Source organism: Tindallia californiensis (assembly GCF_900107405.1).
Taxonomy (GTDB): Bacteria; Bacillota; Clostridia; order Peptostreptococcales; family Tindalliaceae; genus Tindallia; species Tindallia californiensis.
The window spans coordinates 1-57,671 of sequence record NZ_FNPV01000004.1; the positions used below are offsets into that span (position 1 = coordinate 1).

General features: G+C 39.5%; 60 protein-coding genes (1 of these 60 running past the window's edge). 53 read left to right on the forward strand and 7 right to left on the reverse strand.

The genetic code is table 11. The annotated features are described in order from the left end of the window. The 22 genes from BLV55_RS15000 to BLV55_RS06040 all read left to right on the forward strand — a co-directional run. The coding region (locus tag BLV55_RS15000) for a Flp family type IVb pilin (RefSeq protein ID WP_143033172.1) at window positions 1–141 on the forward strand (141 nt) is incomplete at its 5' end. Between the two features lie 98 nt (window positions 142–239). Continuing rightward, complete coding sequence (locus BLV55_RS05945; RefSeq protein WP_093312346.1) at window positions 240–401, forward strand: Flp family type IVb pilin; 162 nt, start codon at window positions 240–242, stop codon at window positions 399–401. Window positions 402–578: 177 nt separating this feature from the next. After that, entirely contained in the window at window positions 579–1,268 is a 690-nt protein-coding gene (locus BLV55_RS05950) for a prepilin peptidase (RefSeq protein ID WP_242870066.1), read from the forward strand. Window positions 1,269–1,352: 84 nt separating this feature from the next. After that, complete coding sequence (locus BLV55_RS14445) at window positions 1,353–1,523, forward strand: Flp family type IVb pilin (RefSeq protein WP_143033173.1); 171 nt, start codon at window positions 1,353–1,355, stop codon at window positions 1,521–1,523. A gap of 66 nt (window positions 1,524–1,589) precedes the next feature. Further along, window positions 1,590–2,144, forward strand: a complete 555-nt coding sequence (locus BLV55_RS05955) for a TadE/TadG family type IV pilus assembly protein (RefSeq protein ID WP_093312351.1) — start codon at window positions 1,590–1,592, stop codon at window positions 2,142–2,144. A gap of 40 nt (window positions 2,145–2,184) precedes the next feature. After that, entirely contained in the window at window positions 2,185–2,733 is a 549-nt protein-coding gene (locus BLV55_RS05960) for a TadE family protein (RefSeq protein WP_176968289.1), read from the forward strand. Then, window positions 2,726–3,211 carry a TadE/TadG family type IV pilus assembly protein gene (locus BLV55_RS05965; RefSeq protein ID WP_093312357.1) on the forward strand — a complete coding sequence of 162 codons (486 nt, stop codon included), beginning with the start codon at window positions 2,726–2,728 and terminating at the stop codon, window positions 3,209–3,211. The genes BLV55_RS05960 and BLV55_RS05965 overlap by 8 nt, the downstream gene beginning before the upstream one ends. A gap of 70 nt (window positions 3,212–3,281) precedes the next feature. Then, window positions 3,282–4,043, forward strand: a complete 762-nt coding sequence (cpaB, locus tag BLV55_RS05970; RefSeq protein WP_093312360.1) for a Flp pilus assembly protein CpaB — start codon at window positions 3,282–3,284, stop codon at window positions 4,041–4,043. 47 nt (window positions 4,044–4,090) lie between these two features. Further along, window positions 4,091–5,293: a CpaE/TadZ family protein gene (locus BLV55_RS05975; protein WP_093312362.1), complete on the forward strand. Its 1,203-nt coding sequence runs from the start codon at window positions 4,091–4,093 to the stop codon at window positions 5,291–5,293. A 19-nt stretch (window positions 5,294–5,312) separates the two neighbouring features. After that, a complete protein-coding gene (locus BLV55_RS05980; protein WP_093312365.1) occupies window positions 5,313–6,680 on the forward strand; it encodes a TadA family conjugal transfer-associated ATPase in 1,368 nt (455 codons plus the stop codon). A 5-nt stretch (window positions 6,681–6,685) separates the two neighbouring features. Then, entirely contained in the window at window positions 6,686–7,615 is a 930-nt protein-coding gene (locus BLV55_RS05985) for a type II secretion system F family protein (protein ID WP_176968290.1), read from the forward strand. Between the two features lie 28 nt (window positions 7,616–7,643). Continuing rightward, entirely contained in the window at window positions 7,644–8,558 is a 915-nt protein-coding gene (locus tag BLV55_RS05990; protein ID WP_093312368.1) for a type II secretion system F family protein, read from the forward strand. Window positions 8,559–8,577: 19 nt separating this feature from the next. Continuing rightward, window positions 8,578–8,877: a DUF192 domain-containing protein gene (locus BLV55_RS05995; RefSeq protein ID WP_093312370.1), complete on the forward strand. Its 300-nt coding sequence runs from the start codon at window positions 8,578–8,580 to the stop codon at window positions 8,875–8,877. Then, complete coding sequence (locus BLV55_RS06000) at window positions 8,878–10,182, forward strand: coiled-coil domain-containing protein (protein ID WP_093312372.1); 1,305 nt, start codon at window positions 8,878–8,880, stop codon at window positions 10,180–10,182. A gap of 180 nt (window positions 10,183–10,362) precedes the next feature. Continuing rightward, on the forward strand, window positions 10,363–12,774 hold the full coding sequence (locus BLV55_RS06005; RefSeq protein WP_093312373.1) for an AraC family transcriptional regulator: 2,412 nt from the start codon (window positions 10,363–10,365) through the stop codon (window positions 12,772–12,774). A 104-nt stretch (window positions 12,775–12,878) separates the two neighbouring features. Continuing rightward, window positions 12,879–14,123 carry a coiled-coil domain-containing protein gene (locus BLV55_RS06010; RefSeq protein WP_093312375.1) on the forward strand — a complete coding sequence of 415 codons (1,245 nt, stop codon included), beginning with the start codon at window positions 12,879–12,881 and terminating at the stop codon, window positions 14,121–14,123. Window positions 14,124–14,195: 72 nt separating this feature from the next. Continuing rightward, the gene (locus BLV55_RS06015; protein WP_093312377.1) at window positions 14,196–15,059 is read left to right on the forward strand and encodes a sulfite exporter TauE/SafE family protein; all 864 of its coding nucleotides are present in this window, start codon (window positions 14,196–14,198) and stop codon (window positions 15,057–15,059) included. A 46-nt stretch (window positions 15,060–15,105) separates the two neighbouring features. Beyond that, window positions 15,106–16,044, forward strand: a complete 939-nt coding sequence (locus BLV55_RS06020; RefSeq protein ID WP_093312379.1) for an HD-GYP domain-containing protein — start codon at window positions 15,106–15,108, stop codon at window positions 16,042–16,044. A 208-nt stretch (window positions 16,045–16,252) separates the two neighbouring features. Then, window positions 16,253–17,245, forward strand: a complete 993-nt coding sequence (gene sppA / locus BLV55_RS06025; RefSeq protein WP_093312380.1) for a signal peptide peptidase SppA — start codon at window positions 16,253–16,255, stop codon at window positions 17,243–17,245. A gap of 13 nt (window positions 17,246–17,258) precedes the next feature. Further along, window positions 17,259–17,795: an RDD family protein gene (locus BLV55_RS06030; RefSeq protein ID WP_093312382.1), complete on the forward strand. Its 537-nt coding sequence runs from the start codon at window positions 17,259–17,261 to the stop codon at window positions 17,793–17,795. Window positions 17,796–17,920: 125 nt separating this feature from the next. Continuing rightward, entirely contained in the window at window positions 17,921–19,222 is a 1,302-nt protein-coding gene (locus BLV55_RS06035; RefSeq protein WP_176968291.1) for a methyl-accepting chemotaxis protein, read from the forward strand. A 347-nt stretch (window positions 19,223–19,569) separates the two neighbouring features. Further along, window positions 19,570–19,872, forward strand: coding sequence for a hypothetical protein (locus BLV55_RS06040; RefSeq protein ID WP_093312386.1), 303 nt, complete (start codon window positions 19,570–19,572; stop codon window positions 19,870–19,872). Here BLV55_RS06040 and BLV55_RS06045 read toward each other — a convergent pair. Then, window positions 19,853–20,449, reverse strand: coding sequence for a 5' nucleotidase, NT5C type (locus BLV55_RS06045; RefSeq protein WP_176968292.1), 597 nt, complete (start codon window positions 20,447–20,449; stop codon window positions 19,853–19,855). The two genes, BLV55_RS06040 and BLV55_RS06045, sit on opposite strands and share 20 nt — an antisense overlap. 244 nt (window positions 20,450–20,693) lie before the next feature. On the opposite strand from BLV55_RS06045, the gene BLV55_RS06050 reads away from it, so the two are divergent. The 12 genes from BLV55_RS06050 to BLV55_RS06105 all read left to right on the forward strand — a co-directional run bounded on the left by BLV55_RS06050 (window position 20,694) and on the right by BLV55_RS06105 (window position 33,253). Then, window positions 20,694–22,208, forward strand: a complete 1,515-nt coding sequence (locus BLV55_RS06050; protein ID WP_093312390.1) for a dipeptidase — start codon at window positions 20,694–20,696, stop codon at window positions 22,206–22,208. Between the two features lie 225 nt (window positions 22,209–22,433). Then, entirely contained in the window at window positions 22,434–22,835 is a 402-nt protein-coding gene (locus BLV55_RS06055) for a GntR family transcriptional regulator (protein ID WP_093312392.1), read from the forward strand. Then, window positions 22,822–23,721: an ATP-binding cassette domain-containing protein gene (locus BLV55_RS06060; protein WP_093312393.1), complete on the forward strand. Its 900-nt coding sequence runs from the start codon at window positions 22,822–22,824 to the stop codon at window positions 23,719–23,721. Before BLV55_RS06055 ends, BLV55_RS06060 begins: the two co-directional genes overlap by 14 nt. Then, a complete protein-coding gene (locus tag BLV55_RS06065) occupies window positions 23,702–24,472 on the forward strand; it encodes a hypothetical protein (RefSeq protein WP_093312395.1) in 771 nt (256 codons plus the stop codon). The genes BLV55_RS06060 and BLV55_RS06065 overlap by 20 nt, the downstream gene beginning before the upstream one ends. 2 nt (window positions 24,473–24,474) lie before the next feature. Further along, window positions 24,475–25,188: a hypothetical protein gene (locus BLV55_RS06070; protein ID WP_093312397.1), complete on the forward strand. Its 714-nt coding sequence runs from the start codon at window positions 24,475–24,477 to the stop codon at window positions 25,186–25,188. 123 nt (window positions 25,189–25,311) lie between these two features. Then, on the forward strand, window positions 25,312–27,102 hold the full coding sequence (locus tag BLV55_RS06075; RefSeq protein WP_093312399.1) for an SLC13 family permease: 1,791 nt from the start codon (window positions 25,312–25,314) through the stop codon (window positions 27,100–27,102). Between the two features lie 56 nt (window positions 27,103–27,158). Next, window positions 27,159–28,586 (forward strand): MBL fold metallo-hydrolase, encoded by a 1,428-nt coding sequence (locus BLV55_RS06080; RefSeq protein WP_093312400.1) that lies wholly within the window; start codon window positions 27,159–27,161, stop codon window positions 28,584–28,586. Window positions 28,587–28,613: 27 nt separating this feature from the next. Continuing rightward, a complete protein-coding gene (locus BLV55_RS06085) occupies window positions 28,614–29,132 on the forward strand; it encodes a YeeE/YedE thiosulfate transporter family protein (RefSeq protein ID WP_093312402.1) in 519 nt (172 codons plus the stop codon). A gap of 26 nt (window positions 29,133–29,158) precedes the next feature. Beyond that, entirely contained in the window at window positions 29,159–29,692 is a 534-nt protein-coding gene (locus BLV55_RS06090) for a YeeE/YedE thiosulfate transporter family protein (protein ID WP_093312404.1), read from the forward strand. Window positions 29,693–29,994: 302 nt separating this feature from the next. Then, window positions 29,995–30,579: a xanthine phosphoribosyltransferase gene (locus BLV55_RS06095; RefSeq protein WP_093312406.1), complete on the forward strand. Its 585-nt coding sequence runs from the start codon at window positions 29,995–29,997 to the stop codon at window positions 30,577–30,579. A 156-nt stretch (window positions 30,580–30,735) separates the two neighbouring features. Beyond that, window positions 30,736–32,352 carry a methyl-accepting chemotaxis protein gene (locus BLV55_RS06100; protein WP_242870067.1) on the forward strand — a complete coding sequence of 539 codons (1,617 nt, stop codon included), beginning with the start codon at window positions 30,736–30,738 and terminating at the stop codon, window positions 32,350–32,352. Between the two features lie 43 nt (window positions 32,353–32,395). Next, entirely contained in the window at window positions 32,396–33,253 is an 858-nt protein-coding gene (locus tag BLV55_RS06105; RefSeq protein ID WP_093312411.1) for a substrate-binding periplasmic protein, read from the forward strand. Window positions 33,254–33,326: 73 nt separating this feature from the next. On the opposite strand, the gene BLV55_RS06110 is transcribed toward BLV55_RS06105, so the two are convergent. Next, complete coding sequence (locus tag BLV55_RS06110; protein ID WP_093312415.1) at window positions 33,327–33,698, reverse strand: metallopeptidase family protein; 372 nt, start codon at window positions 33,696–33,698, stop codon at window positions 33,327–33,329. 181 nt (window positions 33,699–33,879) lie between these two features. Here BLV55_RS06110 and BLV55_RS06115 point away from each other — a divergent pair, with 181 nt between their 5' ends. The 6 genes from BLV55_RS06115 (at window position 33,880) to BLV55_RS06140 (ending at window position 42,147) form a co-directional block, all read left to right on the forward strand. After that, a complete protein-coding gene (locus BLV55_RS06115; protein ID WP_242870054.1) occupies window positions 33,880–34,677 on the forward strand; it encodes a DnaJ domain-containing protein in 798 nt (265 codons plus the stop codon). An 80-nt stretch (window positions 34,678–34,757) separates the two neighbouring features. Continuing rightward, the gene (locus BLV55_RS06120) at window positions 34,758–35,951 is read left to right on the forward strand and encodes a coenzyme F420-0:L-glutamate ligase (protein WP_093312418.1); all 1,194 of its coding nucleotides are present in this window, start codon (window positions 34,758–34,760) and stop codon (window positions 35,949–35,951) included. Window positions 35,952–36,110: 159 nt separating this feature from the next. Then, window positions 36,111–36,902, forward strand: coding sequence for a tRNA threonylcarbamoyladenosine dehydratase (locus BLV55_RS06125; protein ID WP_330386580.1), 792 nt, complete (start codon window positions 36,111–36,113; stop codon window positions 36,900–36,902). An 18-nt stretch (window positions 36,903–36,920) separates the two neighbouring features. Beyond that, a complete protein-coding gene (locus tag BLV55_RS06130; RefSeq protein WP_093312423.1) occupies window positions 36,921–37,250 on the forward strand; it encodes a tRNA-binding protein in 330 nt (109 codons plus the stop codon). A 574-nt stretch (window positions 37,251–37,824) separates the two neighbouring features. Further along, entirely contained in the window at window positions 37,825–39,033 is a 1,209-nt protein-coding gene (locus BLV55_RS06135) for an efflux RND transporter periplasmic adaptor subunit (RefSeq protein ID WP_093312425.1), read from the forward strand. 3 nt (window positions 39,034–39,036) lie between these two features. Further along, window positions 39,037–42,147 (forward strand): efflux RND transporter permease subunit, encoded by a 3,111-nt coding sequence (locus BLV55_RS06140; protein WP_093312428.1) that lies wholly within the window; start codon window positions 39,037–39,039, stop codon window positions 42,145–42,147. A gap of 71 nt (window positions 42,148–42,218) precedes the next feature. On the opposite strand, the gene BLV55_RS06145 is transcribed toward BLV55_RS06140, so the two are convergent. After that, on the reverse strand, window positions 42,219–42,971 hold the full coding sequence (locus tag BLV55_RS06145) for a GTP pyrophosphokinase (RefSeq protein WP_093312431.1): 753 nt from the start codon (window positions 42,969–42,971) through the stop codon (window positions 42,219–42,221). Window positions 42,972–43,016: 45 nt separating this feature from the next. After that, on the reverse strand, window positions 43,017–43,715 hold the full coding sequence (locus BLV55_RS06150; RefSeq protein ID WP_176968321.1) for a zinc metallopeptidase: 699 nt from the start codon (window positions 43,713–43,715) through the stop codon (window positions 43,017–43,019). Between the two features lie 295 nt (window positions 43,716–44,010). On the opposite strand from BLV55_RS06150, the gene BLV55_RS06155 reads away from it, so the two are divergent. Together BLV55_RS06155 and BLV55_RS06160 are read left to right on the forward strand one after the other, a co-directional pair. Then, window positions 44,011–44,694: a response regulator transcription factor gene (locus BLV55_RS06155; protein ID WP_093312436.1), complete on the forward strand. Its 684-nt coding sequence runs from the start codon at window positions 44,011–44,013 to the stop codon at window positions 44,692–44,694. Then, window positions 44,691–46,010: a HAMP domain-containing sensor histidine kinase gene (locus BLV55_RS06160; RefSeq protein WP_093312439.1), complete on the forward strand. Its 1,320-nt coding sequence runs from the start codon at window positions 44,691–44,693 to the stop codon at window positions 46,008–46,010. Before BLV55_RS06155 ends, BLV55_RS06160 begins: the two co-directional genes overlap by 4 nt. Here the strand turns inward: BLV55_RS06160 and BLV55_RS06165 are convergent. After that, entirely contained in the window at window positions 45,988–46,470 is a 483-nt protein-coding gene (locus tag BLV55_RS06165) for a permease (RefSeq protein WP_176968293.1), read from the reverse strand. The two genes, BLV55_RS06160 and BLV55_RS06165, sit on opposite strands and share 23 nt — an antisense overlap. Continuing rightward, the gene (locus BLV55_RS06170) at window positions 46,463–47,032 is read right to left on the reverse strand and encodes a permease (RefSeq protein WP_093312443.1); all 570 of its coding nucleotides are present in this window, start codon (window positions 47,030–47,032) and stop codon (window positions 46,463–46,465) included. The genes BLV55_RS06165 and BLV55_RS06170 overlap by 8 nt, the downstream gene beginning before the upstream one ends. A gap of 162 nt (window positions 47,033–47,194) precedes the next feature. Between BLV55_RS06170 and BLV55_RS06175 the strand changes: the two genes are divergently transcribed. The 10 genes from BLV55_RS06175 (at window position 47,195) to BLV55_RS14450 (ending at window position 56,593) form a co-directional block, all read left to right on the forward strand. Continuing rightward, entirely contained in the window at window positions 47,195–47,902 is a 708-nt protein-coding gene (locus BLV55_RS06175; RefSeq protein WP_093312445.1) for an RDD family protein, read from the forward strand. Window positions 47,903–47,985: 83 nt separating this feature from the next. Next, entirely contained in the window at window positions 47,986–49,818 is a 1,833-nt protein-coding gene (locus BLV55_RS06180; RefSeq protein WP_093312448.1) for a thiamine pyrophosphate-dependent enzyme, read from the forward strand. After that, window positions 49,805–50,395 carry an indolepyruvate oxidoreductase subunit beta gene (locus BLV55_RS06185; RefSeq protein ID WP_176968294.1) on the forward strand — a complete coding sequence of 197 codons (591 nt, stop codon included), beginning with the start codon at window positions 49,805–49,807 and terminating at the stop codon, window positions 50,393–50,395. Before BLV55_RS06180 ends, BLV55_RS06185 begins: the two co-directional genes overlap by 14 nt. Before the next feature lie 275 nt (window positions 50,396–50,670). Continuing rightward, window positions 50,671–52,719 (forward strand): methyl-accepting chemotaxis protein, encoded by a 2,049-nt coding sequence (locus tag BLV55_RS06190; protein ID WP_093312453.1) that lies wholly within the window; start codon window positions 50,671–50,673, stop codon window positions 52,717–52,719. Window positions 52,720–52,857: 138 nt separating this feature from the next. Further along, window positions 52,858–53,145, forward strand: a complete 288-nt coding sequence (rpsF, locus tag BLV55_RS06195; protein WP_093312456.1) for a 30S ribosomal protein S6 — start codon at window positions 52,858–52,860, stop codon at window positions 53,143–53,145. A gap of 12 nt (window positions 53,146–53,157) precedes the next feature. Further along, window positions 53,158–53,598 carry a single-stranded DNA-binding protein gene (locus tag BLV55_RS06200; RefSeq protein WP_093312459.1) on the forward strand — a complete coding sequence of 147 codons (441 nt, stop codon included), beginning with the start codon at window positions 53,158–53,160 and terminating at the stop codon, window positions 53,596–53,598. Window positions 53,599–53,640: 42 nt separating this feature from the next. Beyond that, entirely contained in the window at window positions 53,641–53,871 is a 231-nt protein-coding gene (gene rpsR, locus BLV55_RS06205) for a 30S ribosomal protein S18 (RefSeq protein WP_093312462.1), read from the forward strand. A gap of 26 nt (window positions 53,872–53,897) precedes the next feature. Continuing rightward, window positions 53,898–55,556: a glycoside hydrolase family 26 protein gene (locus BLV55_RS06210; RefSeq protein ID WP_093312464.1), complete on the forward strand. Its 1,659-nt coding sequence runs from the start codon at window positions 53,898–53,900 to the stop codon at window positions 55,554–55,556. A gap of 48 nt (window positions 55,557–55,604) precedes the next feature. Then, entirely contained in the window at window positions 55,605–56,249 is a 645-nt protein-coding gene (locus BLV55_RS06215) for a 50S ribosomal protein L25 (protein WP_093312467.1), read from the forward strand. A 164-nt stretch (window positions 56,250–56,413) separates the two neighbouring features. After that, window positions 56,414–56,593, forward strand: coding sequence for a hypothetical protein (locus BLV55_RS14450; protein ID WP_143033175.1), 180 nt, complete (start codon window positions 56,414–56,416; stop codon window positions 56,591–56,593). An 87-nt stretch (window positions 56,594–56,680) separates the two neighbouring features. Here BLV55_RS14450 and BLV55_RS06225 read toward each other — a convergent pair whose 3' ends face one another. After that, window positions 56,681–57,319, reverse strand: a complete 639-nt coding sequence (locus BLV55_RS06225) for a GNAT family N-acetyltransferase (RefSeq protein ID WP_093312472.1) — start codon at window positions 57,317–57,319, stop codon at window positions 56,681–56,683. Window positions 57,320–57,486: 167 nt separating this feature from the next. Here BLV55_RS06225 and BLV55_RS06230 point away from each other — a divergent pair, with 167 nt between their 5' ends. After that, window positions 57,487–57,671, forward strand: the 5' portion of a protein-coding gene (locus BLV55_RS06230; RefSeq protein WP_093312475.1) for a metal-sensitive transcriptional regulator. The gene runs 106 nt beyond the window's last position; only the first 185 of its 291 coding nucleotides appear in the window; the start codon lies at window positions 57,487–57,489; its stop codon lies beyond the right edge, outside the window.

Below are 57,671 nucleotides of genomic sequence, written 5' to 3' on the forward strand. Positions count from 1 at the left end.
GAATCAGGTCAAGGGATGGTAGAGTATGGATTGATTTTAGTACTTGTGTCAGTGGTAGCGATAGGAATGCTGACAAACGTTGGGGATCAGCTGCAGAAACAGTTTGAAGATATTTGGAAAACATTAGGCGGAACTCCTTAAAAGGGAAAAATGTTTTCTGTTACGAATTTCCATGATTATCTTGACTGATGAGTAATTTGAGATGAAGTTGCAGATTATGCGAAAGGAGGTGTAAAAGGATGAATTGGTTATTAAAAGAGGAATCAGGTCAAGGGATGGTAGAGTATGGATTGATTTTAGTACTTGTGTCAGTGGTAGCGATAACAATGCTGACAAACGTTGGGAATCAGTTGAGTTCTCAGTTTGAAGAAATTTTTAAAACATTAGGAGGAACTCCTTAAAAGGGAAAAATGTTTTCTGTTACGAATTTCCGTATTTTGCAGCGAAAATATAAACTTTTCGCTGCAAAATACTAAATTGTTTGTAAGTGCCAAGGTTCATCAACAGACGTTTAGATGTATTGAGAATGTAATATTTTGAAATTCAAGATAAAATTTGAGGAGGAAAAGAGGGTGTTTATGCCAAGTTTTCTGTTTTTCTTCGCTGGTTTCATAGGGTGGCAGGCTGGGAAAAACATATCGAAGCTAACGAGTGCAATGATTAATTGGAAGCAGGCAAAAAGAACAGAAACATACAGAGTTTATCGAGAAGAAAAAAAAGGTGACAGGAGAATAAATGTAATTTTACTGGTAACAGGAGCCTATTTAGCCATATTTTTTTTACCAGTGGGGGAAGCTCTTTTTTCCATTTTGATGAGTGTTTTAGCTCTTTTGCTAATACGAATTGATCAACGGATCAGAATTATTCCGAATGAACTAGTACTATTTTTATTTATCGTTGGTTGCATGAAACAAGTAATAAGTAGTGGCATTTTGGGCTTGGGTGAAGGGTTGATAGCTGTTGTGGTAACTATGGGGATATTGATCTTTACAGCGTTTATACATAAATTTTTCTCTGGTGCTATGGGAGTTGGCGCTGGAGATATTAAGTTAATGATGGCACTTTCGATGATTTTAGGAATTCATCAGCTCCCCGGCTTACTTTTGGGAATCAGCACTACATTAATTCTTTACTTGGCCTACCTTAAAATGACGGCAGGTTTTTTCTTAAAGCAAAGTTTTCCAATGGCATTACAGATCATGGGTGGGTTTATGCTGGCATTACATCAAAATTGGATTTTAGATTTTATTGCAGTGGCAACAAGGTAGCATTTGGGGTTAAGGGTGAAAAAGGCAAAAGTGACAGAAGTATGGGTGTTGCTGAATGTCATTTGCAAAAAGGGGGGGCTTGGTATGGAACGAAAAATGGTTTGGTTTTTCATTTGTAGCGATGAAACAGGGCAAGGGCTAGTGGAGTATGCACTTATAATGATTCTGGTTTCAGTAATAGCCGTAACCATTTTAGGGGAGATAGGTGATATTGTTAAAGATTTTTTTGGCATTGCAGATTACTTGGGTCCGTAAAGCTGAGTGAAAAAAGGAATGAGATGCATTGCTGAACGTAATTAATAAAGCAAGAGGGTGGAGGTGATGGCTATAAAACATCTTAAATCTGAAAAAGGGCAGAGTTTGGTGGAATTTGCCTTGATACTACCTATCTTATTGATATTGATGAGCTTTACCCTTGATGTGGCTCAGGCTATCAATAGCAAGATGAACGTTCAACATCTGGCAGGAGAAATGGTAAAAGCACATAAATATTTCCACCAAGGAGGACATGAGAATCCCGGTGACGATTTATTTTTTGATTCAAGAGATGACTTGATTGATCATCTCCTGGACAAATCACCATTAAATGCAGACGAACTGACCTACAATATCATCGAAGGGGAAGTGAGGGACAGGCACTTTATTGGTAAACGGTGGCATCAAACCGGAACAAATTCTTTTGGCGTTCCGATTGGGAGATTTTTTGGAACAAATAACTCCAATACAGTTCAATATATTACAGTGGAAGTTGAGTATGTTTTGAATTTTTCGATGATTCTTACAAAAACTGTGTTAGGAGACAGTCTTACCTTATCAGAGACGTTTACAACTGCTATGTATCTTGGGTCAGATGGGGATTGGCCGGACCCTCTTTAAGGGTAATTGATCGGAAGATTTCTAAGAAGGAGGAGTGGGTTTGTATCCGCTAAAAGAAAAACGTGGACAGGCAATTCTGGAATATGTTTTGGTAACACCTCTATTCTTGGCCGCTTTTCTAATGGTAATTGATGTAGGGTGGGTGAGTTATCAGAGAGTTTTGTTCGATTATACGGTTCGACATGCTAGTTGGGAATGGCGGCCATCGTCTGATGATCGAGATCAGGTGATTGAAGACGGGATAGCGAAAGTTTATCAAGGAGAAGATGCGAGTACGATGTTAAGAAAGCAGATGACAGAAGAGAATGAATTATCAGGACATCTTAATTTGACTGATATAAGCGTTGAAAATGCTAGAGTATATTTATACAGAGATATAAGAACTCAAAGCTATCGTTGTTATAATGATAGCGAGTATGTAAGGATGGGCCGTATGCTAAACCTAGAAACCATGGCAGATGTTAATTATATTATTAGACCACTAACTCCGGTAGGGATAAAATTGCTGGGAGATGAAATTCCTATAGAGCGAAGTATGTACAAAATATATAATATACAGTTTAGAGGAGGGGTCCCGGATAATGATTAAACTATCAAAGAGCAACCTGCTGAGGAATGAAAAAGGAGAAGTACTTGTTCTTTTTGCCATTGGATTTACAATATTGTTATTGTTTACTAGCTTGGCTATTGACTTTGCTATGGCCTTGGTGTATCGAGATCGTGTTAAGGAAGTGGCAGTTATGGCTAGGGAAACTAGAATGGATTTTGGAAGCGTTGAGATGTGGAATGCTGCTGATGCTAATGTTGTGTATAGAGAATTGGCGGTAGATATAGCTGATAGAAATGGCATGAAAGCAGTTCAAGTTAAGACTGAGTACGATGAAACGGAAACAACCAGTTCGAAGAGATTTGCAAAGGCAAATGTTATAATGACAGACACCTATGAATGCACAGCCCTTAAGATTATAGGGATTGATGAAATTGAGATAAAGGTTCGAGTGGATGGAAGTCAAACAAATAGTGGCTCTAACTTGTGGAATCCTGACCAAAATTATGATGCTCCATAAAAGAAACGTCGAAATTTTCAAAAGAGTACAGTGGTAAACTTAAAATGAAATAGAAAGCAGGGGAAGGAAAATGAAGATAGTAAGAGTTGCCGCACTGCTGATAGCAGTGTTAGCCTTTGGATATGTATTGATTTTTACTGGGTCGGATGACAATGATGAAAGCGAAACCGTGAGTAGTGTAGAAGTATACATAGCGGCAGAGGGAATACCGAAACAAACGGTAATACAGGAAGAAATGATAAAAGCAGTAACGGTGGGTGTAGACAATATAGAGAGTTATCACATCAGGGACAAAGAATATATTATTGGAAGTGTTGCGTCTGAAAACCTTTACAGTGGCGATGTGATCAGAGCTGAAAGGATTGACAGCACTGGCTACATGAGTGCAGGTCTTGGCTATATTGTTCCGGAAGGAATGAGAGCAATAACCATAAACGTGAACTATAATACAGGGTTAGCTGGATTGTTGGAAGTTGGTAATAAGGTGGATGTGGTGACAGTTTTCGAGGTGGAAGGGATAGATGGCGTCGATTCTCAAGGTAGGTTACATTTTCCTGAAGATAGTGACGCGATGGCGGCAGCGCTGACATTGCAAAACCGAGAAGTATTGGCACTTGACCAAAATATAGGCATTAATAATGAATATATAGGCAGTGAATATGTGACAGTTACGCTCCTGGTAACACCTACAGAAGCTATTGAAACAGCACTTTTTCATACAGCGGGAAGCAGCAATTGGTTGGTTGGCAGAAATCAGGAGGACTTGGAAGTGCTTGATGCTGACCTAATCAAAAATGTCTATTTTAGAGAAATACCATTTCACAACAGGTAGTGAAGCTAAAAAGGGATTTAAATAAAAACGATTGGTAGGAGGATCTTATGGCTGCAAAATTGATGATATTTGCCGATGCAGAAACATCACAACATTTCCATCAAATGTTGTCGGATGAAGAGTTTCAAATAGTGAGCACGACGGATGATGAAAGTCAGGTGTTGGAAAGAATAACCCAGACTAAGCCTGAAATAGCAATAATTGCTTCAAATCAGCTAGGAACAACGACCAGGGTCGCTCAACAAATTTATCTATTAAGGCCTAATGTAACGCCTGTTGTTATCACAAAAGAATATAATTATGAAGTGATGCAGCAGGTAATGCAGGCAGGGATTCATTATATTTTACCGTTTCAAGCGGATAAAGAAGCTCTGGTAGCTCAGATAAAAGGAATCCGGAGCAATGAAATGTCTCGGTTGGCAGCGTTACAACATACGGCAAGTAGCAACTATAAGTCGCGGGTAATAACGGTTTGTCGTTCTAAGGGTGGCGTAGGTGCTACCAGTATGGTTATAAACCTTGCGACAAAACTTGCTCAATTAAAACGCAGGGTGGCAATACTGGACTTGGATCTGGAATACGGAGAAGTTGCATATGATATGCGATTAAAGCCAGAAAAAACAATTGCAGAATTACTGGAAGAACAACCGACAGTCAATGCTGATAATGTTAGAAAATACATGGCAACACATACCTCTGGAGTGAGTGTGTTGGCAGCACCGGATAGTCCTGAGTTTGTGGAAAATATTTCTTCGTCACAAACGGAGAAAATTATATCCGTATTAAGGACTTACTTTGACTATATTATTATTGATACAAGCATTGGGTTCAACTCAGTGAATCTGTCGAGTTTCGATTTATCTTCACTGGTCTTATTTGTTACCGGAATGGATTTAGCGGCATTGCAGCGATCGAAAAAAGGATTATCCATTGTTCATTCTTTGATTCCGTCAGAAAAGTTGAAACTTGTAGTGGCGAAAGAAGAAATTGGAAGGGTTAAATTAAAAGATGTGTCCAAGACTTTGGAATATCCTGTTTTTTCAAGTATTCCCTATGATCAGAAAGTAGCAAATGAAGCCGTTAACCAAGGAAGACCAGCCGTGATGGAAGCCCCTAGTTCTAAAATTTCTGAAGCTTATGAAATATTAGCTGGCGAAATAGATAGCATTGGCTCGGAAGCCGTAACTTCCGGAGAAAAGGAAGAATCGCAAAAGAAAAGGGGAAAGAAAAAAGGATTCTTCAAACGATAGGAAGGGAAGGGAGTAGAAAATGAGTTTATCTGAACGATTAAAACGGGCTAAAACCGGCGGAGAAGCACCGAATGCGATGACAGACATAATGGATTTTACGAAAAAAACAGAAGCGCTGAGACAGTCGGAAGAGTTAGAAGGCTATAAACAATCCATTCACCAGGTGGTTATTGATGAATACAATCGTCAAATCAGAGAAAATGATGGTGATGAACAGGCGGTGGATGTTCGGTTAATTGTTTCGAATGCGATCAACGATTCGGGAAAAACCTTTACAAAAGCAAGGCAGGAAATATTAACGCAGGAAATTTATGACGATGTTATGGGGCTAGGTCCACTGGAATCTCTATTAAGAGATAACAGTATAACAGAAATTATGGTGAATGGTCCTAAAGATATTTATATAGAGAACAAAGGGAAAATCGAAAAATCAAGCGTTACGTTTAAGGATGACCAGCATGTTCTTCGGATTATTAACCGAATTGTGTCACCCATTGGAAGACGTTGTGATGAGGCGAATCCAATGGTAGATGCAAGGCTTATGGATGGATCCAGAATCAATGCAATTATTCCGCCGGTGGCGTTGAATGGCCCTACTATAACCATCAGAAAGTTTAATTCGGTACCATTTCAGGTGAAAGATTTGATAGATTTCAACACATTATCTTTTGACATGGCATCTTTTTTGGAGTCCTGCGTTAAAGGAAAATGTAATGTCATGGTATCGGGAGGGACGGGTAGTGGAAAAACCACATTGCTAAATGTACTTTCCAGTTATATACCAGGAAATGAAAGAATTGTGACGATAGAGGATGCAGCAGAACTTAAGTTAATGCAGCAACATGTCATTAGGTTGGAATCACGACCTCCTAATATAGAGGGCAAAGGACAGGTGGCCATTAGGGATTTGGTGAAAAACTCCTTAAGAATGAGGCCAGACCGCATCATTGTAGGAGAAGTACGGTCAGGCGAGGCTTTGGATATGTTGCAGGCAATGAATACTGGCCATGATGGTTCCTTGGCTACAGCCCATGCCAATAATCCTCGTGATATGATTTCTAGGCTAGAAACAATGGTTTTAATGGCGGGGATGGATTTGCCTATAAAAGCAATTCGGGAACAGATAACATCGGCGATAGATATTATTGTTCAACAATCCAGATGCAGAGATGGATCAAGAAAAATCACAGCGATATCAGAAGTTACGGGAATGGAGGGAGATGTGGTGAGTTTACAAGATATATTTGTATTTAAACAAGATGGGTATGACTCATCTGGTCGAATACGTGGCAAGTTTGTGGCTACAGGTGTTAGGCCTTATGTAGCAGAAGGGTTGAGAGAAAGCGGTATCATGATTAAAGATGAATGGTTCTCTAAAACAGGGTGATGAACATGACGAAAATATTGATTGCCTTATTATTAGCTTTTTTAGTGTATATCGCTGTGGATGCATTGATAAAAATTGTATATTGGCGTGTATTGAACTTTAACCAGCGACGCGCTGAAATTCAAAAGCAGAATTTACTAGGGTATAAAGGTTATTATTCTGCAAATAAAAAGAAGAAGCAAAGATTGCCCGTGCCAGAAAAAATAAGGATAGCTTTAATTCGTGCTGGGATACAGTTAAAGCCAGAAGAATTCTTAAGTTTATGGATTGGATTGGCAGTGTTAATTAGTTTCCTTATGATAGCAATGAGAGTTAAGGTGGCAACGGCAGGCATTGTATTGTTGTGTACACTGCTAGTTCCACCAATTATTGTAAGTATTAAAAGTAAAAAGCGAAAAGAAAAGTTTAGTGAGCAGCTTAAAGATGCGTTAATGGTATTGTCAAACAGCCTCAGAGCAGGTTTTACTTTTGAACAAGCAATTAGCAGTGTTTCCTATGACTTGCCGGATCCCATTGGAACAGAGTTCAAACAAGTTTTTAGGGAAATTGAATTAGGGGATAGTATGGGGGCTGCGCTGGATAGAATGGCGGAACGGATGGAATCAAAAGACTTAGAAATGGTGAATGTGGCCGTAGCTATTCAGAAAAAGGTTGGCGGAAATTTAGCAACAATTTTAGACAATATTAGTGAAACCCTTAGAGAAAGAATGTTAATGAAAAAAAAGATTAATGCCTTAACAGCACAGGGAAGAATGAGTGGCATTATTATATCCTTGTTACCAATTTGTTTGTTGCTTGCAATAACTGTCATCAACCCAGATTATATGGAGCCGATGTGGACCACTACTTATGGCCATCTTCTTTTGAGCATAGCATTAATTCTGGAGATAATAGGTTATGTTGTTATTAGAAAAATGATCGATATTAAATTATAAGAAATAAACCCGCAGGGGGTCTGAAACAGTGGAATATGGATTAGTGAAAGTAATAGGTGTTATTAGTTTCATAGTATTTTTTTTCTCAATGGTAAAAGGGAGAGAGAGTCGTCAAAAACGGTTCCATAAAAGAATGATGGAAATCAAAGAAGGGAGCCGAACAAACCATCAACATGGAAAAGATGAAATGGAGAAGAGTTTTAGGGAGCGTTTTTTGCTACCGCTTGCTTTGGGAATCATTAAAGGGGTGAGCCTGGTAACGCCGATTAAAGAAAGTACGCATCAAGAGTTGGAGAAAAAACTGGCAAAAGCAGATATAAGAATGAATCCCAGAGATTATCGCTCGATGAACATTGTTATTATTTTAGGATTAGGGATTTTGTTTATGCAATTTGCAAGTGATGGAGGTCAAAGTTTCCTTTACTTCTTGATAGGCTTGTTTGTTGGATATATTTACAGAAGATGGGGACTTGAAAAAGCTATTACAAAAAGGAAAGACTCCATCAAAGGGCAACTACCGGAAACTATTGATTTGTTAGGAGTTTGCGTGGTGGCGGGGCTTAGTTTTGACCAGGCACTGACCTATATCATCGAAAGAGCGGAAGGGCCACTGATTGATGAATTCAGTGTTGTTAAAAGAGAGATTATGCTGGGAAAACGACGAAAAGAAGCGTTGCTGGCGATGAGTGAACGCTGTGAAGTTGATGAGGTTAGAAACTTGATCAATGCCATTATACAAGCCGATGCACTGGGGATTTCCTTGCAAAATGTGTTGGAGACCCAATCAAAAACCATCCGGGAAGTGTATAAACAGGATATGGAAGAACGAGCAGGAAAAATACCTATAAAAATACTGTTGCCAATGGTAGCTTTTATCTTTCCAGTTATTTTCATTATATTATTAGGTCCAGCTGTGCCACTAATGAAGGCGGCATTTCAATAAGGAGGATTCGGACAAAAGAATGGTAGTAAAAGAAGCAAAGTCATTTTTTCAAAGGTTTATAGGTCTTATGTGGAAGAAAGGAATGAATTTTGAAGGCCTTTTGTTTAGGAACTGCGCTGCAGTTCATACCTGTTTTATGAAATTCACCATTTGTATTATGTTTTTAGACGAAAATGATAAAGTCCTGGACTACCAAATTCTAAAGCCTTGGAAAGTTAGCAAAATTGTTGAAGGAACGAAACATATACTAGAAACTCAGTGGCAAGAAGAAAAAGCAAAGGAAATTGTTGGTCAAGTAATCCAAATGGAGGTGTGCTAAATGTATTACAAAGGTTATGGGGTAGGAGATTTATACGATAAGAAAAATGAAGAAAAAAGTCATGTGGAAAGACTTTGCGACAGTGGTACGCTAAAGAGAGTAATGGGTGGATATTCAAAAAAGAGTGTAGAAGAGTATATAAACTCTTATAAAGAAACGGCAGAACAAATGAGAGAAAATCTGGAAGAACAGCTAAATCATACACTGTCAGAAAAAGAAATGCTGCATCAAGAAAATGAATTGCTCAAAAAACAATTTGAAGATGTTGAAAAACGTGTATACGGACTGAAGGAAGAGTATGAACAGGTAACATCGAAAAATTCAGAATTGCAGACAGCCTTGGAAAAAGAAAAAGAAGCAGCTCAAGAAATGTCAGGGAAATTAGAAGAGCAGGATTCGTTAGTAGAAGAAGCGATCCAAAAAAAGGAAGAAGAAGTTGCTCAATTAATCGAAAGAACTCAGGAGATTGAAAATGAACTGAAAGAATCAAAGGAAGAGTTAGAAAGACTAAGAGTGCTACTGCAAGAAAAAGAAGCATTATTGCAAAATAAAGAAGAGCAAATAACAGAACTTTCTGAAGCTATGAGTGAGAAAGATAATGAGATTCATGCATTAACAGAGGAGTTGCAAAAAAGTGAAGAACAGCTAAATGCTGCGAATCAAACGTTGAATGAATATCAACAGCAATTGGAAGACTTGCGGAGACAATTGGCTGAAGTTGAAACTCCAGACAATTCTTTTAATGAGCAAATAATAGAGTTAGAAAAAGAGCTTGAGCATTTAATTGATGAAAGAGATCATTACAAAGACGAAAAAGAAAAAGCACTGAGTAGTTTTGGGGAAAAGGTAGATGAAGTAACAAAAAAATTACAGGAAAAAGAAGAATTAGCCAAGGAACTACAAGATACGGTGAATACAATGCAAGAGGAGCAGGAACGATTAGAAGTGGATATCCAAATGCTTCAAAATCGTCTTGAGCAAAATGAAGTGAATGAGCGAGAATATCTGTTGCAAAAAAGAAAAATAGATGGCTATAAGAGCCAGCTAGAATCGATGGAAGCTTATCTGAAAAGTGTATTGGAAGAAATTGCGGCTAAAGAAAAGGCTATTAAAGAGGCTATGGAACAACAGGGAAATGATCAAGCAAAAATTCGCAGCTTGATGGAAGAAAAAATAAAACTTAAGTCGGAAAACATTGAAATGTTGGAAGAGATAGAAACGTTAAAAAATGAGTTGATTGATTATAAGGGAAATGAAGCTAACGAAGTGATTAAATTTTCTGCAAAAAAAGCCGCTGAAAGATAGTACTTCTTTAGGGTTTAAGATGAAATGTACAAAAAGGCTAGTGATAAATAGCTATAAAGGATGATGGAGGATAAGATTGGCAGTTATAGATGGACGCCTTATACTGCTAAGATCCAGTGGCGTAACCGACAGGTATTTTTGATCTGTCCTTTTTTGTATCAAAGGGGAGGGGGTAGACTGTTGAATGATATCAAAAAGAACACCTCTGAGCATATGATCAATCAATTGTCAGGAAGCATGGATTTTTTGGTAGCCAAAAAGCAGCATTCGTACAAAGCCACACTAATACAATTCAGCCACGAAGTATTCTCGGTGCATAACGAAGTAGAAATACTATATATGATCAGAGGAAAAATAAAACTTCAGACAAAATATGGCGAAAGAATCCTCAATGAAGGAGACCACTGCTTAATCAAACCAAGGACAGCACATAAGGTGATTGCTGAAGAAAAAGATAATATTATTTTTGTTTTTCAAATGGATGAAACAAAATTACGAGAGATAGAGACCTCGGATTTGAATAATGTTGAAAAGTATGTAAAAGCGGATAAAATCAACAAGATACTTTTTGAAAAAATCGGGAACTTGTATTTACAGCAAATTAGAGGGATGAAGGATTTTCCTGAAGTACAACAGGATGTTATGATAATCGGTCATTGTATCAATAAACTATTGAGTAGGCGTCCAACGTACGTTACTAATGATAATATGGATAGTATCCAAATGGTTGTTTATGATGTGGCAGAAGCGTATATAACTGAAGGGAATTTTAGGAAAACATTAGAAGAAATAACGGATGAGTATAATATCAGTTATTCTTATTTTTCGAGGATGTTTAGAGAGTTAACAGGATTAAGCTTTACACGATTTGTTACTAAATTAAAATTATCGTTCGTGGCAGAGCAGTTACTGAGCACAGATGATGCGATAGTAGATATTTCCTTTAGTTGCGGATATAAGGAATCTCGTCAGATGAATAGAGTTTTTAAAAAACATTTTAACATGTCGCCAATTTCCATGAGAAATAAGTATAAAAAAGTTCAATTGGAAAGCGATGAAAACAGCTTGCGAAAAATACCTGAAATCAAACCTTTTTTAGAACAAATTGAAAAAAAGGGGTTTCTAGAAAGTGCTAATTTTTTGAGACAATCAGAGTTTTCTTTATACATGGAAGAAACTCTGGGAGTGTGCGAAAAAAAATGGGGAGTAGTAACGGACTTTGAAAGTTTAATGATCAATAAAGGTGACTGTTCAAAACAAAAAATGATTAACATAGGAAAATTGCTATTTAAGGAATTGTCGATTCGGTTTATACGTTTCAAAGTTAAGCATATGAATGGAAACTTTTATTTCAGAATAGAAAATGATCAATGGGAAATAGTAGATGAAATGATGATGGAGAGTGTCATTAGTTTAGCTCTCGAATTTTCTGTGATACCCATTTTTCAAATAGATTTTGGGTTGAAATATAACTATTTAATCGATCCTCCCGTTGGTCATAAGGAATTATATCTTGGAATGCTGGAAAAATTTAACAGGTTATTTAGGAATTTATCGTCAGAGCACTTAAAGATATGTCGGTATGAGCTATACATAGATATCTTTAATACGGCGATAAAAGAAAGCTCTTTAGATATCGTGAGTTATGGGATGAGTGCTTTTGTAGAATTAATAAAAGAAAAGGTAGGTCATGAAAAAAAATACCGGGGATTGCATACAGGTGATTTCACTCTAAACAGCAAAAGATTAGACTGTAAACATTTGAGAATTTTGAAAAATCATTTAGTTCAGTTTGATTTTTTTAGTGCCCAGTTTATTTTGACGGAAAAAAAACAAATTAATATGTTGGATTTTAATAGCATACAGGATCGTTATTGCCATGCAGAGAGCAGGCTTAACAAAATGCTTCCAAAAGGTTTTGATGGTTCTAATCCACATCTTATGATTGATGTGACCTATGAATTAAAAAGAAAGATAAAAAAAAGTATGAAAGCGATGACAGCTTATCATGCATTGCTCAATATGATTCTGACAGAACCACAAAGAAGTTTTTCGGTAATATCAAATTTTCAACTTAAATGGATTGAAAATCATCAAAAACATATTCAAAGCTTTGCTTTTACCAACAATACTTTCAAAGAGCCCTTGCATTACTTGTTAAATTTGTACCAACTGATGGATGGAAACGAAGTTATTATGGCAAAAGAAGGTTGTTATATTGCAAAATACGCTGAAAGTATTTTAGGTATTTTTTATTTAGGCTATAGAGATTATATCGAAGCGGTGAGTTGTCAAAACGTTCCGAGAAGCAGACAACATCAAATTGTTATTCCGAAGGCAAGTGGAAAATATAAAATATCGGAATATACATTTAATGAAAGCATATGTAGTAAAAACCAGGAATCTGAGTTTTATGCTGATGAAGCATTTTTTCAACAAGAAGAATACAACTATATTCAAAAGACAATGATGCCCGAACTGACGATAGATTGCAAAGAATTTGTTGATGGAGTATATCATACCGTTAACCTGCAACCTTATGACATATGTATTGTAAAGATTGATAAACTCATGGCTGAAGATCATAGGTAGCAAGGAAATTGAAAAATAGGCTTTGGCTTCTGTTAGAAAAATGACAATAGGAGCTGAAGTCTACTGAAAAGAAGTAACAAACTAAATGGAAGGAGGGAATGGTGATGATTTATTTAACCGCTGGGATTGTCTGTGGAATAGTGCTTTATGTGTTTTGGGGGATAGGACGAACAAGAGCAGTGAAATCAGCTAAAAAAGGTACCGATTTATGTGATAAATCTTTTGTCAAAATTCGTGGAGGGTATTCGACGGTAAGTGTGGAAGAAAACCTAGAAAAATATATTTCTCAGACCGAAAAGAAGCTAAATCAATTAAAAACGGCTTTGAAAGATGCGAATTCGGAGAAAATATTTGCTTACCAGGAGAACAAGTTGACTAAAAAGCAATTGCAAGAAATAGAAGTGTATCTGCTGACCTTGGAAAAAGAATATAAGCTTATGGAAAAAACTGATCTTGTGGGGAAGGTACAATCGCTAGATGATTCGAAAAATATTGAGACCCAAGTAAAGATAGCTCAATTAAGGAATTTGAATAACGAAATAGAAATGCTTCAAGATTGGGTTGATCAAAGAAGTATAATGCTTGTTGATGCTACGGAAAAAATAAAGCTTTTGAAAAACACAATGTTAAAAAAACAAAAAAGATTCGAAAAAATGAAAGAGGATATTGCTTATGCAAATCAACAAATAGAAAAGCTAAATCAAAGCATTACAACCTATGATCAAGAAATAGTAGATGTAAAAAAAGTGATTGATAAGAAAAGAGTAGGTGACAAATTATCAAGGGAAAAGAAAAATCAGTTAAGAGGAAAGATTAATCAATTAAAATTAGAGCAAGAGACAATAAAAGTTGTCAAAGACAAAGCAACACACACATATAGAGAAAGCATTAAGCTCCTTACAGTAAACCTCAAAGAAAAGAATGAATTGATCGAGAAACTAAAGAATAAAATTACATTTATGAAAGAAACACGAGAATTTTATGAGATTGATATTCAGATTCTGCAGGAAAGAATGACAAAAAGCGAGAAAAATAAAGAGAAAATGACCATAATATCGAAAAGATTAAATGCTTATCAACATAAACTAGTACTTGTTGAAGCATTGAAGAGGGTGTTAGAAAAATGGATGAGCAGTAAAAATAGTGTTATTCAAAATCTTTATGAAAAATCGCAAAAGGAAAAAGAGCTCATTAATACGCTAATAGATGAAAATACGACATTGAAATTAGATAACAGCTTTATGCAAGAGCAAGTTGATGAGCTTAAGAGGTCTGTAGCTCAAGAAAAAGAACAGTTTGAGAAGGAAAGAGATGATAGGGAAAAACAAGCGACAGAGTATTCAGCGTAAGAGAGCTGAGGGATTCGTGCACAAAGGAAGATATACACACGCTTATATAAGTAAAAAGTAGGAGGGCATTCAATGATTATTACAGGATTCTTAGCTGTTCTTGGTATAATGACAATACTGTATGTAATAAAATTGGTTCAATCCCTGTATCACTATTTTGAGGGGTTTCCCTCTATTCATATGCTGGTGATAGGATTTGTTACTGATTTTTTTGACTCTTTGGGAATTGGAAGTTTTGCTCCCACTGCTTCCTGGTATCGACACACAAAAATGGTAAATGACCGTATCATTCCGGGAACAATGCTGGTAGGGCATACATTACCCGTAGTAACAATGGCGTTTATTTTTATTCAACGAGTGGAAGTAGATCCACTAACGCTTGTTTTTATGATTATTGCAGCTGCGTTAGGAGCTCATGTAGGAGCTGATATAGTATCGGGTTTATCGGAAACAAAAGTTCAATTTGGAATGGGTTTTGCGCTTATTATTACAGCCATCATCATGATTCTTGGCACAGATGCGATTCAAGCGATGCCTGCTTCAGGTGATATGATCGGGTTGGATGGTGCAAAACTTATGGTGGCTGTAGCGGGTAACTTTATTCTGGGGGCTTTAATGTCGCTAGGGGTAGGTTTATATGCGCCATGCATGGCATTAGTATATTTGCTGGGTATGGATCAGCTTGCTGCTTTTCCCATTATGATGGGATCCTGTGCATTTCTTATGCCCATAGGAAGCATAAAGTTTATTAAGCATGGGGCCTTCGATTCCAGAGCTGCTGTAGGACTGGCCTTGGGTGGAGTGCCGGCGGTGGTCATTGCAGCTACTTTTATTTCAGAACTTCCGATGGAGATTCTGACCTGGTTAGTCATTGGCGTCATAAGTTATACAGCGTTCAAGATGCTAAGAGCGGCATTACCGAAAGAAAGTTTTTGATAATAACATAGTAGATATATACGGAAAATGTATAGGGAGGAGTCCATTGGAGAATAATTTAGATACGTATAATTTTCACCACATTAGTCGAGAAAAAAGTTCAGTTAAGATGGAGTATCTGCAAGAACTGATGAGTGCTGAAATGGAAGAACACCTGATAACATATATGTTGAACTTAATTGTCTTCTTTTGTCAAAGAGTTGGCTTTCCACTTGTTCAAATTGATAGAAAGCTAAGTTTAGCAATAGAGAAAAGCAAAAGCCCTATTGTTAATGCAGATAGCATTTGGGTTTTACTAACAGAAATAATGACTATCATCAATAGTGAGTACGGAGAAATGGGAGGTGTAAAAAGCAAAACACACACATTGAATAGTGAAGTAGATCACAAAATGATCTACTTGTATAAAGAAAAGAATATAGTGAGAGATAAATTAATTTCTAAAAAGTTATCGATATTAGAAAGTTTAAGAATACTGCTTGGTGAGCTGTCGCCGGAAATATTGCATCATAGCAGGCGAATGAGAATCATGGTAACGAAAATTGGAAAAAGTTTTAATCTAAGCGGATTGTCGTTGAAGAAACTAATACTCACTGCAGAATTACATGATTTAGGAAAAATTGGAGTAGAGGAAGCGATTTTGAAAAAAACGAAAAGTCTAACAAGTGCTGATTGGAAACGGTTAAAAAAGCATCCTCTATATGGATATTGTCTTGCTAAACGAATTACCATGATCCCTGGAGTAGCGGAAGGTGTTTTGTTACATCATGAGAGATGGGATGGTAAGGGATATCCCATAGGATTAAAAAAAGAAGAAATTCCGTTTGAGGCACGGATGATTACTATTATTGATGCCTACGATGCAATGGTTTATGAACGAGGGTATAAAGAAGTCTTAAGTCCGGACCAAGCGAAAGATGAATTAAGAAGGTGTGCGGGAACACAGTTTGATCCCTTATTAATCCGAGCTTTTTTATCGATTTGAATAAGCAGAGAATAGCACATAGGATCATGTAGTAAGAAACCATTAAATAAAAACATTACTAATTTTTTAGTAATGTTTTTCGATGAAAAAAATGATATTCTGGTAGAGAAAGTATTTTATCAGAGCTATTACTGTTTTTGTCGTCAATAAATGACCAGGATAGATAATAGTACTAAAAGTCTAGAAGACATAAAACAAGGAGGACAATATGAATAAAAAACGTTGGACGGCGTTAGGGTTATGTATTGCTATTTTAATTGTTTCGTTTGTCATTGATGCAACAGGGAGAACGGAAAAAATGTTCTTTGCGGAAGAAGAATGGGAAGAAGTGATGCTTGAAAGCGGATCCGAGTCAGTTGTTGCTGTTTTAGAAGTATCAGGAGTCATTACGGCCAGAGATACCAGTGGTGTTTTTGATGAACAGGAGTATCACCATGATTCCTTTTTAAAGAGACTTGAATCCGTATATGAAAATGAGGATGTAAAAGCAATTGTTCTTTATGTTAACTCACCAGGAGGAGGCGTTTCAGAAAGTGATGAAATTTTTCAGCGGATTATGTCGCTAAAAAATGAGAATGAAAAGCCGCTGGTTGTTTTTATGGACCAGGTAGCGGCTTCAGGCGGATATTATATCGCAGCGCCGGCGGATCACATTATGGCGACACGAAACACCATCACCGGGTCGATTGGCGTTATTATGCAAAGCATCAACTTGCATCAGCTAGCGGAAAACTGGGGAGTGGAAGATGCGACCATTAAAAGTGGTGAGTTAAAAGACTTAATGAATCCGTTAAGAAATATGGAAGAGGAAGAACGGGAAGTGATGCAAAGTATTATTGATGAAATGCATCAATTTTTTGTGGAAGCAATCGTTGAAGGAAGAGGCATGGACTTAGAAAAAGTTGAAAAACTAGCCGACGGAAGAATTTTTAGTGGCTCTCAAGCTTTGCAAAATGGACTGGTTGATTCTTTGGGAAGATTTGAAGATGCTGTAGAAAAAGCAAAGATGATTTCAGGCAACGAAGATGCAACGGTTCTTATTTTAAGGCAAAGGAGTGCTTTTAGCTGGCAGCATTTTCTTAATGGAAATCAGCGATTGACAATGTTGGAGCATCTGTTCCTTAACCATTCCTCCCCTCGCTATCCAATGCCAATTTCGACAGAACACTATCCCACACCCATGTATTTGTGGACTTATTAGGGGGTGTAGGATCATGATAAAGAGAGAAATAAAAGAACAGGAAAAAATGACACATTTTAATGAAGGAGAATGGAAAAATTATCGGCTGGCCCGTATGGGAGATCGATTGATGGCTTATGTGCTGGATATAATCGTTGTGAATGGAATAAGTGTTATCTTAGGGGCAATTAGTGGTGGAATGGTATGGCAGATTCCTTTTTTTGCTATGCGACTGATGACTATTGGAGTAGTGGGAGCTGTTTATTTTAGTCTTTTTACGAAGCTGTGGGGTCAAACCTTAGGGAAAATGGTGGTAGGTATTCGTGTCATTCAAAAGAATGGTGATTTATTAGACTGGAAAACGGTTTTACTAAGAGAAGTGGCAGGCAGAACGGTTTCTCAACTCTTTGGTGTTCATTTAGGATATCTGTGGGCCGCTATCAGTAAAAAAAACCAGGGTTGGCATGATCTGTTAGTGGACACCTATGTGGTGGTTGAACCGGAAATGGAAAAACGTTGGATCATTCAGGTGCCCTCATCGGCAGAGGACAGCCTACAGAGTGACAACTAACGAAAGGAAATAGGAACAATAATGGTATCGGTAAATTCATCATAAGTTGCGTCCTTTTGATATAATAGGGTATAACTCTACAGGTAAGTGATGAAATGAAGAAATGAAACAAAGGGGCGTTTATGATGAAGAAAACCGATGAATCAAAAGATTTGAACAAGATTACGAACTCGATCACACTAAAGTTTATTGTTATTATTGTGGTGGCACAGTTGATTACTCCTTTTTTAGCCGGCATGATTAATCAGCAGGTTGACCGTATGGGACTGGCAAATTTGGAAATTATCACCATGATTACTTCCTTTACCAACTTGATTATTTTGACGGTTTTTATGATTTATGCAGTTAAATGGATTATACTGAGCCGAATTAAAGGGCTGAACAGACTGGTCCAAAAGGTAGCTGATGGCGATTTATCTGAAAGACTGGAGATTACGAAAAGTGATGAAATTGGTAAATTGGGAGTAGGCATTAATGAAATGATTGATAGTCTGGCGGATATGGTAAAACAGTCAACCATGTCGACAGAAAAAATAGAAGACGTAAGCCAAGAACTTAGTCGAAATACGGAAATGATCGCTAAAAATATGGCAGGGATTAAAGAACGTACCGAAAAGATAGAAAATAAAATTCATGGTACAACGAAGGTTGTGGAAAAAGCAGTACAAGATTCCACCGTCTTGAAAGAACGAAGTCAAAAGATTATGGCATCATCAGAAAGGATATTGGAAAGATCCAACGAAGCGAAACTTTTAGCAGCGAAAGGTCAAAAAGCAGCGCAAGGGGTAGAAGAAAAAATTGATAATACAACAGATTCTTTTGACCGACTGACAAAAACGACAGAAACTTTACAGGACTATTCTGATAAAATTAGCTTGGTAACAGAAACAATTCAAAAAATATCGCGTCAAACAGGCATTTTGGCAATCAATGCTAAGATAGAAAGTGCACGGGCTGGCGACGCAGGAAAAGGCTTTGCGGTCGTAGCTGATGAGGTGAATACCTTGGCAGAAGAAACCAGTTTCTCGGCGGAGGAGATAGAAAAAACTATGGCTGCATTGAAGGATGGGATACAAGAGCTGGGTTCGGAGATGCAGGAAGCTTCATCAACCTTGGATGAGATTAAAGATGCAGCCGATAATACAAAAAACACGTTGACTGGAATCGTTGCACAGATTGAAAAAGTGGATCATCGTATTCAGGAAATTAATGAAACAAATCAGAAGCAGGCAGATTTTTCACAGGATCTTTCAGCTTTGATGGATCAAATCAACAGCCAAACAGAGTTTATCGAAGAAGCTGTAGAGAATGCTAATGAACTTATTGAAACAACCAGTCATAGCTTGAAAGGGATTAATGAATCTACTAGTGAAATGACAGAGCAGGCAACAGAAACAAAACAAAAATTGATGAAAATCAAAGCATAAGCAACCATCAAAAACCACCGTTTAGCCATAGTTTGTCTTTTTACTGGCTTTTGGTGGTTTTTGATTGTACTGAATAAAATAACTACTTCCGCGTAATACTTCAATTGCCTCTCTTTTAGGCATGTTATACGGTTCTTTTTTATATCCCAATGAGTCTGTTAGTAAAATATTGCATACGGCGTTGTTGATGGTAAACGAAAACGATACGATGCTAGACGTCATGTAGGAAATCAATAGAGGCTTCGAGAACTGGGAAAGAAGGAGCCGGGTTTTAAGTAGTAGCCAATGAAGCTCGATGCTTATCGGAAGAAGTAGATGCGGCGGTATCCCAGATTACAGATTATGTGATGACTACCTTGGTAGAAAGCAGCAAAACCAGAGAAACGTTAGAAAAAAGTCGCAAGGACTTTATGGAATCTACAGCCCTAATAAAGGAAATGGAAAGCTACTTTCTGAATTTGTTTAAGTTGACAGAAGAGATGGGTAGTCGGATGGTAGATATATCTGAAAACATACGACAAGTGGATGAAGAGGTAGAGTGGATTGCGGAAGGGATGAACACGATGCCTGGAGATGTAAACAATAATTTGAAGCGATTATTCTTTATTGAAGAAATTAAAAACAGGCAGCTTAGAGATTTTTCAGCGTAAGCCTGTTTTTTTCCATGGTGGAAATGACATCCTGCACCTGATACCAGTTTTCGATTCGTTTCATATTGGGAAGCATTTCCTGGTCTCGATTATAAGTGCAGTCCATTAGTAATACATCCACTCCGGATTCGGCAATAGCTCTGGCGTTTTCATAACGATCTTCAATAAAAAGGTCGCATCGAAGCTCCTGGGCTTTCCCCACTTTATCATGACTTCCTAAGAGAAATAAGCCATTTTGTGGTATGTCGTGATGATTTAGCCAGTCCTTTGTAACCTTTTCCATATTTGGGTGCCTGGCCGTAATATAGTATAACTGATGCGTTGGGTACATATCTTGTAAAATACTGGGTGCTTCTTTTCTTATAGGGCTATGACGATGAATCTTTTCTCCGTGTTCCAAGTAGAATGCTAGATATTCTTCCTCTGAAATCCCTAAGTTAACAGCTAAGTCATAGCAAGTCATGTCTTCCGGTTTTTGATTCAGTCCAAAGTGTTCATTGGTAAATGGCAGCCAATAATAAGGCTCGGTTAAAGTAGCGTCAATGTCAATTCCAATGGTGAGTGAAAAAATGTTCATAAAAATATTCCTCCTTTTAATCCTTTTAATAGGTATTGTCGATACGTCTATTGTATCAAACAAAGTCAAAAAAGAGGTTAAGAAAAGGTTAATAGTAGATAAAATTTGATTCATAGCCCCAGGGGTTTTGTCAGGGTTGAAAGCAAGGAGATTTTACCATAGAATAAAGATATGATCGATGAAAAGTGATGTTGTGTTTCTAAAGCTTTGGTAGAACTGTACAAATAATGCAAAGGAGATACATATGGAAAAAAACAATCTGAGGAAAAAACGAAGGGAAAGTCTGTGGAAGCATCCTTATAAAAAATCTAGATTTCAAAAAATGACGCCAATGATTTTGATTCTGCTGTTTGGCTCTATGGCAATGAAAGTGGTTATTGCTGAAATGCCTATATCGGAAGGGTGGAAAGAAATCCACCACTCTTCGATAGTGGTGGATATGCACAATGATACCATGATGAAAGTAGTAGACAGTCATACGTGGTTGCCGGTAGTGGATATCGGGAAAGAATCACCAGAAGGCTTTCAGCTGGATCTACACAAAGCCCAACAAGGTGGTTTGAATGTAGCTTTTTATGCGGCTTATACAGCGGATCAAAGGGATGTTGACGACGTTGTTGCCAGAACCAACAGTCGTTCTCTCGCGTTGATTAATGCCTTGTATTGGACCGTTGAACAAAATCAGGATAACATGACTCTAGCTAGAAACACACAGGAAATAGAAGCGGGACTGGCTGAAGGAAAGCATGTTGCTGTTGCAAGTTTGGAAGGTATGTATCAATTTGGTGGAGAAAACAGTAAAGAGCTGCTACGACAGTATCATGATTTGGGAATTCGGGCCGCAGGACTTGTTTGGAACAGCCCTAATAGATTAGGTGCAGGAGCTAATGTTGCTAATAATGAAGAAAATGCAGGGCTGACAGAGGCAGGTCGAGAGATCATTTCTGAAATGAACCGTCTAGGAATACTGGTGGATGTTTCTCATATGAATGAAAAAACATTTTTCGATACCCTTGAAATTACACAAGTACCAGTGATTGCTTCTCATTCAGGAGTGGATGGAGTACGACCGCATGTACGGAATTTGTCCGATGAACAATTGCTTCAGCTAAAAGAGAATGGTGGAGTGGTGAGCATTAACTTTTGGAGAACGGCTTTAGCGAACCCGGGAAGTTCAGCGACGGTTAAGCATATTGTAGATCACATTGATTATGCGGTGAACTTAATAGGCATCGATCATGTGGGGCTTGGATCAGATTTTGACGGAGCTACAATGCCTAAAGACCTTCCAGATGCTTCTTACTTACCCAGCATTACGAAAGAATTGGCGAGTAGGGGCTATCATCAGGAAGAAATTAAAAAAATAGTGGGTGGAAATAATCAGCGGGTTCTAAAAGAGGCAGAAAAATTTGCAGAAAACCAGGTGCGTCACCCATGGTTACAACCACCTAGATTAAGGGTTGTACCGGACGTTCAAATGGGAGAAATAGTTTATGATACCAAGCCTACGCTTTCTGCAAAAATAATGGATAGTGGCGATGGTGCAGGGAACTTTTTTCAATATAGCATTATAGTAAATGGAGTCGTTTATCAGCCATCATATCATCCGGATACAGGTCATATTTCTTATCAAGTGGAAAGGGATCTGTTGGGGAAAGGACATACCGAAAGGGACGGGAATTTTCATGTGGTGACGTTTTTAGCGAAAAACCCGATAGGCTTAGAAGTCAGAGAAACAGTGATTATTTACGTTCTTTAGGGTTTTTTGAGTTTTTAAAAGGCTATTGGATGGTATAGGCAATAACAACAAGAAAGGAACATGGCAGAGGCCATGTTCCTTTCTTGTTGAGAAAAGAGAGAATAGCTGTAAGGCTGTGTATAAGCAATTAAGCAGAATCATGATCAAGAAGATTGACAAAAGGAAATAGAAATAATATACTAAGTTACATCACTAACCTAGTAACTTGCGAAAAGGGGTGGTCCCGTGAAATTCTTTGAAGGAACAGATCCCATTTATGTTCAAATTGCTGATTGGCTGGAAAATGAAATCCTTTCAGAACAAGTGAAAGCAGGAGAAAAAATATATTCTCAATATAAACTGGCTGAGATTTTTGGGATTAACCCAGCAACAGCCTTAAAAGGACTTAACCGATTAGTGGAGAAGAACCTGGTTTATAAAAAAAGAGGACTGGGAATGTTTGTAGAAGATAATGCACTGGAAATATTAAAAAAAGAACGAAGAGATCATGGAATGAGAAATCAGATCAAAGAGTTGGTGGAGGAAGCGAAACGATTGGATGTATCGAAAGACATTCTGATGGAAATGATTGAAAAAGAAATAGAAAAGGAACCAGAAAAGGCGGGAGACAGTAATGATTCGATGTGAAGCAGTAACAAAATCCTTTGGAAAAAACAAGGCATTAAATAACTGTAGCTTTGAAATTTCAGGGCCAACGCTCACAGGGGTTATTGGGGTGAATGGTGCTGGAAAAACCTCTCTGTTTAAGACGTTAGCCGGATTTCTAAAGCCTAGTAGTGGAGGAGCGTATGTGTTGGACCAGCCGACTTTTCAAAATATGACCGTTGCTCGGAATCTTATCTTAATTGAAGAAGGGATGACATTTTATCCGAATGCAGTACTTTCGGAACTGGTAGATTCTTATCATCGATTTTATGAGAATTTTAATAAACCACTGGCTCAAAAACTGATGGACTATTTTCACCTAAATCCATCACAACCATATCAAAAACTTTCAAAAGGGATGGCTAGTAGATTTCGAGTGGTTTTAGCTTTGGCGGCACAAGCACCTATTACATTGCTGGATGAACCAAATACTGGCATGGACCCAAGCATGCGAAAAGAGTTATATCAATTGATTCTGAAAGATTATATAAAAAATCCAAGAATCATGCTTATATCCAGTCATTACTTGGGAGAAATGGAACAAATCCTTGAAGAAATACTCTTGATTCATAAAGGGGCTGTAATGAAACATGATCGCTTAGAATCTTTTCAAAGTTCTTTGATTTCTTTACAAGGTCGACCGGAAAAAATAGCGGCGTTAGAGAAAAAGGTAAAAACCTATGACCAAAAGGATTATGGTCCGGGAAAACGTCAGATTATCCTACTAAAAAGTGATTTTGAAGGATTATGTTTGTCAGAGGAAGAAAAGCAACGGGAGCTGGAAGTGAAAGGCATTTCTTCGGAAGATTGCTTTATCTATCTCACGCAACAAAAGGGAGGTAATATCCATGACATCTATGACGCATAACTATGGGTTAGTCTCAATGATCTATTTGCATCTGAAAGACAAGCTATATCACTATGCAAATGCATTTGCTCATTTAATGACATTGCAATTACTGGGATACTTTTTTTCCATGAATAGTAAAACCAGCGGTAGCATGGGCATGGGTTCTTCAGTAAGCTTCTATGTAGGGCATATCACCTTGGCACCAATTTACATATTTACCATGATTTGGCTAGTGATGCAGGGTCTTAAATTGGCAGAAGAAAAAAATCATGAATATTATATGGTCTCTACTAATAAAGTGGCTTTTTGTTCGGATATCTTACTAATGGGAATTTATGGAGTTGTTGGTAGCGTCACTTTGTTTTTTTCCGGATTTTTAATACAAGCCTTCGCAATGTTATACTACGAACACGTGTATCTTCATGAATCTTTTCAACAAGTCGGCGCTTTCCAATACATTGGCTACATTATCAGTACAATACTTTATCTGAACATAGCAGGTGCGATAGCGTACTTGCTGGGCAGTTTGAAATCAAGGTTCAAAGGCTTGTTTTACTTAGGGATCATTGTGAGTATGTTATTATTGTTTGGTGTTGGCTGGATGCTTACTTTATACAGAGGAACGGGCTATGTCATTAACCTTCAGGAGATAGTTCGGTTTTATACACAGGAATATAGAGTGATGGTGTGGTTGATGAAAAGCGTAGTAACCTTAGGAATTGTTTATGGGACCACTTATTTGACCCTTCGAAACCGGGAGGTGAGCTAAAGATGAATGCTGTTGTCCTTGGGTTTTTAATCATTAATTTTGTCGTCATATACCTTGTTTTTATGGGAACTGGGAAACTAGTGATGAGTAAAGTGCCGAAAAAGTGGTCTTTTCGATTGCTGGGAATTTACGGAACACTTTTGTTGTTATCTCCCTTTGTGATGGTTTTTGGAGATGAAGCACCTTATCAAAGAGTCGATGTGATCGATGAATCCTTATATTGGTCGATGGATATAGAAGAATGGGAGCTGGAAGATTTACTGGAAAACGGATCTCACGTTTTATTAGATCAACGGAAAATAAGCATAGAGGATAGGGAATTTACAGAACAGAAACCGCTTATTATTAATGGATCGGGGATAGAGATTGATCACGGATTTTCTATCGTTGTAGAAATGACAGAAGACCTTAGTGAGATTGAAATGACACAATTAATGTTACCGGCAACGGTGAACGCAATAGATGTCAGTCAGCTGTTCAATCCATGGCAATGGAGTATGACGGGAAAAGAGGTGCAGGTGAAGGTTCCCAAAACCAATATAGAACTCCATATCTTGGAACCACTACCAATGTTCTTTCATTTTCAAAAAGAAAAAGAAGCGGTGCCCAATGAATTTTCAATTACTTCTGGAGGGATAATTCAGTGGATGAGGATTCCGGCAGGAATTCCTGTAGAGTTTAGAAATATTGAACTGGAAAGAATGATATCAGACTGACGCCAACATTGATTTGGCGTCTTTTTACTTTAAAGCAGGCTTCTTTATGGTTCTGTCGTTTACAAGAAAGAGATAAGGGGTATTTCAGTAAAGAATGCAAAAGAAAGAAAGTGAGGATTTGGAATGGACACGCCAATGATGATTGTCTTTGGATTACTTCTTTTTACCATCCTGATGCTAATTCTGGACGTTTTGCGGATTGATTTGATTGCACTGATCGTAATGCTGACCTTAGGATGGACAAGGGTTTTATCAACACAAGAAACCTTTGCCGGTTTTTCCAGCAATGCTGTTATTGCCATGATATCGGTGATGATGATGAGCTACGGACTGTCAAAAACAGGTGTTATTGATGGATTTACGCATTGGCTAGTGGAAAAAAGTGGTAATGACAAGAAAAAAATAGTGTTGCTTCTTTCTCTGGCGGCTGGTCTTTTATCAGGGGTTATGATTACGGTAGGGGTGGCGGCTATTTTTTTGCCGGTGGTTCTTAAGGTTGCCAGAAGTCAAAAAATACAAGTGTCGGAGTTGCTGATGCCTATGGGATTTGCATCTATTTTGGGAGCTAATTTGACCATGGTGGGCTCAGCGCCGCTAATCCTGCTAAATGATCTTTTGGTCAGTGAAGGTATGACGGAGTACGGACTTTTGGCCGTCTTTCCGGTGGGGATACTATTATTAGTAACTGGACTAATGTACTTCTGGATAGGTAGCAGCCGGTTACTGTCACAGAAAAGCGATGATATCACAGAATTGACGGAACAGGAACAATGGATGGAAGAAATGAGCATATGCCGTAATATCGAGTATTATCACATACCTTCAGCTTCACCGCTTCACGGAAAAACCATCGAAAGCTCTGAACTTTGGAAAAAGTATCCGGTACACATCCTGGCGATCAAAGAAGGGGATGAGGTGATCTGGGCTCCATGGCGAGAAACACAACTATTGGCTGGTCAATTTCTTGCCATTCAAGGTCAAACTTCGACGATTACAGACTTTGCCAAGAAGCATTATTTGGAAAAAATAGAGGCAAAGAAGTATTTTCCTTCTTTAGCTGACTCTGAAGCAGCTGGATTTGTAGAAGTGATGATTCCACCCAGATCGCCAATAGAAGGAAAAACCTTAAGAGGGATTTCTTTTCGGAAGCGTTATGCGGTGGAACCCTTGATGATTTTCAGGCAGGGAGAAAAAGTAGAGCAAAATCTGTCTGACTATAGGCTGCAGCAAGGCGATACACTGGTAGTTCATGGAGAGTGGAATCATATTGAAGAAATGGATGACCGAGATCATTTTTTGGTCATCACCTCCTATGAAAAAAAATCACAGGTTCCTAACAAGTCATGGGTAGCTGTTGGATGTCTGGTGACAGCTGTATTGCTAACAATCATTGGAGTATCAGTTTCTATGGCATTTTTAACAAGTGCTGTTTTAATGATTCTCTCAGGTGTTTTTTCTATGGAAGAAGCCTATCAAGTCGTCGATTGGAAAGTTGTTTTTCTGTTAGCAGGACTGATTCCACTGGGGAATGCCATGCAAAAAACCGGAGCAGCCGAGTGGTTAGCTGAGCAAGTAATAAGAGGAATCCAAGGAGGACCACCTAGCTTATTACTAATATCCGTTGCGGTGATGGCTAGTTTCTTTTCTTTATTTATGTCTAATGTTGGAGCTGTTGTTATTCTTGTTCCACTGGTAACCAGTATGGCTGCCTTGGAAGGCGTAGATCCCAGACCAATGGCTTTGCTGGCGGCAGTATGTGCGTCTAACTCTTTTATGTTACCTACTCATCAGGTGAATGCATTATTGCTTTCGCCAGGTGGTTATCGAAACATGGATTTTGTGAAAGCGGGAGGGGGTATGACGCTTCTTTATATCATAGTGACGGTTATCGTTTTTCAATTATTTCTGGTGTAGCAAGCTGCAAGAAAAAAAGAAAGCGCTACAGAAAAACAACAAAGGAGGAAATAAAAATGCTTTTAAAACATTATTTTACAGGAAAGATTGCACACAGTTCGTACATGCTGGCAGGTGAAAAAACCTGTGCCGTAATTGATCCTCAGCGGGATGTGAATCACTATATTGAAGAGGCCCGTCAGCAGGGGGTGACCATTACCCATATTATCCAAACCCATTTGCATGCAGATTTTATTTCTGGTCATATGGATTTAGCAGAAAAAACCGGAGCAACCATTTATGTGGCAAAATCGGCAGGATGTACCTTTGAACATATGGCTCTTTCAGAGGGTGATGTGATTAAATTGGAAAATATGGAATTACAGGTATTAGAAACACCGGGACATACTCCTGAACATCTGAGCTATGTGGTTATTGACAAATCCAGATCAGACAGTCCAGTAGGAGTATTTACTGGCGACACATTATTTGTGGGGGACGTAGGACGTCCGGATCTTTTTCCGGATCAGGCTCAGGAATTAGCCGGGAAACTATATCATAGCCTTCATGAAAAATTGATGAAACTACCGGATTATTGTGAAGTATATCCAGCTCATGGTGCCGGTTCTCTTTGTGGACGGTCAATGGGTGCTAAGTGGCGAAGCACTATTGGGTATGAAAGACGGTTTAATCAGACGCTTCAAATACAAGACAAAGAAACGTTTATTAAGTCTCTGACAGAAAACATGCCGCCGGCACCAGATCATTTTAGCCGATGCAGCGATGTAAATCGAAAAGGACCTGAAAAAGTGAAGGATCTTCCACTATTGGAAAAATTATCGCCGACAGATTTTTGTCAAAAAACCCAGGAAAAGGAATATATTGTTTTAGATACCAGAAATTATTTAGCCTTTGGAAGTCAACATATACCAGGGTCTTGGCACTTGGATCTGAACGGAAACTTCCCGACTTTTGCCGGATGGGTTCTTCCGACAGACAAAAAAATAATAGTGGTAGCCGATGATTTTCAAAAAGCTCAAGAGGCTGTACTCTGGGCACGGCGTGCAGGAGTGGATCAGATTGTTGCCTATTTGGATGGTGGCATTACCAGTTGGGTAACGGCGGGATTAAGAACTGCTTCGGTGCAGCAGATTTCGGCTGAAACCCTTCACAATATGGTGGTCGGAGAGGAAGATTTTGTGATGTTGGACGTTAGAGCTCCTGGTGAATATGAGGATAGTCATATAGAAGGAGCCTACAACATACCGGTAGCCGAGCTTCGGAGTCGTTATGAAGAATTAGATAGAAATCGGAAAATTGTACTAGCCTGCAGCTCTGGAAATCGTTCTAGTTTAGGCAGCAGCATTCTCGAACAAAAGGGATTTAAGCATTTAATCAATGTAGCTGGCGGCATGTCAGGCTATAGTGCGGCAGGGCATGCAAAAGAATGTCGAGCCTGTATTAATCCTCATGGGTCAAGGTTTTATGCAAAAAATAATTCCTAGAGGATGATGGTAAGGGAGGAATAACCTATGGATTTCTTAACGCAGGCACAGTGGTCCCCCTATGCCGTAGGAGTAGGTATTGGGGTTTTAAGTTGGATCACTTTTTTGGTTTCAGATAAGCCTATTGCTTGCTCCACCACTTTTGCAAAAAGTAGTGGGATGCTTGAAAAACTTTTCAGAGGGAAAAAAGTAGCCGAAAAGCCATACTATCAAAAGATAAACCTAACCATTGATTGGCAATTTATGCTGGTAATAGGTATTGTCATTGGTTCTTTTATTTCGGCTACTCTTTCGGAAAGCTTTCAACTAATCTGGGTACCGGACATATGGGCCGATATTTATGGGCCCAGTCCTTTTTTAAGAACCGGAGTCGCTATTCTGGGCGGCATTTTCCTTGGTTTTGGTGCCCGATGGGCCGATGGCTGTACCAGTGGTCACGGTATTAGCGGAACCATGCAATTAACACTATCGAGCTGGGTATCGGCCATTAGCTTTTTTGTTGGAGGGATTGCAATGGCTCATCTATTGTTTCGCCTATCGGTATAGGCAAACAAGGAAGAGGGGGTCAAAAAATGAATACAAATAAGCAGCGGGTTTGGGGCTTGCTATTTGGCGTTGCTTTTGGTTTTTTACTTCAAAAGGGTGGAGCGACTCAATACGATATTATTTTGGGTCAGCTACTATTAAAAGATTTTACGGTTCTGAAAATCATGCTATCCGCTGTAGCGACAGGAATGATAGGGCTCCATGTGATGAAAAGTAAAGGGTGGATTCGGTTTCATCCTAAAAAGGGATCGGTTGGAAAAAATGTCTTAGGAGGCCTTCTTTTTGGCGTTGGCTTTGCTCTATTGGGTTATTGTCCTGGAACCATAGCAGGAGCTATTGGAAACGGGTATTTGGATGCGGCTCTTGGAGGGTTGCTTGGTATTTTTATTGGAGCAGGCATTTTTGCAGCCTATTATCCAAAATGGAAGGATGGGATTTTGAAAAAAGGCGAGTACGGTGATATTTCATTGCCACAGTTGTTAAAGGTTAAGGACTGGGTACTGGTTATTCCTATATTTTTTATGATAGTGTTGATACTCTTTTGGATAGAGCATATTTAAAGCCCATTTTTGGGCTTTTTATTGTAGTATAGAAAATAATATGAGTGCCCTATAGCAATTTTTAATTGCAATAGATGCGAAATAGATGCGAAACATTTTTTCTGCTGATATGACAAAAATAAAGATGACGCAAGGTAGATGATGTGAAATAGAAGGCTCTATTAAAGGCTTAAATATGTTATGATAATAGATAAAACTTATCAAGCATCACGAATCAATCCATAGTGGTATATTCAACGAAATCAGGATGAAAAATTCAGTAAACTTGTCTATAAGAAAGGAATGTGTGAGGAATGATAGGTATGAATGAAGCATATGAATTATTACGCAATACGGTTTTGGAGCAGGGAAGGGTATTGGACGGCGATGTATTAAAGGTAGATAGCTTTTTGAATCATCAATTGGATGTAAGGGTATTAAATGCCATAGGGAAGCTTTTTTATCAGCAGTTTGGAGAGTTGAAGATTGATAAAATATTGACAGCTGAGGTGTCTGGGATTGCAATTGCTGCGATTGCGGCTCAATATTTTCAAGTACCAGTAGTATTTGCAAAAAAAACCCTCTCTAAAAACCTGGATCCGGATACCTGGGAAGGAAGCGTATACTCCTATACCAAGCAGCAAACCTACCAGATCAGAGTGGCGAAACGATACTTGGGAAAAGGGGAAAAAATTCTAATTCTGGACGATTTTTTAGCAAATGGTCAGGCGATCAAGGGGATGCATCAAATTGTTAAGGAGTCGGAAGCTGTATTAATGGGGACTGGGGTAGTAATAGAAAAAAGTTTTCAGCCGGGGAAAGAAATGCTTCGGGAGAAAGGAATTCACGTCCACTCTTTAATAAAAGTGACTTCTTTGGAGAAAGAGCAGATACAATTAGGGCAATGAGGATCATGAAAGACAGGAATAAAAAAGACATATGTGTCTGTGAATCTAAGGGTTTGCGTATTTTCTTCAATAAGGTATAATAGAGATGTATGAAAAATTCAGTCAATTAACAGAGGCAAAAGAAAAGGGGAGAAAGGGGGAGTAAGATTGACAAATATGAATCGGCCAAGTATAAAGAAAAATGCTGGTTTCAAGTCAATCCAAAGATTAATGACGATACCGATTGTAATCGTCAGTGTTATGCTGTTAATGGGTTTTGCTTACTTTAATATTGTTACGAATATCAGAACGAACTTAAACCACATGAACAGCAATATTAACGACACGCTAAGAGTATCACAGCTTTCTTTAGCAGAGCCGCTTTGGCAAAATAACGATGCGGCAATCAACAGTATTGTGGAGGCTATTGTAGACTCAAGAGAAGTAATGGGGATTGAAATCAGAGATGGTGCTGGCAATAGGCAACTGTTGCAGTATAGTGAAGAATTTGAGGCACATAGAGCGGATACAGTATTTTATCAGACAGAGATTATACGAGGCGACAGGCCGTTAGCAACGGTTAAAATTGGATTTACGTATCAATATATTAATAATGCCATTAATGAAAACTTGGTTAGCTGGGCGGTTCAAATTGGTTTGCTATTAGCTGTTTTAATTCTGACCATTTGGATGGTATCTAAAAACGTAAAGGCTTCTGTCCAGTTTGTATTGAGTAAAATTGATCGTATGGCAAATTATCAGCTAGGTGATGAGAAAGATCTAAATGCAGAGAAATATGCGGAAAGGCAAGATGAGATTGGCGATATTGTTCGTTCTTTGTTCACCATGCAGGGGAATTTAACACAGCTTATTCAAAAGATATCAGAAGAAGCTTCACAAGTGGCATCGGCTTCTGAGCAGCTATCGATTAATAGTGACCAGTCGGCATCGGCTGTAGCTGAAGTTGCTAAAACCGTTGAGGAAATCGCCGAAGGCGCTTCCGACCAAGCAAAAGAAACAGAAGCTGGTGCTTCCTGTAATCAGGAATTAGGAAATACCATTGAAACGAATCAGCAGGCTGTAGCGGACCTGAACCGAAACATAAAAGAAGTAGATGACCTTAAAACCGGCGGTCTGGATGCGGTTAAAGAGCTGGTAAGCCGTACAGAAGAGAGTAGTAAAACAACAGAGGAAGTCCATCAGGTCATTGCGGAAACCAGTAAAAGTGCTGAAAAAATCGAAGCAGCCAGTGCGATGATTAAAAGTATTTCAGAACAAACAAACTTATTAGCGCTGAATGCAGCGATTGAAGCAGCAAGAGCTGGTGAAGCTGGGAAAGGATTTGCTGTAGTAGCCGATGAAATTCGAAAATTGGCAGAACAATCCAATTCTTTTACAGACGAAATTGCATCTGTTATTGATGAACTTTCAGGAAAAGTGTCTTTTGCCGTAGAGACCATGGATAAAGCAAGTCAAATTAATAAACAGCAGGAAACGACAGTGCGAGACACTAGCAATCGGTTTGAAACCATGGAGAAAGCCATTGATGAAATGCAGATTAGCCTTAAAAAGCTTAATCAGTCTGGTAATGATATGAAGCAAAAGAAGGAAGAAATGGTTAGTATTATTGAAAACCTAGCGGCTATTTCAGAAGAAAATGCGGCCAGCACAGAGCAGGTTTCAGCTTCCGTACAGGAACAAACAGCATCCATGGATGAGGTGAATACTACCTGTGCAAATCTGGCAAGGCTTGCAAAAGAAATGAAAGATGAGGTTTCACGATTTCAACTTTAAAAGGGAACCTGGTAGAAAAAATTGTTTGAAAGGAGTTATTTAAATGAAAAGATTCTTTTCTCGTAAAGTAATGGTGATAATGCTTTCTCTGTTAATCATCGTTTTTATAGCAGGATGCAGTGTAACCCCTGATGTACCAGCACCAGATCCGGTGCCGGCACCAGAAGAAAGCCCCGGAACAACGGATGCACCGGAGGCAGCGGAAACAACGGATACAACAGCGCCAGCAGCAGAGGCGACTATTGAGGATGTCCGAATTGTTACAGAGGATTATCCCCCTTACAATTTTATTAATGAAGACGGAGAATTGGATGGGATTGGTTATCGTCAGGTAAGAGATGGTTTGAATCAACTTAATCTTGACATCGAAATTGAAGTACTGCCATGGTCAAGGGCTTATGAAATGGCACAACAGGAAGATAATGTTCTTATCTTTTCGATGACTCGAACAGAAGCCAGAGAAAATATGTTTAAGTGGATTTCGCCTCTGGCGCAATCAGATGTTTATTTGTATGCTCTTAGGGATCGAATAGGTGAATATGATGTGAATAGTCTGGAAGATGCGAAAAATCATGTTATTTCAGCTATGCAGGACGATTTTACGCAAGAAACGCTTTTAGCAGAAGGGTTTGAAGAAGGGGTCAACCTTTCCAGCACTCCGGATATGGCTATGGGCGTGACCCAAGTATTTCGGGGTCAGACAGACTTCTTTATTTCCTCCTCAGAACCATCCGATATTGCTGAGTTGGTTCGAGAAACAGAATATGATGCGAATGATTTAGTCGTAGCCTATAACGTTGAAGAAATGCGAAGCTATCTATACATTGCTGCCAGTATGGGAACACCGGATCATATTGTTCAGCAATTCCGGGATGCGATTCCGGGAGTAGAAAGAGAATAGTAAAGAAATTCTGTGTATATTTGAAAAAATAAAATGATCGGCACTCAGGTACGAAGAGAAAAAAGCATCATTATCAACGCAGATAATGACGCATTTTCTCTTCGTCTTCTTTTTCCAGCCCTCGTTCACCGGCCAGGCTTTCAAGATGATGAGTAAATTCGTGAAGCAAGACATCTTTCACCTTAAGATAAAGTCTTTTTTCGGACAAACCACGATAAACCTGTCTAAAAGAGCCATAATAGATCACAATTTGCCTGCCCATCTGATCTCTTCTATATTGACCCATAACGTACAAAGGTTTTCCAGGTTTAGAATGTACATGTTTTTTAGATCGCTCTAGCAGGACTACGCCGCCATGTAACTCCTTAAAAAAATCCTGAGGAATTTCATCAGAAATCTGGTTTAACATTTCATGAAACGTATCGATAGAGGGAAATTTGGACATAAGCATCTTCCTTTAATCTTTTTTTTCATTGTATGCGATGATAGCCAAGGATTCAAGAACCAGCCGATCATTATAATTTATTCTTTATTTTCGTTATTTTTATGATATGATGAAAAATGGCCGATACAAAAGAACTGATGGCGATGTTTTGTACAAAGTTCTGCGATAAGGAGAAGTTGACATGATGAGAATGATCAAAAAATTGGTGGGAAGGCTGATTTATGGATTTTCCAAAACTCTTTCTCACGCATTAGATGCCTTGATTTATGCTATTGAAACAGGCGTTTTGTTAGCGAAAAGTTTTATGAAAGGGTGTGCGCTCCTCATTAGTATGGGAGGCTGCTTATTTTTGTTATTGATGATAGGACCTTTGGGGTCCTTATTATTCCGAAACCCGGTGGTTTTTCCAATCCTGTTTCTGATCTTTATTTTTCCGGTACTGGGAGCCATTTCAATTGCATACTTAAAATACATTAAATATATAACAACGCATTATTTGTTTCATTTAGCGAGTCATTGGATGGATAGTGAAAAAGTTGCTTACAGGTCTTTTCGAAAATTCAAGGAAGATTTTCGTAGAGCTGAGGCAGAAAGAATTCGGCGTGAACAGGAAAGAAGGTATGAGCAACAACGGCAGTGGGAAGAAAGATTTCAGCAGTGGCATCAGCAAAATGCCGGCTGGCAGGGAAGTTATCAAAGAAGTTACCAGACTGGTCAGGGTGGTCGAAGTCATTCTGGTCAGGTTGGAGGCAATCCTTACGAAGCTTTTAAGCAAAAATACAAAGAAAGCTGTCAAATCTTGGGAGTGTCAGAGCAGTCAGATCAATACCGAATTAAGCTGGCGTATCGAAAAAAAGCAAAAGAATATCATCCGGATGTTAGCAAAGATCCGCAAGCGACACAGAAATTTCAAAAAATCAATGAAGCTTATGAATTTCTCAATGAAGATAATATTCAACGGTATCAGCGTATGCAATAAGCAGAATGCTAACCTTCTGCAGGAGAAAAACGGCATGACGTTTTGATGAAATAAAGAAAGTGAAAAAAGGAGAATAAACCATGAAACGAAGTGTTGGTGTTATTGCGAGAGGCATCAGAACGCCTATTGTATCAACAGGAGATAAAATAGAAAAAATCGTTGTAGACAGTATTCGAGAGGCAGCGGAGATGGAAGGTTTTGCCATCCGGGACAGAGACATCATAGGAATCACAGAGTCTGTTGTGGCTAGGGCACAAGGGAATTATGCCAGTGCTGATGATATAAAAATGGATATCAAAAATAAATATGATGGCGAAACACTGGGAGTGCTTTTTCCTATTTTAAGTCGGAATCGATTTGCTGTTTTGCTTAAGGGGATTGCACGTGGAGCAAAGCATATTGTGTTAATGCTGCAGTATCCTTCCGATGAAGTAGGGAATCCCTTGGTATCGATTGAAAAACTTGATGAAAAGGAAATTGATCCCTGGAAAGATAATCTGACAGAAGAAGAATTCCATAAAGCTTTTGGAGAAACAACCCATCCCTTTACAGGGATCAACTACATTGAGTACTATCGCTCACTGATTGAAACCAGTGGTGCCAAGTGCACGATTCTCTTTTCAAACAGACCAGAGACAGTCTTAACTTATACAGAACAAGTACTAACCTGCGATGTCCATACCCGATTACGGACAAAAAAACAACTGTTAAAGGCCGGAGCCAAAAAAGTATATGGGTTGGATGACATCTTAACCACCTCAATGAACGGAAATGGTTATAATCCTGAATATGGGTTGCTGGGCTCTAATAAGGCGACAGAAGAAACCGTTAAACTTTTTCCGAGAGATAGTCAGAAGGTGGCGGAACAAATACAAACTGTTATGAAAGAAGCAACTGGGAAAAAGGTAGAAGTGCTTGTTTATGGGGATGGTGCTTTTAAGGATCCCCAAGGTAAAATATGGGAATTGGCAGACCCGGTTGTTTCTCCAGGCTATACAGTGGGACTGGAGGGAACACCGAATGAAGTGAAGATCAAATATTTGGCGGATAATGAGTTTGCTGATCTTAAAGGAGAAAAATTAAAGACAGCGATTGCGGAACATATAAAAAACAAAAAAGAAAACCTTGCCGGAGCGATGGAAGCGCAGGGAACCACTCCCAGAAAATTGACAGACTTAATTGGTTCTCTTTGTGACCTGACTTCTGGAAGTGGCGATAAGGGAACTCCAGTGGTGTATATTCAAGGATATTTTGATAGTTACATTGAAGCATAGGGGTATTGGGAGATTCAATCGGTGAGTAATGATTGGATCAAAGGGATCTCATATCGGAGGATTCTAATAAAGACTCCGATAGTGAGGAGCTTAATAAAGAATAAAGGAAAGAGAAAGGACGACGAAAAGATGTTACATGCCTTTTCAAGGAGTGAAAGGTTGCTTGGGAAAGCGGGCATTGAAACCTTATCGCAAAGCAGGGTAGCTATTTTTGGGATAGGAGGAGTAGGCACTTTTGTGGCTGAAGGGCTAGCTCGATCAGGAGTTGGAAAGTTTATACTGATCGATGATGATGATATTTGCATTACGAACATCAACCGACAGATTCATGCCACTCACCGAACGATAGGTAAGTCAAAAGTAGAAACAATGAAAGAAAGAATTATAGAGATCAACCCAAAGGCTGAAGTTCTGGGATGGAAGCGGTTTTATATGGCGGATAAACCAACGCAAACTTCAAAGGTGGAACCTGTTGATAACCCATTGAAATGGGAAGAGATAAAGACCTTTCATGAAACTCTCGGTAATCAGATTGATTACATCATTGATGCGGTGGATACGGTGTCGGCTAAAATGGACTTGGTGGTAGAAGCACAAAAAGCGGGAATAAAAATCATTAGCAGCATGGGAGCGGGAAATAAATTGGACCCTACGGCTTTTCGGGTAGCTGATCTTTTCCAGACGCAAAACTGCCCCTTGGCAAAGGTAATGCGAAAAGAACTTCGCAAAAGAGGAGTTAAAAAGCTTAAAGTAGTTTATTCACAGGAAGAACCGATGAAACCTTTGGAAGATGAGGGAAATAGCTGTCATAGTCACTGTGTATGCCCGCCTACAACTAGCCGTAGCTGTTCTGCCAGACGTTCTGTTCCGGGCAGTGTTTCTTTTGTACCCTCTGTTGCAGGCTTGATTATTGCCGGAGAAGTGGTAAAGGATTTAACTCAAACAACGTAAGTTGTAAAGGAGATCATCATGGTATCTTTTGAAGATTTTTTGAAGCTGGATATTAGAGTGGGAGAAATTATAGAAGTAAACGCATTTGAAAAAGCTCGCAAACCTTCTTATAAGTTACGGATTGACTTTGGTCAGGAGATTGGCGTTAAAAAATCAAGTGCACAAATTACAGAATGCTATGAAATAGAAGCATTGCTAGGAAAGCAAGTGTTGGGAGTAGTGAATTTTCCACCTAGGCAAATCGCCGACTTTATTTCGGAAGTGCTGGTATTAGGGGTTTACAGCGATCAGGGTGTGGTATTGATCGAACCGGAACAAAAAGTGAAAAATGGAGATAAACTGGGATAAAAGAAGGAATTGAAAAGACGGATGGAAGCGATCAACAAGGAAGCTTACATCCGTCTTTTTTTACTAAAAAATTTTACTTCGACGTCTTCAAAAAAGCATAACCAATGCCATAGAAAAACAAAGGAATGGTAGCTGTAATGCCAATGGTTAAGACAACGCTAAATAACATTTCTTTCATAAGTAATCACTCTCCGTCATTTCAATTCAAAGGGTTAATAGAAGCATTAGAAATGTATTTGCTTAGAGACAAAGGTTATTAAAAGGGGGTCCGGCTCTTTATCAGCAAAATATCAAAAGAGCCGGAAGGTGCAAGGGTTTGTGAACAAATATTCTTTGTTCATCTATAAAATAACAAATCAAAATGAACTGATTATGAACTGGATAAAAAAGGTATTAAGTTCACAGTAAGTTCATTTTCGTAGTTTAAGATACACTTTATTCATAGTGTCGGGTATTTTCTATAAGAAAGAGTGAAACAAAATGGATCTAAGATCGTAGAGTAAACAGGCAAGAAAATGGAATACATATTAAGTCGGCATAAGCTGACTGAATGAGAAAAACTGGAGGGAATTTCATGAATAAAAAAGCAATCATAGCGATGCTGGTCATCGTTACCTTAGTAGCAGGGCTGCTGGTTTTACGATTAGGCGGAAGACGGGGGATAGAGGATGCTCCTGAAGAAGTGTCGATACCGGTAGAAGTTCAGACTTCGAAAAGAGAGACGATCAGCGATCGAGTGGTATTAAATGGAAGGATTGAAGCAAACGATGAAGCGATGGTAATGCCGTTGATTCAAGGGAAAGTGAATGCTATCCCTGTGGTTTTGGGAGAAATTGTGGAAAAAGATCAGACACTGATGGTCATTGATCAGGCCAATAGCTTGCGTAGTTTAGAGCAGGCAGAAAAGTCCTTGGAATTAGCACAGCAAGACGCTGAACGTGCAGAGGCCGGTGTGGAACAAGCGCTTTTGGGAGTGGAAAATGCAGAAGATCAACATGCAGATGCGCAGGCAAACCTTGAACGGGTTCGATCTCTTTATAATGCCGGTGCAGCCAGCCAAACGGAACTAGAGCAGGCGGAGTTAGCGGCGAATAGTCGTCAGGTTGAAAATGCACGAAGTCAGTTGCGGCAGGCAGAAGTTGGTTATCAACAGGCTCTTAATCAGGTGGCTCAGGCAGAAATTGGGTATCGGCAGGCGGCGGATGCCCTTGAAGACACGATTGTGAAAGCACCTATGAGTGGAGTAGTGTCTTCGTTGACTGTTGTTGCAGGTGAGATGGCAGGAGGTTCTCAACCAGTGGCTATTATTTCTGATATTGAAAAGGTGTACTTTCAGGCAAATGTGGCTGAAAATATTATCAATAGTCTTAGATTAGGTCAGGATGTTACGATTACCATTCCGGCAGCTGAGTTGGAGATAGAAGCTACGCTTGATTTTATCAGTTCTACGATCAACCCTGAAACAAATCTGTATAAAGTAAGGGCATATCTGGAAAATGAAGATTATCAGATCCGGACTGGGATGAGTGCTACAGTAGAAACAGCTATGAATACAAGGGAAAATGTGGCGGTTAATCGTCGTTCCGTCATCGAACGGGATGGAGAAACCTATGTTTTTGTCATAGAAGGAGAAAGTGCCAAAAGAAAGGATGTAACCCTTGGGATGGAAAGCGAGGTAGCCGTGGAAATAATAGAAGGTATAGAAGAAGGCGAAACCATTGTTGTTAAGGGGCAGCATTACTTAGCCGATGGCGATAAAATTCGTGTGGTGGGAGGGGAATAAAGAATGAATTTATCAACCATTGCTGTAAAACGTCCCGTCACCACCATTATGGTAATGTTAATTATCATTTTGCTGGGAACCTTTTCTTTGACAATGCTTCCTTTGGATTTAATGCCAGACATAGAAATTCCGGTAGCGTTAGTTGCGACCAATTACTCAGGTGTGGGACCGCATGAGATGGAAAATCTGGTGACACGGCCGATAGAAGATGCGGTAGCAACCGTATCGGATCTGGATGGTATGATGTCTGTATCTTCCCAAGGAAACTCCATTGTGGTTGCTCAGTTTGATTTTGGAACGGATATGGACTTTGCAGCCTTAGATATTCGGGAAAATGTGGATATGGTTAGGGGAATATTGCCGGACGGTGCCTCGGAACCTATGGTGATGCAGTTAGATTTAGATGCTATGCCAATTGTCGTTTTATCCTTATCTGGTGAAGAAGATATGTACGAATTACAGGACATGGCAGAGGATGTGATAAAACCAAGGCTGGAAAGAGTAAGTGGAGTTGCTTCCGTAGAAGTAACAGGAGACTATATTCATGAAATAGAAGTTAAGGTAAATGAACAGCGCTTAAATGCCTATGGGTTAGATATTTCCAACATTGCACAAGTGATACAAGCATCTAATTTAAATAGGCCGGGTGGTACGGTTGAAAGAGGGTTTGACAAGCTGACCGTACGGACTATGGGCGAATTTAAGTCTGTAGAGGAAATAGGGGAACTACCGTTAACCTTACCCAGTGGAGCTCTTGTAAAAATGAAGGATGTGGCAGAGGTTCAGAGAATTCCGAAAGAAATCACCTCTCTTTCAAGAACCAATGGGCAAAACGGGATAGGTATTATGGTTCAAAAACAATCAGGAACCAACACGGTACAAGTAGCCAACGCTGTAACGGCGGAAATTGAAAAACTTCAACAAGAACATGGTGAAAGCAGCCTGACAGTGATTATGGACCAGTCAGATTTCATTCGGGAAGCTATTAATACGGTGGTTCGAAATGCGGCAGTGGGAGGAATTCTGGCAATTCTGGTACTATACCTTTTTCTGCGGAATATCCGAAGTGTGTTTATTATTGCGACGGCGCTTCCCATTTCTATTATTGCCGCTTTTATGCTGCTTTACTTTAATGATTTGACCCTTAATCTGATGTCCTTAGGAGGATTAGCCTTAGGGATTGGAATGTTGGTGGACAACTCGATAGTTGTTTTGGAAAATATCTATCGATTCCGTACTGAGGGCCGTTCAAGAATAGATGCGGCGATCGATGGAGCTTCAGAGGTGTCGATGGCCGTAACCTCATCGACACTTACTACGATTGCTGTTTTTTTACCGGTAGTATTTGTAGGTGGACTGACCTCTATTATTTTTGGTGAGTTTGCCATGACTGTTACCTTGTCCTTAGTGGGATCTCTAGTGGTAGCCCTAACCTTAATCCCGATGCTTAGCTCTAAAATTCTTAAAGTGGATAAGGATAGATTGTCGCAGCGAACAGGAAAAGAAAAAGTGACTACTCGGGCTCATGATCGATTTGATAAGCTGTTTAAGAAAGTTGAAAACAGCTATCGTTCCTTTCTTGGCTGGGCATTATCTCATCGAAAAACCATGATTTTAGGAGCTGTCCTTGTTTTTATCGGCAGCGTCAGCTCTGTGTTTCTAGTAGGAGCAGAATTTTTCCCGTCAGCGGATCAGGGACAAATAGATATTGAAGTTTCTTTGCCTAGAGGTTCACAATTAAAAGAGACGGATGAAGTGTTTAGAAGGATAGAATCTGAATTAGCTGAAATAGAAGAGATTGATATTGTGTTTTCAGCTATTGGAAGTGGTATGGGCTTTGATCTGGGTGGAACAGGTGAAAGTGAAGGTAGTATCATGGTTATGCTGGATGATCTGAAGGATAGAGATAGAAGTGCCGCAGAGGTAGCTGTGGATATTCGGCATCGAATCCGGGATATTGCTGGAGCGGAAATCACGGTTTCGGTAGCGGATGATACATCGATGGGAGGCGGCGGTGGTGCGCCGGTAGAACTAAAAGTAAAAGGAGATGACTTGGAAGTTCTGGAAGAAATAACGGAAGACTTACGTCGTATCGTAGCTGGTGTAGAAGGTACTTACGATACAGAAACCAGCTTTACAGAAGGATCACCGGAGCTTCGGATAGAGATAGATAAATACATGGCATCTACCTATGGGTTAACAACAGCTCAGATTGCTGATACGATCCAAAAATATGCCCAAGGTTCAACGGTTTCCTTTTTTAGAGAAGGCGATGGAAATGAGCTGGATATTGTGGTTCGGGGTGAAGAGCGTATCCGACAAGATGTTGCAAACCTTCAACAGGTAGGAATCCATACACCGAGGGGGAATACAGTACCTCTTTCTCAGGTAGCATCGATCCAAATTGCGGAAGGACCTATTTCCATCAGCAGGGAAGATCAGCAACGAACAGCAACTGTAAGCAGCCAGTTGAATGACCGGGATCTGGGAAGTGTTATGGGGGATATTCAAGAAAAGTTGGAAGACTACTCCATGCCAGAAGGATATATGCTCGAAGCTGGAGGAGAGTTTGAACAGATCCAAGAAGTTTTTATGGATATGGCATTGGCTATCAGTATGGCCATTATCCTAGTTTATATGATTATGGCTTCTTTGTTTGAATCATTGATGCATCCCTTTACTATTATTACGTCTTTACCATTAGCATTTTCCGGTGGTTTTCTTGCTTTATTTGTAACAGGGAGAACCCTTAGCGTTCCCGCTTTAATTGGTTTCCTAATGCTTTCCGGAATTATCATTAATAATGGGATTGTCTTGGTAGATTACATTAATACCTTACGATCCCAAGGAAAAGAACGAAGAGAAGCGATTGAAATAGCCGGGCCGGTACGCCTCAGACCTATTCTGATGACAACGCTTACAACGGTTTTAGCCATGTTCCCTATGGCGCTGGGGATCGGTGAAGGCGCAGAAACACAGGCACCGATGGCAACGGCTGTTATAGGAGGGCTGCTGCTCTCGACAGTGCTTACGTTGTTGGTAACGCCAGTAATTTACACCATTACAGATGATATATCTCTGGTGGTGAAAAACAAACTAGGAAAGCTGAAATAAAAAGCACAATAAAGGCCCTGCTCGCCATTGGTGAGCGGGGCCTTTATTCGTTTGGAAGTATCTCTCAGCTATTAAAGATGGTCATTAAACAGGATGGATAGATAATTCATGGAAAGGTTGGTTAATTCTTTCGTTGTATGATCGGGATCGGTTGGTTTGTCTTTGCGATCGTTGGTTACACGGATTGCTTGCATTTCTTTATGAATTTTTTCCATTTTCTTATCCAGGCAAGCAATGGTATCAGCGGCTTCTTTTAAATCGTCACGAAGCTTTTGAGGAACATCCTTATCATACTTATAATAAATTTTATGCTCCAGGCTAGCCCAAAAGTCCATGGCAATGGTGCGGATCTGCAACTCCACATAAACCTGTTCCACTCGATCTGACATAAATACGGGAACTTGTATGACCAGGTGAAGGCTCTGATACCCATTGGACTTAGGAGCATCGATGTAGTCTTTATAGTCTACAACCGTAAGGTCTTTTTGTTGCATAACCATGCCGGCAACCCGATATATGTCTGAAGTAAAAGCGCAGACAATACGAATGCCGGCAATGTCCCGGATGTTTTCACGAATGGATTCAATGGTTAGATCGTAATTTTTTCTTTTAGCTTTTCCGATAATGCTTTGTGGTGTCTTAAGCCGAGACTTCACATGTTCGATGGGGTTATAAGAATGAACATATTGAAATTCTTGTTTGAGGATATCAATTTTAGTGCTTACCTCCTGCATTCCAAACTTATAATACATCATAAACCTTGCTAAGGAATTGCGGAAGGTTTCAAGCTGGTCTAAATTCAGATTTTTTTGTGGCTGTTCCATAGGCTGTTAGCTGCCTCCTTACAATCAGTGAGATACCCAGGATTTTCATCTTCTTCCTCGGATGATCAAGAGACGTAAAAGTTGAGCGATTCCGGCTGCCATGGCGGCTACGTAAGTGAGGGCAGCGGCATTTAATACTTTTTTAGCTCCGCTGGCTTCGCCGGTTGTGATAAAACCATGAGTATCTAAGAGCTGCATTGCCCGATTGCTTGCATTAAACTCGACAGGCAAGGTAACTACCTGGAAAAGTACGGCAGTAGCAAAAAGCATAATCCCAACATCGAAAAGACTGGTAAAAGCTGGCAGGATCAAACCGATAATAATAAAAAACCAGGCAGCGGAAGAACCGAATCTTGCAATGGGGAAAATCTTATTCCTTAAGGTAAGTGGAACATATCCGGCATCATGCTGGATAGCATGTCCTACCTCATGGGCGGCAACGCTGACAGCCGCAATAGAACTTCCTCGGTATACTTCAGGTGACAAACGCAGAATTTGCCGAACGGGATCGTAATGATCGCTCATATGACCGGGAGTTACCTCAATTGGAATATCTGCAAGGCCATGATCGTTCAAAAGAGTCCTTGCCACTTGAGCGCCAGTATAATTCTTTCTGGTAGGGACACGCAAATATTTGGCAAAACTACTTTTTACTTTTCCTTGGGCATAAAGTGTGAGCAATATGGCTGGTATAAGAATCAGCATGGTTGGATCATAGAAAAAGCCAAAGCCATAAGGGTGCATCATGATTATTCCTCCTTTTTATCAATAGACAGTCTTGCTTGTATACCTATTTTAGGATGGTTCTATGAACCTATTGTGAACTGGAAAATGATGGGAGATAATGGGGTGAATTCACATTCAGTTCATATAAGATCGGTACTATATAGAAGTAGTGAAGAGCAAGTGGTAAAATCAATATATGCTGTCCTTTCCCTTGGCGATGCCAGACTGTGAACCGGAAGTAAGCCGGGGATCAAGTCTGGCATCCTTTTTTCTAATAAGGGATTATGAAATGTCAAAAGAATGGAGGGGTAGTATGTTTCGTGTTCTGGTAGTGGAGGACGATAAAAATCTACAAAAATTAATGGAAGCTGTTTTGAAGCAAAACGGATACCAGGTGCTCTCTGCTTCTGATGGAGAGGAAGCACTGGATCTTTTGGATCGACATCATGTGGATTTGATGATTAGCGATATTATGATGCCGGAAATGGATGGTTATGAACTAACTGATTCCCTGAGAAAAGCGGATTATCAATTACCTATTTTAATGGTAACGGCTAAAGAAAGCATGGAAGATAAAAAGCAAGGCTTTATGGCTGGTACAGATGATTATATGGTCAAGCCGATTGATATGGATGAAATGCTTTTAAGAGTAGCGGCTTTATTGCGCCGGGCTAGAATTATGAATGAACACCGGATAACCGTAGGAAAAACGATCCTGGACTATGATACATTAAGTGTCAAAAGAGAAGGAGAGCAAGTAACTCTTCCTAATAAAGAGTTTTCCTTGCTTTTTAAGCTATTGAGTTACCCAAGACAAATTTTCACCCGTCAGCAGCTAATGGATGAGATATGGGGACTGGAAGTGGAAAGTGACGAACGCACAGTGGATGTTCATATAAAAAGGCTGAGGGAAAGATTTTCTAATTGGCCGGATTTCGATATTTTGACTGTAAGAGGACTGGGATATAAAGCAGAGAAAAGGGAGAATGAGGTATGAAGCATATCTCTGTCAGACTGACGGTGATTTTTATTGGATTAATTCTTATCTCTTCTATTCTATCATTTCTAACAACAGTTTTATTGATGCCTAACTTGCATCGAGAAATTCTGCAAAGTCAGGAGTCGATTAGTTATTTAACCCAGGAAATAGCGGAAAGAACGGATTTGAGCAGTCAAGAAATTGTTGAAATGATGTCTTGGTTTAATTCGGATGCGCACATTGTATCCCAGGAAAATGTTCCTGACTTCCGGGAAGAAGATTTAAGAGTGATCGAGCAAGGTGGGGTAGTGCATGAGTTGACAGATCGTTTTCATGGTATTCGCACCTATTTTCTGGTGGAAGAAGACCTGGTGAGAATTCAGCTAAAACCGGATCGGACGGTCTGGCGCATTATGGCATCCAGAGAATGGTTTTCGGGGACTTCTGTGGTGATTATCGGATCTATCCTTATTATTTTTGTGGTAAGGCATACGGTGAAGCCCATCATAAAGTTAACAAATGCAACCAGAGAAATTGCTAATGGGAATTTTGATATTTCCATTGATCATCATAGTAAAGATGAAATAGGACAGCTGACGAATCACTTTAATCAGATGGCTAGTGAATTGAAACAAATGGATACTTTGCGAAAAGACTTTGTCAGCAATGTTTCACACGAATTCAAAACCCCTATCGCATCGATTCAAGGATTTGCTAAACTGCTTCAAAAGGACAATTTGTCAGAATCAGAAAGAAAGGAATATGCCCGTATTATTGTAGAAGAATCTGGACGTCTTTCTCATTTAACCAGCAATATGTTGAAGCTTTCTAAATTGGAAAACCAGGAAATTATTCAAAAATACGAACGTTTCTACTTGGACGAGCAGATTCGCAAATCTGTTTTATTGTTGGAACCGGCATGGGATAAAAAAGGAATAGACTGGGAAATTGAATTAGACCGGGCAATGATCGCTGGAGACGAAGAATTGTTACAACAGGTATGGATTAACCTTATCAGCAATGCTATTAAGTTTTCAAAGCAGGAAGGATGCATTTCAATTCAGCTCAAGCACGAGTCGGAAGGAGTTCAAATAGTAGTAAAAGATTACGGAGAAGGAATGCCGGAAGCAACAAGAAATCGTGTTTTTGAAAAATTTTATCAGGGAGAAACAGCCCACGGCACAGAAGGCAGTGGACTGGGATTGTCTTTAGTAAAACGCATTGTTGAGCTGCATGGAGGAACGGTAAAGGTATGGAGTGAACCTCAAATGGGCTCGGAGTTTGCGGTGTTACTACCAGTACAGGAAATCATCATGGACCAAAAAGAAGGTTAGCTAAAAAACCAGCAATCGTAGGAAAAAGAAGGTATAGGCTGTATTTTAACATAATGAAACGGGGGCCTAGAAAGGCAGCTTCGTAAGGCAAATGACCAATATTAATCATTCCCCAGGCTGTAATCATGGCAACGGCGGTGCCGGTGGTGACCGTATCTCGGAACACAGAGTCAAAGAGTGGAAAAAAAGCAAAAGGACCGCCTTGAACCAAGGCGCCTATAACAGGGCCGATAAATAGCCCCTTCCAACCGGCGGATTCACCGAGCCAATCGGATAAGATTTCTTTTGGCAGTAAAAGGTTAAGGTATCCCACTAAAACAAAAGCAAGAAACAGCAAAGGCACCACCTTTAAGAACATGCGATATCCGCTACGGAGTCCTTCCAAATGCAAACCTTTTCTGAAGGCTGCTCCAAAGAGGATGAGGGCCATCAGACCAAGAACGATCATCGTATCAGTCAACAGAATCACCCCGATTCTTTGGCTGGTTTTTTTGTTGAAGCTTATGAACATCTTCTTTTATTGCGGTAGCCAGTTTTGGGAAGAAAATATTTACAAAGGTTCCGGCCATCACAGGAAAAGCTACGGTGATTAAAAAACGGATAAGGGTTAATTCAATACCCACAAAGGCAATTTCAATAGGTAGTCGACCGATGTTCCAGAGCGTTTTGGCTGCGGAAAAACTGATGATAGTACCCACACTGGCGCCGGAAAGGAGTAAGGTAGCCATCAAAGGATAAAAAAAGAAAGGACCGCCAGGCACCATGGCACCAATTACCGTGCCGTAAAAAGGACCTTTCCATCCAGCTTCCTCACCGAGCCATTTGGCGACAGTCTCTTTATTAAGTAGTACGGATATTAATCCAGCAACAGCAAAGGCAGCAATTAGGACAGGAAATACCGCAAGCAAATGGTCCATGCCTAACAGAAAACCTTCTGCTACCATTGAGATACCACCTTGAAGGTAAGCCGTTATGGCCATTAGGACGGCGATCATGCTCATGCTAATCATTGTTTTATTCATCGAAAAAGCCTCCTTGTGGGTAAAAAAAGCCTTACTACCCTTTTTGGGTAGGCCTGATCCTTCCTCTCAATTCAATACTACCCATTTAGGGTGTGTTTAAAAGCATGGCTCTATGATAGATTTGAAGGAATAGAAGGGTTAAGAATTCGAGGAGGGGAAAAGATGAGTATGCAATGGTATTTGGCAAAAAAAGGTCAGCAGTATGGGCCGTATACCTGGGAACAAATGATACAGTTTGCTGGCGAAGGAAGGATATCTCCGGAGGATTATGTTCGGCACCATCAAATGAATGAGTGGAAGCCGGCGGCGGAGATTACGGGGCTAATCCATTGTCAGACATCACCGATACCACCGCCTGCTTCGGTGGGGGCTGCTTCTTTAGGTGTCCGACAACCTAATGTACCGGTAGAAAACTCTTGTGTGAAAGGGATACGGATCGCTGGGGCATTGGAATATGTGGGGTTAGGACCCCGAATCATTGCTCAGCTTATTGATGGTATTATTTTTATGGTGGCAGGTGGAATCCTAATGTACATGTCGTATCAGCGTATGATAACCAGCTATCAAGCGGGAATACACCCCACGTTTCCATGGACAGCTTACTTTTTTTTAAGTGTCGGGTCTATTCTTTACTATGTGTTGATGGAAGGACTTGCAGGAGCAACTTTAGGAAAAATGGCCATGGGGATTCAGGTCAGAAAAGTGGATGGCAGTCCTTGCGGTCTAAGCGCCTCGATTGTCCGGAACCTACTTAGAATCATAGACGCACTTCCTGTTTTCTATTTATTAGGAATTATTCTAGTCATTAACTCTCCCAGAAAACAACGGTTAGGAGACCGGGTGGCAGATACGGTGGTGACTAGAAAATAAATACCAGTTAACAGAAAAATCTAACTTATTTTGTTGATTCACTATAAAAAAGGGTAGCTTAAAGGATGGAGGTGGAATAGATTATGAGCGATAAAGAAAAAACAATCATGACAGGAAATCAGGCAATTGCCCGTGGATTTTATGAAGCAGGTGGTTTAGTGGCAGCCAGCTATCCTGGTTCGCCGACGGTGGAAATACTGGAAACGGCTAACCAATATCCGGAGATAGATGCTGCCTTCTCGATTAATGAGAAAGTTGCTCTGGAAACAGCGATTGGCGCTTCTTTTGCTGGAGTCAGGGCAATGGTCAGCATGAAGCATGTAGGCGTAAATATTGCGGCAGATCCACTGTTGACGTTTACTCAAACTCCAGTAAGAGGTGGATTTTTGTTAGTATCCGGGGATGATCCGGGAATGCACAGTTCTCAAAATGAGCAGGATAACCGAAATCTTGCAAAGTTTGCCAATATGGCGGTGGTTGTACCTGGAAATAGTCAGGAAGCAAAGGATTATACTAAAAAAGCCTTGGAGCTTAGCGAAAAATATGCCATGCCAATGATGCTGCAAATCACCAGTCGAGCGTGTCATAGTCGTTGTTTAGTGGAAACGGGAGAAAGGGAGGAAGCAATTCAGGATGAATTTCCCCGGGACGTACCATCCTATGCCATGATTCCGCCGAATACCTTTGATAAACAATATGCAATGAAGGAGCGTTTGGAACAGATAGTTGCCGATGGCGAAGCCGAGAAGTGGTGTCAGATGGAAGAAGCCTATCAGGCAGAGACGCTGATTGTTACAGCGGGATTGCCTTACTATCATCTGAAAGAAATAGAGGAAAAACTGAAACCTGTAAGCATCTTGAAATTAGGAATGGTATATCCATTACCCTTAAATCACTTAAAAGAACTGATCCAACCATATAAGCAAGTGATTGTTATTGAAGAAATGACTCCTTTTATTGAAAATGAATTAGCTTTGGCAAACATCTCTTGTGAAGGAAAAAAATACTTTTCCTTTACAGGAGAGCTAGGTGATCAAGAAATTTTGACCGGCCTTCGAAATGCTGGATTAGCCAGAGAAATGAGCGTTGTAAGTCGTCAAGAAGAAGAAATGGAGAAAGAAAAAGTGACGCCAAGACCCCCTTTGTTTTGTCCGGGATGTCCTCATCGGCCGGTGTTTGATATTTTGAAAAAGAGTAAGGTGATGGTGAATAACGACATTGGATGTTATTCGATGGGGCTGTTTCCTCCTTTTGAGGTATCTCATTCATTGATTAGCATGGGAGCAACCATTGGTATATCGACAGGAATGTTAAAAGCCAATCGAAAAGCAGGAAGAGAGATACCTCTGGTCTCGGTAATTGGTGACGGAACTTTTTTTCACTCTGGAATGCCGGGCATGGTAAATCTTATGGACCATTTAGAGCCGGAAGATAACTTAACGATTATTCTGTTAGACAATGGAACTACGGCGATGACCGGTGGTCAAAAAAATGCATCTACTGGAAAAAGAATGCCAGAAGCGGAAAAACATATTCATATTCCTTCCCTAATAAAGGAGATGGGGATTGAAGAGGTGCAGATACTGGATCAATTCCGATATAAAGAAACCAGCGCTGCTGTTAAAAAAGCTATTAAAACACCAGGTGTATCCGTACTGGTAATGACACGACCCTGTGCTCTTCATTTCAAAATTAAAGAACCGGTATTTTATGTGGAGCCGGAAACCTGTATTGGATGTAGAACCTGTATTAAAACCAACTGTCCTCCTCTTCGAATGAAAAAGTATGAAGGACAAGAAAAAGAAAAATCATCCATTGATCCCTCTATGTGCGTTGGATGTTCTATTTGCGCACAAGTATGTCCGGTAAATGCGATTAAGCGTAGAGAAGGGGGAGGTACTAATGAAGGCAATTAATGTTTTGATTGCAGGAATTGGAGGCCAGGGGCTTGTGATGACAACAGAATTGATCTGTCAGGCAGCTTTTGGAGAAGGGTATGATATAAAGAGTAACGATGTGATAGGATTAGCTCAGCGTGGCGGTCGTGTTTGGGGATCTGTCCGAATTGGAAAGAATATTTACTCTCCTAATATACCGGAAGGAGAAGTGAATCTGCTGCTAGGCATTGAACCGATGGAAGCCCTGCGCTGGCAGTTTGACCTGAAGACGGAGGCGAAAATACTGTTAAACCAACATCAGGTATACCCTACTATCGTGCAGCAGGAACAAGCCGTATATCCTGAAAAAGAAATTCAACAAATGCTGGAAAAGTTTGACAGTCTAGCCTTGGATGCCTTTAAAGAAGCGAGAGAATGTGGCAATGAAAAAGCGGCAAACACGCTAATGGTAGGTGGTATCTCTCATTTTCTTCCAATAAGTGAAGAAGGATGGCTGAAGGCTATTAAACGAACTTACCCGGAAAAATTGCAGGCAGTAAATGAAAAAGTATGGAAAAAAGGTCGAGACATCGCTCAGCAGTCAGAATTTGTTTAAGAAAAATAAATACTAAAAAACTCTAGGCATTTGCTCAAACAGCTCTAGAGTTTTTTGCATTTCAAATAAGAGTAAATGAGTAGGATTTTCCTGATAACTACTGTGTAAAAGGAAAAAATAGTATTGCTAAGAGGTCAGTCAGGAGGTGCAAAAAAAAATAGAGTTTCTATGAGGGCGAATGCTAAAACATAAAAGAGGAATTGTTCAGTAGAATATGCTATGTTATGATGAAGGTACAAAATCGGGATGAATAAAAAGAAGAAGGAGAATGCTTTGTGAATGTATTGAAAAGAAGCTTGTTTGTAAAACTAATGAGTTGCCTGATATTAGCTGGAGTTATTATTTTTGGGATACAAATAGTTATCAGTAGCACTTATTATGGCGATAATATGAGAAATGAAGCTGAAAATTATCTAAAAGAAAAACTGAGAGCGGAGGCTGGATTTCTTAATGCGGAGCTCCTTATAAGTGAGACAGCATCAGAGAATATTGCGGCGCTGGTTTCAAATGATAAGAGCAACGATGAGTCACTGCTATTTGATTATTTTGAGACGGTGATGCAAAGCAATCAAATGATTGTTGGTGGCGGGGTATGGATGGAACCGGGTAAATATGTAGAAGACCAGAAGTATTATGGTCCGTTCTTATATTTGGACAATGACTCTATCGTAGTTTCGTGGGAGTATAGCGATCAAGATGGAGATTATTTTCAATATGAGTGGTATCAAGACGGGCTAGGTGACGAATCCGTATGGTCTGAACCTTATGTTGATCCAATTTCAAAGGTGCCGATGATTACCATTTCCTCACCAGTAAAAAGAAATAATCAGACTATCGGTGTGGTGACACTGGATATTGGTTTAGATAAGATGCAGGAACATATAAGTGGGTTAACCATAGGGGAAAATGGACAGGCGTTTTTAATAAGCTATCAAGGTGATTTTGTCGTTAATGAAGCCATTGAAAATCCAATGGGTACTAAAATAACAGATTTGGAGAGTTCTTTATCAGAGGTTGGAGATCTTGTTGTGAGCGATAGACAACCAGGGTTGATCAGTACATCGATTGATAATGAAAGCAACTTACTGTCTTATCAGGAGGTAGGTACTAGTGGTTTGAAATTAATTCTGACGCTACCTGAGTCGGAGCTAGGAATTACACAAAGTGTTATTAACTCTTCTATCATTTCGGTTGTTGCGATGCTTATTTTTATGCTGATTATCTATATAGCTATTAAAAAACTAATCCTTAAGTACTTGAAGATGGCTGTGGAACACGCAGAAAAAGTTGCAGCAGGAAATCTTAAAGCAGAGCTGCCTGACGAATTTGTTCAAAGAGAAGATGAATTTGGACGGTTAGGATCTTCTTTAAAGAACATGACTGAAAATTTAAGAGAAATCATTGCTCAAATACAGTCGATGGCACAGAGGGTAGCTACCTATAGTGAAGAGTTGTCTGTTTCTGGAAGTGAAGTTGGCAAAGCGGCAGAAGAAGTTGGAACAGCTATTCAAACTGTTGCTGATGGAGCTGGAAATCAGTCAATGAGATTGGAAGCTACAGCTCGAAATATAAACGGGCTAGGTTCTGAGGTTCAAGGAGTTGAAAAACAGGCTCAAGAGATGAATCGAGTTTCAAAAGAAGTATTGGAAGAAATAAAAAATGGACAAAATTCCATTGATGAATCAATTGATCAAATTTCTGAGGTGAAGGAAGATACAAAAGAAGTAGGCGTTGTAATTGAAAGACTAGGAAAGAGATCTGAGGAAATTGGTAAAATTGTTGAACTTATCCAAAATGTATCGAATCAAACTAATTTACTTGCTCTAAATGCAGCGATAGAAGCGGCTAGAGCTGGAGAGGCTGGAAAAGGCTTTTCTGTTGTTGCAGACGAAATTAGAAAATTAGCTGAAGAGTCTTCTAAAGCCACTGTTAATATCGACGAATTGATTAGCATTATACAGAAAGATGTTAATTCGGCTGTTGAAAAAATGGGTACTAGCGCTGATAAAGTTAATCAAAGTTCAGTGAAAATCAATGAAAATGGAGCCATATTTGATCGAATCAGTCAAGAAATAAGTCATTTGATAGATACTATTTTTGAAAGTGTTGAAAAAATTCATCAGGTTGCTGAAACTAGTCGAAGCATAGAATCTGAAGTGAATACTATTAATGGAATAAGCCAGGATTTTGCTGAAAACTCAGAAGTAGTTGCTGCTTCCAGCGAAGAACAAATTGCTTCTACAGAAGAAATTGTATCTTCCGCTAAAAAGTTGACGGAAATGGCAGAAGATTTAGCGCAAACCTCGAATAAATTTACTATTTAAAGAATCTTGATAAATAAGTAAAAACAAGATAGAAGTTGTTTTTTTCAAACTTATATGTTATAATGCCTTGATGTGAGAAAATCATTTCTCTGCCCTGTTAAAACAGGGCCGTTTTTAGTCCAGAGGGAGGTGAAACAAGTGAATAAATACGAATTAATGTACGTGATGAAACCCGCTACAGAAGAGGCGGAAAGAGAAGCGTTACTGGAAAAGTACAAAGGCATTATTGAGAAAGCCGACGGACAAGTGGACAACATTGAAGAATGGGGTCTGCGTAAGTTAGCTTACGAAATTAAAAAAGAAACAGAAGGTTTCTACATGCTGATGAACTTTCAATCCGACGTGGACGTTCCGAAAGAGTTGGATCGTAACATGAAGATCGCAGACGAAGTAATCCGCCATATGATCACCAGAATCGAAGAGTAGGGGGTTTTTTGCGTGAATACAGTTATCCTGATTGGAAATCTGGCCAGAGACCCGGAACTGCGTTATACAGCTAATGGAAAAGCAGTGACAAACTTAACTGTTGCGGTGAATCGTGGCTATGGTAAAAACAACGAAGCGGATTTTATTCGAGTCGTTGTATGGGAGAAACAAGCAGAAAACTGCGCCAACTATCTGGCGAAAGGCCGGAAAGTTGCTGTTCAGGGAAGGCTTCAAGTAAGTTCTTACGAAGCGAAAGATGGTTCAACCCGTTATAATACGGATGTTGTTGCTAATGTTATTGAATTTTTAGGTGGCGACAACTCATCGACAGGATCGTCTCAAGCAATGCAACGTACCAGCAGTCCTGAGGCATCATCTGATTTTAATCCGGAAGAAGAGATTAATGTAGATGACTTCAAAGCAATGGACGATGATGAAGACTTGCCATTCTAATGACCGTAAAGCAATATTTTGTGTAAAGGAGGGAATTCCCTTATGATGAACAGAAGAAAAAAGAGAAGCAAAAAGAAGATTTGTACTTTTTGTGCCGATAAAAAAGCAACCATTGATTACAAAGATATTGGACGATTAAAAAAATATCTGACAGAGAGAGGTAAGATTTTACCTCGCCGAATTAGTGGAAATTGTGCAATCCATCAGCGAGATATTACGCAAGCTATCAAAAGATCCAGATTCATGGCATTGCTGCCATATACAGTGGACTAACTCCTGGAGAAGAGGAGAGCGCAAAAATGATCTGGAAAAAAATAGGAACATCATGCATTACCGTCTGTGTGACGGTGATCCTGCTGGTAAGTACTGTGGTACCTGTGCAAGGCATAGAAACCCATGGAATAGAAGATTCTTGGATCATTCTTAATGGGGAAAGGTCAAAGGCCTCGGACTTTGAATCCTGGGAAGATGCACAGGAAATAAAGGTATTTGCCTCTGAAAAAAAAGAGCTGACAAATCATTCCGCTGGCTATAAACTTCAGTATCCGGCAAGTATGGAAGAAGACTTCTCGCTTTCGGCTGTAAGAGGTGTGCTGGAGGATGATGTCACAAAGTTAGAAATATATCATGATCAGTTTTCAGGAACGATTCATTCAGCAAACAGTTATATTAGTTATAGCCGAGGGTTTTTGCAGAATAGGCAAGACCATCACCTTCGTCGGCAGGAAGTTCTTAAGGTAAACGGTATGACGGTTCACTACCTGGAATGGGACAGAACACCGATAAAGGCGATTGAAAACGACCGGCACCATTATGCAAAAGCTATTTTTCTACGAAATTCAATGGAAGTTTTTACGTTACTATTCAAATCTCAGGAGCCTATGGAGAATCACTGGGATATCATCGAAAGCTTTGAACTCGTAGATAGAAAAGCAACTCCACAGCTTCATCAGCGGTACTATCCGATGGACCGCGACTGGAGTTTACAAACACAAGCATTCTACCAACAATACTTTATTGATAGCGATGAGTTAATATGGGGCATATTTGAGTACTCGGCGCCAGGAGATTTCGTTGATCTTTTTCGATTAGAAAGAAGGCTGGAATACGAATTTCCGTTTTTGTTACATTACAAGAATTTTGAACGGGAATTTCCCCGTCAAGAGTTGGAGAATGCCAGAGAAGAAAAAAGAAATGTGGTTCTGACATTACAAACAAAGCATCGAGAAGACGAAAAGAACAGACGGGTACTGTATGATGTTTTGGAAGGGAAGCATGACGACCATATAGATATGTACGCCAGAGAATTAAAAGAATTTGGGGAGCCAGTCCTATTTCGTCTTAATAACGAAATGAATGGAGATTGGTGTGTATACTCAGCCTACTTTAGTTCAATGGATACAGATATTTTTGTTGCTTCCTGGCGATATATTTACGAACGATTTGAGAAACATAATCTGGATAATGTTATATGGGTTTGGAATCCTCATGATTTATCCTTTCCTGGGTTTCAATGGAACCATTACCTAATGTATTATCCGGGAGATGAGTATGTTGATATCATAGGAATGACAGGGTATAATCCAGGTACCTATTTTCCGGGTGAGCGTTGGAAATCTTTTGTCAGTATCTATGCTGACTATTATGAAGAATATAGCATGTTGTTTCAACAGCCACTAATGATCCCGGAATTTGGATCCAACTCTGTTGGCGGAGATAAAATAGCATGGATCTGGTCGATGTTTTATCATATGCCCCGTTACGAAGACATAAAAGTAGCGATATGGTGGAATGGTATTGATCGTGATGAAGAAGGAAACCCAGGGAGAATTTATCGACTAGATGAAACTCCGGAAATGGTTGAAACCTTTCGAGAAGGGTTGAGTCGTTTTACATCACCAGAACCAACATGGCGAAATGTAGTAGAGACAGAAGAACATGAAGAAGAAAAAGAATAAAGCCAACCGTATTAAACGGTTATAGGTATTGAAAGGAGTGTGAACACCATGGCAGTCCCACAACTGACATTGGTTCCCCGTGAGACCATACAGGACAAAAGTGTAAAGGCCGCTCGTAAGGAAGGTAATATTCCAGCGGTTGTTTACTCTAAAGGCAAGCCCACCAAAGAGGTGTTTGCTGATGAAAAAGAAATAATGAGACTCCTAAACGAGTTTGGAAGTAATCGTAAAATTACACTAAACTTAAATGGAGAGAAAAGCTTTGCGATTATCAAAGAAGTTCAAAAAGACTATATGAAGAACCGATTCATTCATTTAGATCTGCAAGCTTTGGATGAGAACGTAAAACTTTCTATGATGATGAACATCAATATTCTAAATCGTGATTCTGTAGAAAAGGGAGATTACGTTCTTCAGGTGCAGGCTAATGAAGTAGAAATTGAAATGTTCCCAAGACATATGCCGGACAGCGTAGAAGTAGATGCTGCTTTACTAAGAGATAAAGATAATCTTACAATGGCGGATCTGAACATCGCTACTGATGAAAACATTGAAATACTGGACGATAAAGAAACCGTTATTGCAACCCTTTCTTATATTCAGGAAATTTCTGAAGAAGAAAGTGAAGAAGTGGTGGATGCAGGTGCTGTACCAACGGTTGGAGAAACCGAAGGGACAGCAGGCGAAGAATAGCATCAATAGAAAACCTGGAACTTATGTATAAGATTCCGGGTTTTTTTATGCAAAAAAAAGGGATTCAAGTAAGGCTGTCGAATATAAACAGGAGAGAAGCAATAAGACAATGTAGAGGGGCACTATGCTGGCTATTGGAATGTGGGGGCAAAGGAAGTGAAAGCGTGAAAGGCAAATTGATTTCTCTTCACTGCGAAGAAAGAAAAAATAATTGGAAATTGAACGAGGATGAAGAAGAGGAAAGAATACGTACGCTCGCCCTGGTACTACAGGTTGTTGAAAGCGTTAAGAAAGACAAAAAAACTTGTTTGGAAACAAAAAACATTGAAAATTACAAACGTTGATAACAAAAAAGATAAAATAAAAAGTCTGGATTCTGCTTAAAGCAGTCCAGACTTTTTATTTTGAATGATTGCGAGGAGTGAATAGGGTTAAAATTCAGAAATATCTTTGTAATAAATCAAATCTGTAAAAGTTTCGCCTATATAATCTTCATACCGTACGCCGGCTAAGTGATAATTTTGTTTTTTACGAAAAGCTAAAGAGGCGAAATTAGGTGTAGGACTAATAATGGTTTCGGCTAACATGGTTTCAATGTTCTTTTGACGAATATCCTTGATTAAGCGTTTATAAAGTTCACTTCCGATTCCATGACCAGTAAGGTAAGATTGAATAGCTGTTTTATCGACTACAATAAAATCATTAAGGCGTTCCTGGTCAAAAGAAGGGTGCCAGTGAACATCTTCCAACCAAGAAGGATTATCTTCCAGCCATTGAGATTTCGTGTAACCGATTAAAAAGCCAACAATTTGGCTTCGATTTTTTCCGGTAACGTTTTCGGCGACATAAAAATGATCAAGCCTTTTTGCTAGTTCGGAGAATTTTTCCTTGTAATAGGTCGGGTCGGAAGAGTAATTGTCTACCAAAAACCCTTGAGAAGAATCTTTTTGACCAGTACCTACGGAAGCGGCAATTTGAAAAACCGAATTAATATCTGACTCATTAACACGGCGGACTTCGATATAGCTGCGAAAAACAATTTTTTCCTTGCCGACAGAACCTGGAATCATTGGAGCCCCTCCTTTATCGAATTAATGAATAGAACAGGGACCATGGGCGGCTCCCTTTCTAGGACAATAGTACAATAATTATAGTATATGAAAGAAAATCTGTCAATCCGCCAACTCTTTACATAGGGTAGGGGGGTATGGTATAATGCATCGAGGGAGGAGATAGAATGAATACAGAAAAAACGCCATCAAAGCATTCGGCAGAGGTACAAAAGAGCTTATTGCATCGCTTAAATCGGGTAGAGGGACAGATACGTGGTATAAAAAAACTTATTAGTAATGAAGTTTACTGTGATGATATACTCCATCAGTTGGAGGCGTCCAGATCGGCGCTTAAATCCATCGAAATGGT

What these genes read in the sequence shown, in the direction of transcription:
- BLV55_RS05975 (WP_093312362.1), top strand. Translation starts at nt 4,091, where the DNA reads ATGGCTGCAAAATTGATGATATTTGCCGATGCAGAAACATCACAACAT.
- sppA (WP_093312380.1), top strand. Translation starts at nt 16,253, where the DNA reads ATGAATAAAAAACGTTGGACGGCGTTAGGGTTATGTATTGCTATTTTA.
- BLV55_RS06135 (WP_093312425.1), top strand. Translation starts at nt 37,825, where the DNA reads ATGAATAAAAAAGCAATCATAGCGATGCTGGTCATCGTTACCTTAGTA.
- BLV55_RS05955 (WP_093312351.1), top strand. Translation starts at nt 1,590, where the DNA reads ATGGCTATAAAACATCTTAAATCTGAAAAAGGGCAGAGTTTGGTGGAA.
- BLV55_RS06130 (WP_093312423.1), top strand. Translation starts at nt 36,921, where the DNA reads ATGGTATCTTTTGAAGATTTTTTGAAGCTGGATATTAGAGTGGGAGAA.
- cpaB (WP_093312360.1), top strand. Translation starts at nt 3,282, where the DNA reads ATGAAGATAGTAAGAGTTGCCGCACTGCTGATAGCAGTGTTAGCCTTT.
- BLV55_RS06080 (WP_093312400.1), top strand. Translation starts at nt 27,159, where the DNA reads ATGCTTTTAAAACATTATTTTACAGGAAAGATTGCACACAGTTCGTAC.
- BLV55_RS06065 (WP_093312395.1), top strand. Translation starts at nt 23,702, where the DNA reads ATGACATCTATGACGCATAACTATGGGTTAGTCTCAATGATCTATTTG.
- BLV55_RS06100 (WP_242870067.1), top strand. Translation starts at nt 30,736, where the DNA reads ATGAATCGGCCAAGTATAAAGAAAAATGCTGGTTTCAAGTCAATCCAA.
- BLV55_RS06010 (WP_093312375.1), top strand. Translation starts at nt 12,879, where the DNA reads ATGATTTATTTAACCGCTGGGATTGTCTGTGGAATAGTGCTTTATGTG.
- BLV55_RS06040 (WP_093312386.1), top strand. Translation starts at nt 19,570, where the DNA reads ATGACTACCTTGGTAGAAAGCAGCAAAACCAGAGAAACGTTAGAAAAA.
- BLV55_RS06015 (WP_093312377.1), top strand. Translation starts at nt 14,196, where the DNA reads ATGATTATTACAGGATTCTTAGCTGTTCTTGGTATAATGACAATACTG.
- BLV55_RS06105 (WP_093312411.1), top strand. Translation starts at nt 32,396, where the DNA reads ATGAAAAGATTCTTTTCTCGTAAAGTAATGGTGATAATGCTTTCTCTG.
- BLV55_RS06075 (WP_093312399.1), top strand. Translation starts at nt 25,312, where the DNA reads ATGGACACGCCAATGATGATTGTCTTTGGATTACTTCTTTTTACCATC.
- BLV55_RS06225 (WP_093312472.1), bottom strand. Translation starts at nt 57,319, where the DNA reads ATGATTCCAGGTTCTGTCGGCAAGGAAAAAATTGTTTTTCGCAGCTAT.
- BLV55_RS06050 (WP_093312390.1), top strand. Translation starts at nt 20,694, where the DNA reads ATGGAAAAAAACAATCTGAGGAAAAAACGAAGGGAAAGTCTGTGGAAG.
- BLV55_RS05985 (WP_176968290.1), top strand. Translation starts at nt 6,686, where the DNA reads ATGACGAAAATATTGATTGCCTTATTATTAGCTTTTTTAGTGTATATC.
- BLV55_RS06155 (WP_093312436.1), top strand. Translation starts at nt 44,011, where the DNA reads ATGTTTCGTGTTCTGGTAGTGGAGGACGATAAAAATCTACAAAAATTA.
- BLV55_RS06000 (WP_093312372.1), top strand. Translation starts at nt 8,878, where the DNA reads ATGTATTACAAAGGTTATGGGGTAGGAGATTTATACGATAAGAAAAAT.
- BLV55_RS05980 (WP_093312365.1), top strand. Translation starts at nt 5,313, where the DNA reads ATGAGTTTATCTGAACGATTAAAACGGGCTAAAACCGGCGGAGAAGCA.
- BLV55_RS06150 (WP_176968321.1), bottom strand. Translation starts at nt 43,715, where the DNA reads ATGCACCCTTATGGCTTTGGCTTTTTCTATGATCCAACCATGCTGATT.
- BLV55_RS06060 (WP_093312393.1), top strand. Translation starts at nt 22,822, where the DNA reads ATGATTCGATGTGAAGCAGTAACAAAATCCTTTGGAAAAAACAAGGCA.
- BLV55_RS06145 (WP_093312431.1), bottom strand. Translation starts at nt 42,971, where the DNA reads ATGGAACAGCCACAAAAAAATCTGAATTTAGACCAGCTTGAAACCTTC.
- BLV55_RS06180 (WP_093312448.1), top strand. Translation starts at nt 47,986, where the DNA reads ATGAGCGATAAAGAAAAAACAATCATGACAGGAAATCAGGCAATTGCC.
- BLV55_RS06085 (WP_093312402.1), top strand. Translation starts at nt 28,614, where the DNA reads ATGGATTTCTTAACGCAGGCACAGTGGTCCCCCTATGCCGTAGGAGTA.
- BLV55_RS06035 (WP_176968291.1), top strand. Translation starts at nt 17,921, where the DNA reads ATGAAGAAAACCGATGAATCAAAAGATTTGAACAAGATTACGAACTCG.
- BLV55_RS06160 (WP_093312439.1), top strand. Translation starts at nt 44,691, where the DNA reads ATGAAGCATATCTCTGTCAGACTGACGGTGATTTTTATTGGATTAATT.
- BLV55_RS06185 (WP_176968294.1), top strand. Translation starts at nt 49,805, where the DNA reads ATGAAGGCAATTAATGTTTTGATTGCAGGAATTGGAGGCCAGGGGCTT.
- BLV55_RS06215 (WP_093312467.1), top strand. Translation starts at nt 55,605, where the DNA reads ATGGCAGTCCCACAACTGACATTGGTTCCCCGTGAGACCATACAGGAC.
- BLV55_RS06120 (WP_093312418.1), top strand. Translation starts at nt 34,758, where the DNA reads ATGAAACGAAGTGTTGGTGTTATTGCGAGAGGCATCAGAACGCCTATT.
- BLV55_RS06095 (WP_093312406.1), top strand. Translation starts at nt 29,995, where the DNA reads ATGAATGAAGCATATGAATTATTACGCAATACGGTTTTGGAGCAGGGA.
- BLV55_RS06210 (WP_093312464.1), top strand. Translation starts at nt 53,898, where the DNA reads ATGATCTGGAAAAAAATAGGAACATCATGCATTACCGTCTGTGTGACG.
- BLV55_RS06140 (WP_093312428.1), top strand. Translation starts at nt 39,037, where the DNA reads ATGAATTTATCAACCATTGCTGTAAAACGTCCCGTCACCACCATTATG.
- BLV55_RS05995 (WP_093312370.1), top strand. Translation starts at nt 8,578, where the DNA reads ATGGTAGTAAAAGAAGCAAAGTCATTTTTTCAAAGGTTTATAGGTCTT.
- rpsR (WP_093312462.1), top strand. Translation starts at nt 53,641, where the DNA reads ATGATGAACAGAAGAAAAAAGAGAAGCAAAAAGAAGATTTGTACTTTT.
- BLV55_RS06110 (WP_093312415.1), bottom strand. Translation starts at nt 33,698, where the DNA reads ATGTCCAAATTTCCCTCTATCGATACGTTTCATGAAATGTTAAACCAG.
- BLV55_RS05965 (WP_093312357.1), top strand. Translation starts at nt 2,726, where the DNA reads ATGATTAAACTATCAAAGAGCAACCTGCTGAGGAATGAAAAAGGAGAA.
- BLV55_RS06170 (WP_093312443.1), bottom strand. Translation starts at nt 47,032, where the DNA reads ATGAATAAAACAATGATTAGCATGAGCATGATCGCCGTCCTAATGGCC.
- BLV55_RS06175 (WP_093312445.1), top strand. Translation starts at nt 47,195, where the DNA reads ATGAGTATGCAATGGTATTTGGCAAAAAAAGGTCAGCAGTATGGGCCG.
- BLV55_RS05950 (WP_242870066.1), top strand. Translation starts at nt 579, where the DNA reads ATGCCAAGTTTTCTGTTTTTCTTCGCTGGTTTCATAGGGTGGCAGGCT.
- BLV55_RS06070 (WP_093312397.1), top strand. Translation starts at nt 24,475, where the DNA reads ATGAATGCTGTTGTCCTTGGGTTTTTAATCATTAATTTTGTCGTCATA.
- BLV55_RS06030 (WP_093312382.1), top strand. Translation starts at nt 17,259, where the DNA reads ATGATAAAGAGAGAAATAAAAGAACAGGAAAAAATGACACATTTTAAT.
- BLV55_RS06090 (WP_093312404.1), top strand. Translation starts at nt 29,159, where the DNA reads ATGAATACAAATAAGCAGCGGGTTTGGGGCTTGCTATTTGGCGTTGCT.
- BLV55_RS06045 (WP_176968292.1), bottom strand. Translation starts at nt 20,449, where the DNA reads ATGAACATTTTTTCACTCACCATTGGAATTGACATTGACGCTACTTTA.
- BLV55_RS06115 (WP_242870054.1), top strand. Translation starts at nt 33,880, where the DNA reads ATGATGAGAATGATCAAAAAATTGGTGGGAAGGCTGATTTATGGATTT.
- BLV55_RS14445 (WP_143033173.1), top strand. Translation starts at nt 1,353, where the DNA reads ATGGAACGAAAAATGGTTTGGTTTTTCATTTGTAGCGATGAAACAGGG.
- BLV55_RS05945 (WP_093312346.1), top strand. Translation starts at nt 240, where the DNA reads ATGAATTGGTTATTAAAAGAGGAATCAGGTCAAGGGATGGTAGAGTAT.